Source organism: Corynebacterium tuberculostearicum, from assembly GCF_046097465.1.
GTDB classification, from domain to species: Bacteria; Actinomycetota; Actinomycetes; order Mycobacteriales; family Mycobacteriaceae; genus Corynebacterium; species Corynebacterium tuberculostearicum_I.
In genome coordinates this window covers 1,081,807-1,139,477 of record NZ_CP175799.1, presented here as the reverse complement: position 1 = coordinate 1,139,477, position 57,671 = coordinate 1,081,807, and the positions used below count along the sequence as shown (strand labels likewise).

Below are 57,671 nucleotides of genomic sequence, written 5' to 3'. Positions count from 1 at the left end.
TTTCTATGTCCTTGCCATCGCCGTCATTCTCATGATCACCCCATGGCGCGACATCACCGGCGAGCAGTCCCCCTTCGTCCAAATCTTTAATACCCTTGGCGTTTCCTGGGCCGCAGGTTTGCTCAACTTCGTGGTCATTACCGCCGCTTTATCGGCCATCAACGCCGACCTCTTCGGTGCAGGACGCGTCATCACTGGCCTTGCCCACCAAAAGCACGCCCCTAAGTTCATGTCCAAGGTAGTGCGTGGCGTACCCGTAATGACCACCATCATCCTCATCGCCACCATGATCATTGGCACTATCCTCAATGCCCTCCTGCCGGAGAATGTCTTCGAGGTCATCGCCTCGTTAGCTACCTTCGCCACCGTGTTTGTCTGGCTTATGATTCTGCTCGCTCACCTATACTCTCGGCGCGGAATGAGCACACAAGACGTAGCGAACCTCAAATACAAAGTTCCCTTCTGGCCCTATGGTCAGTACCTGTCCATCGCATTTATCCTCATGACCTTCGGCATCATGGTCTGGCAAGAGGAATACCGCATTTCCCTCGTTGTGGGTGTGGCCTTCATCGCCATTATGACGGCGGTTTATTTCCTCACCAACCGGCACGAAGTAACACATGAGGATGAACCCACCGAAGAGCCAGAAGAACTCGTCGTTTCCGCCTAACATCGAAAACCATGAACACTGAAAAAGCTGAACTTTTCACCCTCGCCCCCGAATGGTCCGGCCGCTCCGATGGCCCGGGACCAGAACATGCCCGTTGGCATAGCGTTATCAATCAGTCCACCGACTCCCCCGCCCCGGTAACCCTGGTGGGCTTTGCCTCCGATGAGGGCGTGCTGCGCAATGGCGGCCGCCAGGGTGCAGCCGCAGGCCCGGCCGCGCTGCGTTCCGCGCTGGGTTCCTTGGCAGTGCACCATGCGCATGCGCTTGCCGACGCCGGCACGATCACCACCCAGGCCGACGACCTCGAAGGCGCCCACGATGCGCTCTCCGATAAGGTGCAGGAGCTCGTCGAAGCCGGCACTCTCCCCATCATTCTGGGCGGCGGTCACGAGACCGCCTTCGGCTCACACCGCGGCCTCTACCGCGCGGTGGGCGCCACCAAGATCATCAACCTAGACGCCCACTTCGATCTGCGCCGCGCCGATCAAGCCACCTCCGGCACCCCGTTCAAGCAGATTTCGGAGCTCACCGATGACTTCGACTACACCGTGCTGGGCATCTCCCGCCCCAATAACACCGCAGTGCTTTTCGACGAAGCCGAGTCCCTCGGCGTAGCCATCACCCTTGACGAAGAGCTGGTCAACCTCTCCCCGGCCGAATGCGGCGAGCTTGCCGCCCAAGCCACCGAGGGCAAGGACAAGGTCCACCTATCCATCGACCTCGACGTCCTGCCGGCATCCACCGCGCCGGGCGTATCCGCCCCGGCGTCGCTAGGCGTCAGCTACGAGCGCATCCGCGCCATGGCCGTGGCTATTGCGCGAACGGGCAAGCTAGCCCTGGTGGACGTCGTCGAGCTCAACCCCACCTTTGACATAGATAACCGCACCGCCAAGGCAGCGGCGCGGCTTATCGATGACATCGTCACGGCCCACCTCGGGGCCTAGCGCTTAGCTCAAAACAGCAGGTGGGCAATCGGCGTGGCGATGAGGATGGTCAGCGCCACGCGCTCAAACCAGATGATGACCAGGTGGGTGAGCTTCACCGGAATCTTGGTAGCCAAGATGCACGGCACCAGCGCGGAGAAGAAGATGATGGCGGAGACTGCCACCACGCCGATGACGAACTTGACCACCATGTTGTCGCTGCCTGCCACTGCGGTGGCGGGCAGGAACATCTCCGCAATACCCATGGCCGCGCCCTTGCCGGCCTGGACCGGCTCCGGCAGCTGCACTACCCACGCGAACGGATAAAACAGGTAGCCAATCCACTCGAAGATGGGCGTAAAGCGCGCAAGCAGTAGGCCAATAAGGCCCACCGACATGATGGAAGGCACGATGGCCGCCGCCATGCGCACGCCATCGCGCAGGTTCTCCCAGATGGACTCCCACAAGGACGGCGCGCGCTGCAATGCCAGCATTGCTTCGCGCCACGCGTTCTTGATGCGCGAGCCCTCCACCGGCTTTTCCGGGTCTGGGTGTGCTTCTGCAAAGTACTCATCTGGAATGGTGCGTAGCGGCGGAATGCGCACGGTAATGGCCGTCACCACAAAGGTCACGATGAGCGTGACAATAAAGTAGGTGCCCCAGATTTTCATCAGGTCAAGCTGCTTGGCCACAATGACCATGAAGGCCGCAGAGACCGTCGAAAAGCCGGTGGCAATAATGGCCGCCTCGCGCCCGGTATAGCCGCCCTTTTGGTAGACGCGGTCGGTCACCAAAATGCCCAGCGAGTACGAGCCCACGAACGAGGCCACCGCGTCAATGGCGGAGCGCCCCGGCGTCTTCCACAGCGGCCGCATGATGGGCTGCATGAGCACGCCAACAAATTCCAGCAAGCCAAAGCCAATGAGAAACGCCAGGAAAGCACCACCGATAGGCACGATGAGCCCAACCGGAATCGCGATGGAATTCCACAGGAACGGCACTAGGTCTTCATCGCCCAACACCCACGGCAGCGCATCGATGACCATAAGGAAGGAGACCACCGCGCCCACAATGTTGAGCACCGCAAAGACCGCCTGCAGCGCGCTTTCCTTAAACGCCCCGGTGGTAAAGCTGCGCACCGTGCCGTAGACAGCAAGGGCAAAGATAATCCACGGCACCAGCGCCGGAATCCCTTCGCGCACCATGGTGACCATGTGGTCCAAAGGAATGGAGCGCTTATCCTGATACGTCACCGGCAGGAAGAATACGAACGCGCCGATGGCGCTATATAAAAAGAGTTTCCACCGTCCCCCAGGCTGCGGGATTTCCCCGTCATGGCTCTGGTGCGAGGTGTAGACAGATTCGGTAGAAGTCACAGTAAAACCGTCTCCTCAAGCTTGCATACAAAAATCAAGCCCGCGTGACAGCCTTACGCGAACATTGGGGATATGTTATCTAAGTAACAGCTCACTGTCTAGATGTTTCCGAGATCCAAGGCACAATGGAGTCATGTCTAACCCCATTCGCGTCGTTGGCGCCGTCTTCCACGACGGCGAGCGGTTCCTCGCCTGCCGCAAGAAACCAGGCAAGCCATTGGAAGGCCACTGGGAATTTCCGGGTGGAAAGATCGAGCCTGGCGAAACCCCTGAGCAAGCTCTAGCTCGCGAAATTCGCGAGGAGCTCAACCTCATCGCCGAGGTCGGCCAGAAAGTGACGACAACAACCTATGAGTACGAATTTGCGACCATTGAGCTAACCACTTTCTACTGCACGCTTGTCGACGGCGACCTACGCCTGACCGATCACGACGCTACAAAATGGGTTACCTCCACAGAGGCCGCACACCTGGCGTGGGCTCCCGCAGATATCCCGGCAGTAGAAGCTATTGCTTCTAGTCACAGCTAAGGAAAGAAAGATTCTTCCTTTCGTATTTTCCTTCTGCCAGCATGCGGCGGATATCCTCCGCCAAACGCACTACCAATTGCGGATCGGATTCCGCCAACGCTGCGATTTCCTGCGTTGCCTTGCCTCCGTTTGTCGTTTGCCCTTCATAGGAGGGTCGCGCCGAGTAGAGATCAAAGTATTTTCGGCTCACGCCGTTGACATTCCTAAATTTAGGACCTGGCTGGAACTCATCTCCATACATGATGTCGATTTGGGGTAGTTGGTACCGCGAGTCTGCGTAGTTGGTACCGGTGTTCCGCGTACCCGGTACTGCAAGGGGTTTTCTTTCATAGTTGATGTTGGCGACACCACAATCCGCTGGTGTTGCGTCAACTTCTACTTGGAAGGAGCCGGTCCTTGTGGCTAACTTCAAACAGATCATCGCGATGTGCCTTGATGGTGCTAGCTACGCGCAGATCACACATGCATTGGGATGTTCACGACGAGAAGTATCCCGAGCAAAGAAAGTCATCAACGATGAGGCACTAACTCCAGAGCGTTTCCGTCAGCTCCCACCGGGATGGTTCGATGATCGATTCAGTGATGGCCGGAGTAAGCGGTCGTTGCCCTACGACCAGCCTGATTTTCATGCTCTTGCACGCAAGCTGAAAGGTACGAAGCATGTGACCAGGCATAAGCTGTGGATGGACTACGTGTCGAAGCCTTGTCCGACGGATAAGACAAAGTACCAGTACTCCCAGTTCTGCAGTGGGCTCAATGAGTTTCTGCGTGCCAACGATCTCGTCGAAGTTATCACCCATGAGCCAGGGCAAGAGCTTTATGTCGACTGGGCCGGTGACAAAGTGCCTGTAGTAGATCAGGCCAGTGGTGATACCGTGTTCAAGGCGTCATTGTTTGTCTCGGTCAGCCCGTACTCAGGGCTGATGTACGTTACTGCTGCTGCGAATGAGAAGATGTCGGCGTGGATTGAGTGCCATGTTAAGGCGTTGAATTATCTTGGCAAAGTACCAGCAATCATCGTGCCAGATAATGCTTCTACGGCGACTTATCGGCCGAAGAAGACCTCTACATACCGGATGGTCACTGACCGCTACGCAGCGTTTGCTGACTATTACGGGGTCACGATTGTGCCGACTAGGCCCGGCAGGCCTCGTGACAAGGCAGCGGTAGAGCGTGCCGTGAAAATCGCCTACACCAAAATCCTGGGTTACTTTAGCAACGAGGTCTTCTATAACCTTGATGAGCTTAATGAGGCGATCGCTTGCCGTCTTGCTGTTATCAACGGCGCAATGACGCGGCCTGATGGCTCAACACGGCAGATGCGCTTTGATAAAGAAGAGGCACCAATGATGCGGGATCTTCCGCCGACGCCGTTTACGGAAGTGTCTTATAAGCGGCTTAAAGTCGATCGCAACTGGCACATCACCTGTGACTACCAGTACTACTCAGTGCCATTTCAGCTGGTAGGAGAGTCGGTAACAGTCAGGCTCACCCCGCAACTGGTGAGCGTCTTCAACGGGGAGCAGCTTGTTGCTGAACACACGCGCCTTCACGGATTCAAATACCGGTATTCCACCAACCCTCAGCATGGGCCGCGTGGCGATGATGAAGGCCACAAGGCGCTTACCCGTGATGAGCTTTTGGCCTGGGCCTCGTCGTTTGGGGCAGCAACGCACGCAGTCATAGCGATGATCCTCGACCGCAATAGTGCCGCCGTACCCCGCGGACTCATCCAGGCACGCAACGTGTTGGCCAACCTGGGCAAAAAGCACAACAAAGCCACCCTGGAACCTGCCTGCCAGCAGGTCGTGGACAAGAAGCTGGCCCCAACGATGGCAGTGATCAAACGCCTCCAGACTGACATTGCCCACGCCCAACAACATCCCGGGGAACCAGGGCCAAAAACACAGCCTGTGGCCAAGCGCCAACCACGCCCAAGTACCCCGCTTACCGGCGACGTGGCCGATGCCGTCTTTATCCGGCCTGCTGACCACTACGAAAACTAGAAGGAGTGTGAAAAATCATGAGCAGCATCGACGACGAGATTGTGCGGGCAAAAATGCGCAAGCTTCGTGTATCAACCTTCGCTGACATCTTCTACGAGGTTGTCAACGACGAGGCCTATGCGGATGCGCTACCAGAAGACATCTTCCTCGCCGCAGTCGAAGAAGCCTACACACAACGCCAACAGCGCAATATCGCCAAGGCCATCACCCAGGCACAATTCCGATACCCGGATGCAAGCCTGGCTGAAATCACCCGGGCAGAACAACGTGGTATCAACATGCGCCAGCTGAAACGAATCGCAGCAACCAACTGGCGGGAAAACCCGACCAACATACACATCCTCGCACCGACCGGAACAGGCAAGACATACATTGCCTGCGCCATCGGCATCGCCGCATGCAAAGCCGGATATTCCGTGGCGTACTACCGGCTGGATCAACTTGTAGACATGCTGGCGGTCTTCTCACCGACTGACCAAAACTACCTCGATAAGATGCGGAAACTGATCAACGTCGATGTCCTTATCATCGACGACTTTATGACCATCAGCATCAACCAGCGCGGGCAAGAAGACCTAGCCAAGATCATATTCGACCGCGACGGAAGGCTCCCAACACTGATCTCTTCCCAATCAGCTGCCGCCTACTGGGTTGAAACACTGCCAGACAGAGTCGGAGCCGATTCACTCGTAAGCCGCCTCAACAACGGCCACCGAATCCATATCGGAGACTTCGACATGCGTAAAGCCACCGCCCCGACCACCCCAGACGACTAAGACTAACGGCCCGGGCCGACGTACCCCTCGGCCCGGTACCAACTACCCGGAACACGACAGTACCGAGTCCCCAGAACACCGGTACCAAAAACTCGCATCTGACACATGACTCCCCTGGCCAGAAGGTTGGAAACCCGAGATATTTCCTCCTTAGGTCCTTTAGCCGGCCATCCTAAACGGATTCCAATTTCGGCGACCAAAAGAATCTCATCTCGTAGCCATTTTGGACTTCTCAATCCAGTCTCCAGTCAACAGGGATAAAAATTTAGACTGCGGGGATTGCTCTTCTTAATTGAGACCAAAGAACTCTAGTGAATGCCATGCCTCAAAATCACTGAAGGGCAACACCGCCTGGAGAAAAATTACTTCGCCAATCCTTGAATCAGCCAATTTGCATTTCGTAGCATTTAGAATTTGGTCATTATGAGTACTAACCCTGACTCTTCCCTACCTTTCGGCGTTTACGAGACCCCTATTACGGCCCGAATCCGTGAACGCATGAACGAAACGTTAAACCAACATCCTGCTGCAGGATTCGGTATTGGAAGAAGCTCCGATGAAGAAGCTCATGGCCGCTATACCTCGGCGGTTTCACAACACATTGGTTCACTTCTAGAGCGACGGCTATACGGTTTAAAGTCACCCGAAGACCGGGTTGCCCTAATCAACAACATCGCGCTTCTACTGGGTGAAGATGAAGAGATTGATTCCGAAGAACTCCTCTACGCCGTATACAACTCCGGATTGGCGGACCCTCCCCTGCTTCCGGATGTTTCACTCACCAAGAGTGCACTATTCACTAACGCCCAAGGAGAATCTAGTTTAACCAGCGAAATCGAGAGAGAAATCAAAACTGCTGATTCGGTTGATCTGCTCTGTGCGTTCATCAAGAACTCCGGCATCAGCGTTCTTGATAGACAACTCGAGTACCTTCGCGATAACGAGATCCCTTTCCGGCTACTCACTTCTACCTACTGCGGTGCATCCGACGCAGCAGCGCTCAAGCGATTGGTTGAGAAATATCAGGCCGAAGTAAAGATTTGCTATGAGCACAAATCCACTCGCCTTCATGCCAAAGCTTGGCTGTTCCGCCGAAAATCCGGGTTCGATACTGCCTTTATCGGCAGTTCCAACCTTTCCCGATCTGCTCTCGTCGATGGTTGGGAGTGGAATGTCCGCGGGTCCAATACCGCGACTCCTGAAGTAATCGATAAGTTCATCAAGACTTTCGATAGCTACTGGCACGACAGTCATTTCAAGACCTTCGACCCTAATCGCGACATGGAGAGACTCGAGCGGTCTCTTCGCGTCGCCAAGGGTGGCGAAAACTCCGGGGCGCTTCGCCAACTGGAGTTATCTGGCCTTGAGGTAACTCCTTACCCCTACCAAGAAGAGATGCTCGAGGCGCTACGCTCAGAGCGTGAGGTAAAAGATCGACATAGGAACCTCCTGGTTGCTGCTACAGGAACAGGAAAGACGGTAGTTGCCGCATTGGATTACCGGAACCTATGCGAACAATGGAAGCGACGCCCTCGGCTGCTTTTCGTTGCACACCGGAAAGAAATTCTTCAACAAGCCCGCCGGACATTCCAGGAAGTGCTTAAAGATGCGGACTTTGGCGAGCTGCTAGTCGACGGCGCTCAGCCTCGCCGCTGGGACTATGTGTTCGCCAGCGTGCAATCTCTCAGCGCTTCCCGTTTACAAAACCTAAGTAGCAACCATTTTGATGTCGTAATAATCGACGAGTTTCATCACGCACAAGCCCCCACTTATAAAGCACTTTTGGACCACCTCCAGCCACAAGAGCTCCTGGGTTTAACGGCAACACCAGAACGTGGTGATGGAGAAAACGTCCAGAAATACTTTGACTATCGCGTAGCTCATGAACTTCGTTTGTGGGATGCATTGCGTCTACAGCTTTTAGTCCCCATGCATTACTACGGGATTGCCGACGGAACGGACCTTTCCTCATTGACATGGAGCCGAGGCAAAAAGGACTACAACACCGAAGAGCTCTCCGAGTTCTACATCAAAGCGGGAGAAAAGCGCACCCGCTTCATTGTTAACGAGCTAAACCGACGCATCTTCGATCTCTCAGAGATGAAAGCTATCGGCTTTTGCGTCACGATTGCCCACGCAGAATATATGGCGCGGCAATTCCAGCAATTTGGAATCCCAGCGCGAGCTGTCACAAGCGATCTCACCGCCACCGAGCGTGCTCGGGCCATCAAAGATCTGGAGACTGGCGACGTCAAAGTCCTGTTCTCTGTAGATATATTTAATGAGGGCGTTGATATTCCTTCTGTTAACACCCTTCTTTTGCTCCGCCCGACACAAAGCCCTGTGGTCTTTCTACAACAACTGGGTCGTGGTCTTCGTCTATCTCCAGGCAAGGACTCCTGCGTCATTCTCGATTTCATTGGACAGCAGCACGTCGATTTTGATTTTGAGCGAAAATTCCATGCCTTAACCCGGAAGCGGGGCAAGCGCTTAGCTGAAGAAATTGAGCAGGGCTTCCCCACCACCCCACCGGGTTCGCATATTCAATTCGATCAATCGACGACCGAGCAAGTTCTCCGAAACGTTAAGAAGGTCTCACGAAATTCCTTACGGAAAGTGCGTGCATTGCTCTCTGAAATTCGAACCACGAATCTCAAAGAGTTCCTTGAGGATTCTAACCTGCAACTAGAGGATATCTACCGCCCGTCGAAATATTCGTGGACACGGCTTCTTCGAGAAGAAGGCCTACTAGAGCAAAAGGCCGATGAGACCGAATCATTTCTACTTAACAGAATTCGAGTCTTCCTTCACGTCAACGATCCACACCGAATCGATGCCTATCTGCGCATCCTTTCCACCCCAAGTCTTCACTACGCCGACATGGAGCCGTCCGACCAGGCCTTCACCCGAATGCTCGTACTCGGATTCTGGGCAAACTCAAATTCTCCGCACCCTGGATCCTATGACGCGGCCTTGACGATTTTGCGCCAGCATCCACAAGTTGCTTGGGAATTGGAGCAGGTTATGCGACTGAGCAGTGACTCCTCACGCATCGTTCCACAACATAGCGATAGTTCAGTTTTGGAGACGCATGCGGATTACTCGTTGGCCGAGCTTATTGGTGCTTTAGAGTCGGGAAGCCTTCACCAGCTTGTAAACCTGCCACGCGAAGGTGTGAAATATTTTCCCGATATCAACACTGATCTTTTCTTGGTGACGTTTCAAAAGGACGAGCAAGTCAGTGCCTCCACGAATTACCGAGACTATCCAATAGCACCCGATCTGTTGCACTGGGAATCTCAATCGACAACGACTTTGAAATCAAAGGCGGCTAGGCGATATATCGGCCATCAGGAGCGAGATGGAAAAATTCTCATTGCCTCGCGCTTTACCAAGAAAAACAAAGTAGGGACAGCGAGCGCATATACCTACCTCGGTGCAGTGGATTATGTTTCCCACCATGGAGAAAAGCCAATTCAATTTGAGTGGAAGCTCCAGAGGTCAATGCCCAAGGCTCTCTATGCTGCGGGAAGAACGGTGGCTTAAATCTCCGCTCGAGGAATTGAATTCCTCGTTTTCCTGATACTAGACAGCACTCTCCCTATAGTGATTAGAAACACAATCAATCGAGAGGGTGCTATGAGCCAGACCAGCGAATCGAATTCCGCCCGGCCTGCAGGGGGCAAGCACGACACAGAATCAACCGACCAGACAAGAGTGAAATGGACCCTGGTCGGTCCGGGGCTAGTTGCGGCCGCAACAGGCGTCGGCGCAGCCGACCTAGTTGCCACCATGATTGCCGGTCAACGCTATGGCTACGCACTCCTTTGGGCGGTCATTATCGGAACAATTATGAAAATTGTGCTGGTCGAAGGCGTCGGTCGGTATAGCCTTGCTACCGGAAACACGATGTTCCATGGCTGGCGCGAGTTGGGACGGTGGACTTCCTGGTATTTTGCCCCTTATATCGTTATTTGGGGTCTTGTCTACGGTGCTGCATCGATGTCCGGCGCTGGTCTCGCTCTTAGCGCTCTTTTCCCAGGTACCAGCCTAGAAATGTGGGCAATTATTGCCGGAATATCCTGCTTTACTCTAACTTGGCTTGGGCGGTATCAGCTTTTCGAGAAGCTATCAGCCATCTTGGTCGGAATCATGTTTGTCACCGTGGTGGGTATCGCAGCCATTACGGCCCCGAACCTTCCCGAAGTTATCGGCGGTTTGGTACCGCAGATTCCGGATGGCTCCTTCGTCTACGTGTTGTCCATCGCCGGCGGAGTGGGCGGCACAATCACGCTTGCCGCTTATGGCTACTGGCTGCGAGAAAAGGAATGGTACACACCGAAATGGATGCAGGTCATGCGTATGGACAATGCGGTGGCATACGCAGTTACCGGAATTTTTGTGTTAGCCACACTCGCGCTGGGTGCTGAACTCCTCTACAGCGCCAACGTCGCGGTCTCCGATAATGATCAGGGTCTCGTTGATATGGCGGACGTTCTCGAGGACCGCTACGGAACGTTCATGTCTAAGTTGTTCATCGTCGGGTTCTTCTCCGCCGCGTTCTCTTCCTGCCTTGGTGTTTGGAACGGTGTATCCCTGATGTTTGCCGACTACATCGGTCACCTCAAAAAGATCCCGCAAGGCGATCCCCGGACCAGTACTGGTGGAAAGTATTACCGCGCTTACCTCATCTGGCTAACTTTCCCACCAATGCTGCTTTTGCTCCTTGGAAAGCCAACCGGACTCATCATCGCCTACGGCGTCCTGGGCGCATTGTTTATGCCGTTCTTAGGCCTTACCCTCTTGGTCCTGCTGAATACCAAACACACCCCGAAACAATGGAGAAACGGCTGGATCGTCAACACCTTGATGGCGGTAATCTCCGTTGCCTTCGTTTACCTTTGCGTTTCCCAATTGGCTGAAATTCTCTAGCCGAGAATAAGTGCCTACTTCCCCTGCGGCACTCGCTTCGGCTTGTTCCCCACCCCGGCGTGCGGGTCGCGGCCGAATGCCCAGGCAATGATGCCGATGAAGGCGATGGCACCGCAGACGGTGAAGGCGAGGGGGAAGCCGGAGGCGTCGGCAAGCAGGCCAATGAGCATAGGTCCCAAGATTTGGCCGAAGTCTCCGGCCATCTGGAAGGTGGAAAGCACCTTGCCGCCGGAGCGGTCATTGCCCACGATGTCGCCCACCGCGGCCTGCTGGGAGGGGTTGATTAACCCGGAAGAGGCGCCGGCGAAGGCGGAGACGAGCAAGAGGAACCACACGCTGGTGGCCATGCCCATAAGCACCATGAAGATGGCGGAGCCAACGAGGCCGATGAGGATAAGTGGTTTGCGGCCGTGGATATCGGACCACTTGCCGGAGAACTGCAACACGATAGCGTTGCCGGCCGCAAAGACTGCGAGCGCCAGGCCGGAGGCGGCCGCGCCATTGTGGAAGATGGACGCGGCAAAAAGCGGCAGGACAGATACGCGCACGCCCATGTTGATCCAGCTATGGGCGAAGTTGGAGGTCAGCACCGCGCGATAGGCGGTATCGCCCCAGGCCTCCTGCAGGCGCATGGGTGGCAGCTTATCCTTGCTGGCTTGTTTGTGGTTGACGCGGGGCATTTGCCACCAGACGACGAACGCGGCCAGCGCCACGCCCACGCCGTAGATGAAAAATGGCCAGCGGAACCCCAGGAAGGACAAGCTGGCACCAAGAACGGGGCCGGCGACGTTACCGAGCAGGAAGGCAGTGGCGTAGGTGGCAGAGCACTTGCCGCGAATCGTCGGCGGGGACATGCGCACGATCAGACCCATGGCGGAGACGGTGAACATGGTCGAGCCAATGCCGGCTAGGGCGCGCAGGGCCACGGTGTGCCAATAGCTTTGGGCGATGGAGACTAGGCCCGTGGTCACCGCGACGGTCATGAGCCCGATGAGATAAACGCGGCGCGAGCCGACGCGATCCACAAGCGTGCCGGACATGGGCGCGAAGATAAGGCGCGAAGCGGCGAAGATGGAGACCACAAGGCCCGCGGCAGCCATGGAGACATCGAAGCTCACCACGAACTGCGGAAGCAGCGGGGCGATGAGGCCATAGCCCAAAGCGATAATAAAGGCGGCGGTAACCATGACCCAGATTTCGCGCGGAATCTTGGGCGCTTCCTCGTGTTCTACTTCCCCACTGCGTGTATTCATCATATCGGCTGCAACTCTAATCCTTGGTGTCAGGGAAAGCCATTTGCGGTTTATGTTCGAACAAACGTTTGTTTGTGGTGGGGTTGTGTCCGCGTTGGGTTCTAGTGTGATGGCCATGCACAACGTACAAAAGAAGTTTCCCCAGCCCACCGCAATGAACCTACCCCAGTCCGCTTCCGAGATTGCGGCGGACTTGCTCTACCACGAATATGACACCATCAATTCCATCGCTGCCATCATGCACCATCCGCGCTCCCTGGCGCGCCCCACTCCCACCTGGCGCCCACCGATAAAGCAACTGCCGACGCCCGCCGGTGGACCGGGCGGAGAGTATTGCATGAGCATTACCCGCCACCGCGTGGGTGCGCGCGTGAAGGCCCGCGTGCGCGGCTTTGGGCAAGACCGCATTCCGGCGTATCTGATTACCATCCGCATTACCGAGAACTTTGGTCAGCCGGTAGATCCGGCCGTGGCCGAGGGCTGGGTGCGCACGCTCGTGCCGGCAGAGATGGTAGGTGCAGTCCACGAGGTCTCCCGTGGCCCGAATGCCACTTATGTGTGGCTCGTGGATAGCTCCTATCAGCCGGTCCACTCCCCCGAGTCGCTCTTCGCCGGCTTCAGCCAAGCCGCCTAGGCGGTCGCGCGCTGTTGTGTTGACTGCGCAGATGCGTCTGACTCTGCATGCGGGTCAGGCGCGTGGAGCACCTTCCTCATCACCTCGTGGTTGAAGGTCACCGTGTAGTGCCGGGCAATTACCTTTGGCATAAAGCGCAGGACCAAGCAGGCGATGAGGACGGTAAAGACCTTATCCAAAATGTCCGAGGTAAGGCCCTGCAAGATGATGGCCAGGCGCTCGTCTTGGAAAATCATCTCGTAGAACTTGGTGAGGTTTTGTGGCCCCTTGCGTGGGTGACCACTGAAGGAAAAGATGAGTACGTACACGCTCATCACGCCGGAGCCGATGCCTATTCCGAGGCCGGAGAAAATGATCCAGGACAGCTTGTTGAATACCCCGCGGCGAGCCAGCAGGCCTACTGCGGCACCGATAAAGATACCTACGGGCGCAAAGGCGAGATTATAGGCAAAGTACGCTCCGCCCAATACGGTGGTGGTAAGCCCCGTGGCCATGCCGAGCACGGGACCGGCGATGATGGCGACGATGGCGGTGCCGACAGCATCGAAGAACATCGGCACCTGCGTGCGCACCGTCAACGAGCCCAACAGCAGGTTGATGGAGGCGCCGAAGATCGGATACAGGAGGATGCAGTTAGGCACCAGCCCATGCTGCGAGGTATATAGCAGCACCGCGGCCGCTAGGAGGAGAACCCAGACGCTGGCGGTCAGGTAGGACTCGAAAGTCATATTTACCGTGGAGTACACCCCAAAGACGGTGCAAAACCACGCGGCAAGCGAGAGTGCCACGGCTACTACAACAAGGACGTAGCGCCACGTGGTATCGCGGGTCATCGCCATGGTCTTCTCCTCCTCACAGAGCTAGGTTTAGGGCGGATTTCCAGCTGCAGGCTGGGGACGCCCTAAAGCCTAATTGGCGGCGCGCGAAAGTAGCAACACAAAAGGGCCCCTAAAACGGGAAAGGCCCAGCCCGGCCGCGGAAGGCGGCGGGGCTGGGCTATGGGGAGGCGGGGATTATTTTTCGTCGGCTGCGGGGGCGGCGGATTCGTCGTCCAGGTCGGCATCGTCGCCGTCGAAGAAGTCCTCGTCTTCGTCCTCGTCGTCTTCGCCGAAGATGTCGTAGACGTCAGGTTCTTCGTAGTCTTCGTCATCGAAGGAAACGAGCTGTGCTTCCCAGTCCAGGGCCTGCTCGGAGACGAGGCCTAGGACATCGAAGAGGCGATCGAAGTCGGTGTAGGTGCCGAGCTCGAGGGCCTCGGCCGGAACCTCCACAATGGGAACGTCATCAAACTCGGCGTTATCAAAGAGGGCGAGGCGGTCAGCCTCATCGAGGTCCTCATCCTCTTCGTCCACTTCCCACGCGAGGGCGACTGCCTCATCCTCCATGTCGTCAAGATCGTCTTCGTCGAAGTCGAAGGCAAGGAAGCGCACGATGGCGGACGGGACGCCGTCGATGGTTTCCACAAGCACGCGCAGCTCCGAGTCGTTGGCCACTTCAGCCACGACGAGGTGCGGGTTGAGCTCATCTTGGGCAAATTCTAATTCCGCGATGCGCTCATCGGTGCCCTCCAGCAGGTCCCGCAGGACGGTAACGACCTGGTCGGTGGCGATGTGGCGGGATACCGCCTCCACGGCATCGTCTACCGAGAAGGCAACGGAGACGAGGACTGCCTCGAATTCCTCATCGTCTTCATCGACATCTGCCGCGGCAATGTAGACATTCGCGGCGGGAAGAAGCGGATCGATTTCAATAAATTGGATTTCCAGATCAGAGGTGATCGGAACAAACATGACGTCATCATTGACGCGGGACTCGATGCCCTCGGCATCCAATGCAGAAGCAATATCTTCGAAAAAGCTCATGGTGGTTTAAAATCCATCCTTCGGAAGCAGAGGTTCCCACGGTAGGCAAGCCGCCGCCCGCGGTCACTGTGGAGTCTACCGTTATTCCCACCCGGATGGTTGGAAGCCTAAAGATCTCACCAGCTCCGGGCGCCCGCTTCCCCACTCCAACATGCGGTAGCCCTCCCAGGCTTGCCGCTTGAGCTCGTGCGGCGCGTGCTCAATATAGGCCTCGGCATCGAAGATCATGGTGGCGCGCTGAGTGGATCCGTAGCGCGGCCAACTCATCTCCGGACGGCCGCCATGGATGAAGGCAGACCAGTGTTGCTGCATGGTGGCGGTGAGTTCCTCCATCTCCGCGCGCGATCCCCAATTGGTAAGGAAAGATGCGCGCGAGGAATAAGGGTCACCGAAGACATTGCCGAGCTCCATCGAATGCATGGCACCTAGGCCCAGCCACTTGAGCACGGCAGAGGCGAAGTCGAAGCGATACATCCACGTTGGTGCCACCTGCGCATGGGCGGTGGCGATGCGGGTGGAGGGGGCCCAAAAGAGGGCGTCGGCAAGCAGGTGCGCAAAGTCCTCCCGGGCCACCGCGCCGTCATAGGCGGCGACGACTTCGGGGGCGTGCTGGGGATCGAAGGAAGCCAGAAGGCGCAAGGCGGCGCGCTCGCGGGAGCTTTGACGCTGGAAGAGGAATTTACCAAAGCTAGCCTCGTCCGAGTTCGTGCCGATGAGCAGCGGAACCTGGTGCTGGTGCCCATTTTCAAAGGCAGCTATGGGGTGTTCCGGAATGAGCTCATCATCCACCGTGGGCGCGTAGCAGGAATTGAGGTGAATGAGCTCGCCGGCCCGCCACATCATGGATTGGCCCGAGCGCACCAGATCGGCAAAGTTTTCCTGGCGCAGATCCTCCACCGAGGTGCGCCGGGGCAAGGCCAGGCGGTGGACTAACTCGCGCGCCCACAAGGTGGACTGGGCGCGGGAATGGATCATCGCAATCGGCGGGGACTGGGCAATGGCACGGTGGAAGAGGCCTTCCGCGGCCGGGCTCGTCATGAGGGTGAGAACCGCCGCGCCCCCGGCCGATTCGCCCATGAGGGTGACGGAATCAGGATCGCCGCCAAAGGCCGCAATATTGTCGCGCACCCACTGCAACGCCAGGATCTGATCGGCCACCGCCGGGTTAGCGCTGCAGTCCCCGCCCAGGCTGCGCAGATCCAAATAGCCCAGGGAGTTAAGGCGGAAGTTAATTGATACGTAGACCACGTCCATGCGGGTGGCCAGCTCAAAGCCGCGGAGCATGAGCATGTGGGACGAGCCCATAATGAAGCTGCCACCGTGCAGGTAGACCACCACGGGAAGTTTTTCTTCGGTGCGCGGGCGCACGATGTCGAGGTGCAGGCAGTCCTCGGAGCCGATAATGCGGTCGGTCCAGGAGTACGTGGGCTGCGGGGCTGGTGGGCCGAATTGGCTGCAATCGCGCACGCCCTCCCAAGCCGGTGCGGGCTGCGGGGCGCGGAAGCGGTTGTCCCCGGCGGTGGTATCGCCAAAGGGGATGCCGCGCCAAGTGAGCACCGGCCCGGCGCTAATGGGGCGATCGGTGCGCAGGTCCTCCTCTATAACGCCGCGCACCCACCCGGAGGTAGTGCGGACGGTGAGCTCATCTGCCAGGGCGTTTTGGGCCTCTTCGTGCGCGCGGCGGGCGCGTTCGTGGGCCTGCTCCGCTTTCAGGCGCGCCGCCGCGGAAGACTCCTCCGGAGGGAAATCCCCGGAGGCGCGGTAGTTCTCGTGCGGCGTAACCATGCCCTCTAGCTTAGGTTGCTTGCACGCCCTCGGCGATCTCTTTGCGGCGCGGCGGTGTATTAACAGAGCCTTTACTATGCTGGACGCAGATAAGTTTTAGCGAAAGAGAAGGACACATGGGTTTCTTTACTAAAGACAAAAAGGACAACTCCACCGAGGTCGACACCGTCGATACCTATGACATCGATCCGGAAGATACCAACCGCTTTACCTCCGCGCTCCTCAATTCCCTGGACCGCGCAGTGGCCGTGCAGTCCGGTGTCATCATCAAGTACGTCGAGAACCTGAAAAAGCGCAATAAGGACGCAAGCCCGCAGCAGCTGCAAGAACTCATTGACAAGCACTTCCTCAATATCACCTCCGGCACCGGTGCGGCCGCGGGCGCTTCCGCTGCCATCCCTGGTGTCGGTTTGGTAACCGGCGCAGCTACCATCGCCGGCGAATCCGTAGTCTTCTTGGAGGCGGCCGCGTGGTACATCTTGGCTTCGGCCTACCTGCGTGGCGATGACATCAAGTCCCCCGAGCGCCGCCGCGCCCTTGTACTTTTGGTGCTGACCGGTTCGAAGGGGTCCGCTTTGGTGGATACCTTTGTGGGCGATCTCAATAGCGTGGCGGGCATGCGCTCGGCCGCTAGCCTCTCCCGCTTCTCCGGCCCGACGCTGTCTGGCATCAACGGCCGCCTGACCAAGCTTTTTACCAAGCAGATCACCAAGCGCCTGAAGTGGGCGTGGATCAGCAAGCTCATGCCCATGGGCATCGGCGCCGTGCTGGGCACCACCGCCAACCGCAAGCTGGCCAAACAGGTCATCGAGCACGCCAGCGAGCAGCTTTCTCCCCTTACCCAAGCCTAGGGGTAGCCGGAAACCACTAAGCGGGGCTATTGATACCCCTAACATAGTGAGTTTAGGGGTATGACCCGTATCATGTAGGCAGACTCTTTGGCGAGTGACGCATGCACTCGTGCAAAGGCCGCACTAAAGTCGAATAAACGACCATTTTAAAGCAGAGAAATGAGGCGAATACCTGCCGTGAGCACATCGAATATCTTCGGCCCCAATGCGTGGCTGATAGACGAGCAGTTCCAGCAGTACTCCAAGGACCCTAGCTCCGTAGATAAGGAGTGGCGCGACTACTTCGAGACCAACGGCGCGCCTACGTCTAAGGCACCAGCCAAGGAGGCCGCGAAGCCGTCTAAGCCTGCCGCAAAGAAGACTGAGGGTACTACTACCGCCCGCAAGCAGGAGGCCCGCGAGACTAACGTGGATAAGTCCGTGGCCAAGGCGCAGGAAAAGTCCGCTAAGGCCAAGCAGTCCGTGAAGAAGTCCGAGTCCCCGCTCGACCGCATCGCGGATTATAAGGGCGGCGAGGAGCGCCAGCTCAAGGGCATGTTCAAGGCCATTGCGAAGAACATGGAAGAATCCCTGGAGATTCCTACGGCTACCACCGTGCGCGATATGCCGGTCAAGCTCATGTGGGAAAACCGCTCCATGATCAATGACCACCTCAAGCGCACTCGCGGTGGCAAGATCTCCTTTACCCACATCATCGGCTACGCCATGGTTAAGGCCGTACAGCTGCACCCTGACATGAACGTGCGCTACGAGGAAAAGGATGGCAAGCCTTATGTCATCCAGCCGGAGCACATTAACCTGGGTCTGGCCATTGACCTGCCGCAGAAGGATGGCTCCCGCGCGTTGGTCGTCGCCGCCATCAAGGAGTGCGAGAGCAAGTCCTTCTCCGAGTTTGTTGAGGCCTACGAGGACATCGTTACCCGTTCTCGCAAGAACAAGCTCACCATGGATGACTTCTCTGGTGTGACCATTAACCTCACCAACCCAGGCGGCATCGGCACCCGCCACTCCATCGCCCGCCTGACTAAGGGCGCCGGCTCCATCATCGGCGTGGGCTCCATGGATTACCCGGCCGAGTTCGCTGGCGCTTCCGCGGACCGCTTGGCAGACTTGGGCGTCGGCCGCCTGGTTACCCTGACCTCCACCTATGACCACCGCGTCATCCAGGGTGCAGAGTCCGGCGAATTCTTGCGCACCATTGGCCAGCTGCTTGTCGACGGCGCCTTTTGGGACGACCTCTTCTCCTCCATGGGCGTGCCTTATGAGCCGTTGCGTTGGGCACAGGACGTGCCGAACTCCGGCGTGGACAAGAACACCCGCGTCATGCAGCTCATCGAGTCTTACCGCTCCCGCGGCCACCTGCTGGCCGATACCAACCCGCTGGGCTGGGTACAGCCGGGCCTGCCTAACCCGGACCACCGCGACCTCGACATCGCGACCCACGGCCTGACCATTTGGGATCTGGACCGCACCTTCAACGTCGGTGGCTTTGGCGGCAAGGAGCAGATGACCCTGCGCGAGGTGCTGTCCCGCCTGCGCGCCGCCTACACCCTGAAGGTCGGCTCCGAATACACCCACATCCTGGACCGCGATGAGCGCGGCTGGCTGCAGGACCGCCTGGAGGCAGGCATGCCGAAGCCGACCAACGCGGAGCAGAAGTACATCCTCCAAAAGGTCAATGCCGCAGAAGCATTCGAGAACTTCCTGCAGACCAAGTACGTGGGCCAGAAGCGCTTCTCCCTCGAGGGCGCCGAGACCCTCATCCCGCTGCTGGATTCCATCATCGATACCGCCGCCGGCCAGGATCTGGACGAGGTCGTCATCGGCATGCCGCACCGCGGCCGCCTCAACGTCCTGTTCAATATCGTGGGCAAGCCACTGGCCGATATCTTCGGCGAGTTCGACGGCAACTACAAGGGCGGCCAGCTCGGCGGCTCCGGTGACGTGAAGTACCACCTGGGCTCCGAGGGCCACCACCTGCAGATGTTTGGCGATGGCGAAATCAAGGTCACCCTCGCCGCCAACCCATCCCACCTCGAGGCCGTCGATCCGGTCATGGAGGGCATCGCCCGCGCTAAGCAGGACATCTTGGACAAGGGCCCAGAGGGCCACACCGTTGTTCCAGTCATGCTCCATGGTGATGCTTCCTTCACCGGCCTGGGTATTGTTCAGGAAACCATCAACCTGTCCCAGCTGCGCGGTTACACCAACGGCGGCACCGTCCACATTGTGGTCAACAACCAGGTGGGCTTCACCACCACCCCGGACTCCGGCCGTTCCACCCACTACGCCACCGACCTGGCCAAGGGCTTCGACTGCCCAGTCTTCCACGTCAACGGTGATGACCCAGAGGCAGTTGTCTGGGTTGGCCAAATGGCAGCCGAGTACCGCCGCCAGTTTGGCAAGGACGTCTTCATTGACCTCATGGTCTACCGCCTGCGCGGTCACAACGAGGCCGATGACCCATCCATGACTCAGCCGGAGCTCTACTCCGTCATCGACGAGCACAAGGCAGTGCGCGAGCACTACACCAACGACCTCATCGGCCGTGGTGACCTTTCCGCCGAGGATGCCGAGGCAGCCGCTCGCGACTTCCACGACCAGATGGAATCCGTCTTTGCTGAGCACAAGGAAGCCGGCAAGGCTCGCCCGAAGGAGCAGACCGGCATCACCTCCTCCCAGGAGCTCACCCGCGGCCTGGATACCTCCATTACCGCCGAGGAGCTCGCCGAGCTGGGTGCCGCTTATGGCAACCCACCAGAGGACTTTGAGTACCACAAGCGCGTGGGCAAGGTAGCCAAGGAGCGCGAGAAGTCCTCCCGTGAGGGCGGCATCGACTGGGGCTGGGGCGAGCTCATCGCCTTCGGTTCCCTGGCCGGCGAGGGCAAGGTTGTCCGCCTGGCTGGTGAGGATTCCCGTCGCGGTACCTTCACCCAGCGCCACGCCGTCACCTTCGACCCGCGCAACGGCAACGAGTACAACCCGATGCACGCCATCGCCACCTCCAAGGGCAACGGCGGCAAGTTCATGGTTTATAACTCCGCGCTGACCGAGTTCGCCGGCATGGGCTTCGAGTACGGCTACACCGTGGGCAACCCAGACGCCCTCGTGGCATGGGAGGCACAGTTCGGTGACTTCGCCAACGGCGCCCAGACCATCATCGACGAGTACATCTCCTCCGGTGAGGCGAAGTGGGGCCAGCTGTCCAGCCTGGTACTCCTCCTGCCACACGGCTACGAGGGCCAGGGCCCGGACCACTCCTCCGCCCGCATCGAGCGCTACCTGCAGCTGTGCGCTGAGGGTTCCATGACCGTGGCTCAGCCTTCCACCCCGGCTAACCACTTCCACCTACTGCGCCGCCAGGCACTCGGTGAGATGAAGCGCCCGCTGGTCGTCTTCACCCCGAAGTCCATGCTGCGCAACAAGGCAGCTACCTCCGCCGTGGAAGACTTCACCGAGGTCAAGCGCTTCCAGTCCGTTATCAATGACCCGAACTTCGTTGATGTCAACGGCAAGAAGGTCGGCGATACCGACAAGGTCAAGACCATCATGCTGGTCTCCGGCAAGCTGTACTGGGATCTGGAGAAGAAGCGCGAGGCCGATGGCCGCGATGACATCGCCATCGTCCGCGTGGAAATGCTCCACCCGATTCCTTTCAACCGCCTGCGCGAGGCATTCGAGGCTTACCCGAACGCCACCCAGGTCCGCTTCGTTCAGGACGAGCCGGCCAACCAGGGCCCATGGCCGTTCTACAACGAGCACCTGCGCACCCTGATTCCGGATATGCCGGAGCTGGTTCGCGTTTCCCGTCGTGCACAGTCCTCGACTGCCACCGGTAACGCCAAGGTGCACCAGATTGAGCAGAAGAACCTGCTCGAGGAGGCCTTCGACATCTAGTCGCCTCTACCCCGTTTAAACCCCAGTGAGGACCTCCTCACTGGGGTTTACTCATGCCCTCATCCTTGTCTTGAACGTGTGGCCACTGGCCTCTTTCAGCCCCCGCCTCAAGACTTCCACTCTCGCACCCCGCCTTTCTCGCCTTCCGACTCTCCCCTCCTCCCGCCTCCCACACACCTCCTCCCTCGCCCTTCGCGCTCACCGGCGTCACGCGAGGCCACCCCACGCCTGCTCCCCGTGAGCGCGAAGGGAGAGTTGAGGGCAATCACTTAGGCTTCTGTTCTGGCCTGCCCACAGGCACGCCTTGGCCAGTCGTTAGAAAGCAAAGACGGCAGCCACCTTTCAATAAGGTGACTGCCGTCTTTAGCAGGCGCTGGGCGCTAGGCCGAATGATTAGTCATTACGGCGCTCACGACGCAGCAACAGCGTGGAACCGATGATGAGTGCAATACCCACGCCCACGATTCCGAGGACATTGGCACCGGTATCAGCCAGTGCGCGGTTGCTCGACGTCGAACCAGAGGTGCTCTTAGAGCCGCTCTGGCTAGAGGTCGTGGAGTTGCTCCGCGGTGCATCGCCGTAGCTCGGGTTGGACTGGTTGGTCTGACCATTGGTCTGCTGGCCCTGCTCATTCAGCTCAACCTTGCCGCTGATCTTCGGCTCATCCTCACCAAGCTTAGGCTGAGGTGCGGTCGGAACCTTTGGCTTGGCATCTGGCGAACCACCTGGGGTGTGGTGATCGTTGACGCTGGAGCCCAAGATTCCGCCGCCAATCAGGCCGCCGATAATCGGTACCAAACCATCCGAGATGCTCGAGCCACTCGGGTCTTCTGGGTCCTTCGGGTCATTTGGCTTGCCTGGCTCCGGATCCTGAGGTTCGTCTGGCTTACCTGGGTTTGGTTCGTCAGTCGGGTCCTCGGTTGGGTCCGTGGTCGGCTTGTCGGTTGGGTCCTTCGGGTCTTCCGTCGGGTCCTTAGGATCCTCGGACGGGCCTTCGCTCGGATCAACGGTTGGCTTGCCAGTCGGTTCGTCGGTCGGGTCCGTAGTTGGCTCGCCGGTTGGGTCCTTAGGATCCTCGGTTGGGTCCGTGGTCGGCTTGTCGGTTGGATCCTTAGGATCCTCCGTCGGGTCCTTCGGGTCCTCAGTTGGATCCGTGGTCGGCTTGTCGGTCGGGTCCTTAGGATCCTCGGTCGGATCCTTCGGGTCCTCAGTTGGGTCCTTGGGATCCACCGTCGGATCCTTAGGATCCTCAGTCGGGTCGTCCGTTGGCTCATCGGTCGGGTCGGTCGGCTCAACAGGCTCGCAACCACAGTTGTCGCTGATGACGCCGATGACGGTCTTCACATTGAAGGTCTGACCATCCTCGGTGGTGACGGTGACCGGGATTTCCTGAATGGTACCGCTCGGGGTATCAGCCGGCGGAGTAACCATCAGCTGGCCGGTGGTCTCATCGATGGTCACGGTCCAGCCCGCTGGAACCTCGCCCAACTCGTAGGTATTGCCATCCGTGTGGCCGTAGTTGATATCTACGGTCTGGGTATCGCCGGCCTCAATAACCGCTGGGTTATAGGTTGGCGCGGTGATGACCTCGGTCTCGGTTGGCTGAGTCGGGTCTACCGGCTGGTCCTCCTTGACGATGAACGTTGCCGTCGCGGTGTAGGGCTTGCCGCCCTCCGGGGTAACCGTAACCGGGATTTCGGCGTAGTCGCCCGACTTGGCGTCGGCAGGCGGCGTGGCCGTAACCGTGCCGTTCTCGTCCACGGTGGCGGTCCAGCCGGCTGGGAGCTCACCGATCTCGTAAGTATTGCCCTCGGAGCCGTCCTTGATGTTCTGGGAAGCAGGCTCGCCCGGCTTGGTTAGCTCCACGCCGTAGAAGCCGCGGTCCAGCTCGACCGGAACTTCCTTGGTCTCGGTGACCTTCTCGGTTTCGGTCTCGGTCTGCGTTTCCGTGACCACCTTGGTGCCTACGCGTAGCTTGCGCGGGGTCGGCTCCTTGGTGACGTCCTCAGTGGTTTCTGGGTCGCCCACGACCTTGCCGTCCTTGAGCTTCCAGACCTTGGTGACTTCCTTCTCGCCGAAGGAACCAGCCTGGTCCTCCACAACCTTGCCTGCCTCGAGGTTCGGGTCAGACTCGATGAGGGTCTCAAACGGCAGCTGCTCGGTGTGCTTATCGCTCAGCTCGGTCTGGGATGGTGCGGTACCGACTTCGATAATCTGCTTGGTCGGCTTCCGGATCTCCTCGGTGTCATCCTTGGTGGAAATCTCGCCATTATCGGAGGTCACGGTCACGACGTGTTTGACCTCACCTGGCTTTCCTTCCTGGACCAGCTTGGTCTCCCCGGCCTTGAGATCCGAGTTCTCGCGAACCTCGACCTCAAATGGGGTGCTCTCGGTCCACTCCACGGTCTTGGAGGTGGTCTCACCCTTGGTGCCGACCTTGATGATCTTCTTGACCGGTTCCTCGACGCGCTCGGTTTCGGTCGTGGTACCCGTGACCTTCGAATTCTCGATGGTCTGGGTCGTGGTGACCTTGTCCTTGCCCGGCTTGCCCTCCTGGACCGTCTCCTGGGTACCGGTCGGCAGGGAGTCGTCGAACTGAATCTCAGTCTCGAACGGGACCTCGACCTCGGACTCGGTGGTGTTCGTGCCCTCGGTCTTGGTGCCCACGCGGATCACCGCGTTGGTGGGCTCCTTGGTGCGCTCAGTGGTCACGGTCGGCTCGCCGGATGGCTTGCCGTCCACAATCTTTTGCGTAGAGGTTTCCACCTCGGTGCCGTTCTCGCCCTGCTTATCGACGACCTGATCCCCCGCCTTCAAAGAATCATCAAAGACGATTTCGGTCTCAAATGGGACAGGCTTTTCGGTCTTGGTGACCACGGAGGTGTCCTCGGCCTGCGGGCCGTACTCGACGATGCGCTCGACAGGCTCGGTGCGATCCTTGGACTCGGTTACCTCGGCCTTGCCGTCAGTTCCGGTGAAGGTAGCAGTGTACGATGCCTCGCCGTTCTTGCCTTCCTGGACCACCTTGGTCTCACCCGGAGCAAGATCCGGGTTTGGGCGCAGGGTGGTGCCGAACGGAATAGGCTCAGTCCACTCGACCTTGTCAGAAGCGGTGGCCTGCTTGGTGCCGACCTTGATGACCTGATCCACAGGCTGCTCAGTGACCTTCTCCTCTACGGTTGGCTCGCCATCCGGATTGGAGTTGGACACCTTCTGAGTAACGGTGATGGTCTTCTTGCCCGGCTTGCCCTCGGTGACGGTCTGAGACTCACCGGCAGGCATGGTCGGGTCGTACTCGATCTTCACGCCGAACGGAACCTCGGTCTCAACCGAATTGGAGGTTTGGCCCTCGGTCTTGCCGCCCACACGGATGACCTGCTTGACCGGCGCCTTGGTTTGTTCCTTCGTGACGACAGGGTCGCCGGACGGCTTGCCGTTGACCAGCTTCTGGGTGGTGGTGACGGCCTCTTCGCCTTCTTCACCCTTCTGGTCTACGACCTGCTCGCCGGCCTTTAGCGAAGGATCATAGACAATCTCGGTCTCAAACGGAATGCGGTTCTTATCGGTGAAGGTCAGCTCCTGGTCATCTAGGCCAGGACCATATTCCACGATGCGTGGCTTCGGGTCCTTGGTCTGCGAATCCGAGGTGGTCTCTACCTTCGGTACGCCTCCCTGCTCGAGGGTCGCGTCGAACTTCACCGAAATGGTGCGCTCGCCTGCTTCACCTTCCTGGACCACCTTGACCTCGCCCGGAGCAAGCTCCGGGTTAGGGCGCATGATGGTGTCGAAACCAGTCTGCATGGTCCAGGTCATCTCATCAGATGCCTTAGAAGGTTGGGTGCCAATGACAACGACTTCGTTGACAGGTGCCTTGGTCTGGGACCACTCACCGGCGCGGTTTTGTACCTCGGCGCCTGGCTCACCCTTCTTTTCTACCTTGTACGTTCCCTGCGGGACCGTGTCGTCGTACTTGTACTCGACCTCAAACGGCACCTCACGGGTTGGCGCGTCCTTAATGCTGATCGGCGCAGTGACGGTATCTTGCGAGCCATCCTCGTAAGTCACGATGACAGGCACACCAATGGCATCGCCCGGCTTGGCCGTCTTTGGCGCAGTAGCCATAACGTTGCCGCTGTCATCGAGGCCTACGATCCAATCACCGTTCGCGGTTGAGTAGAAGTAGGTCGGGTTGCCGGCGGCGTTGGTTTGACCGGTCGGAACCATGCCGTCGACAGGCGAAATGCGATAAGGAGTCTTTTCCTTGGGAGCAACCTTGACGCCATCCGGAAGGTTGAGGTTTAGCGGCGAGGTGACCTCGTCGCCCGGATAGGTGGTCTCCGGTGGGTAGGCCGGGTCAACCTCGTAGTTCTGCGTCAAGTTCACCACGGTGGTCAGTGGGACTTTATCCGTCGAACCATCCGGGTAGTTAGCGATTACGTCAATCGTCTTCTTATCACCCGGCTTGGCAGTGCTCGACGGGGTGGCCGAAACCTCGCCGGTCTTGAAATCAATATCGTAAGTCCAGCCGTCTTGCTCCAAGTGGTAAATCGGCTGGTCGCCATCGTTACCGAAGGAGAATTTTGTATCGGATGGCGCGTTATTGAGATTCACATCGCGGGTAACCTTCGTTCCCGGCTTGGTGGATTCAACCGCGTATACCGGCTCGTTGGTGTCCTTTTGCTGGGATTTGACCTTAAACGATGCGAGGACCGTATCGGTAGAACCGTCAAGATAGGTAATCGTTACTGGAACATCCACGCCGTCGCCAGGCTTGGCGTCGCTAGGAGCGGTCGCGGTGACCACACCGTTCTCATCCACGCTGGTCTTCCAGCCATTGACCTCCGCGGGTACGGAATAGCGCTGGGACGCATCATCAATGAGGTCACTATTGGGAACCTTGGTGTTGTCAGTGATGAGCGAGTCCACCGGCTGACCCGGAGTGGTGGTCTGCTGTTCGTACTGCGGCTCGTATACCTGATTCTGGCGTGCAACGGCGACCACAGTGGCGATGGTGGTATTGGAGGAACCGTCCTTGTAAGTCACGCGCACTGGAATATCCGCATGAGATCCAGGCAATACATTGGAGGCAATCGGGGTGGTGATTTCACCCGTCTTCGGATCGATCTTTACATCCTGAAGGTTCAGGTTACGCGGGGGCGCAATGTAGGAAGGATCATTCGGGTCCGTGATGATGGAGAAGGTTGGCTCCGCGTCATCGTCAATGTCCGTGCGGTTGACGGTGCTGGTGACGCTCGTTCCCGGCTTGCCGGTAACCGTTGGGTAAGACGGGCTATTGGCAGAAGAGTAGGAATCCACCACAGCGAATTTTGCTGGCACCTTCGCCGTGGAACCGTCAGGATAGGTTACTTCAACGTCAACCTGCACGCTGGCGCCGGCGGGGACGTCAGAGTTCGGAGTAGCGGTAACAGAACCGTTGTCATCAATGGAGAAGGTCCAGTTGGCCGGCAGATTCTTTGGCAGCTTGTACTTGCCCAGGGAGGGATCAGATAGCTGGGTGTTGATGTCAGACTTTACTGGTTCACCTGGCTTGGTGTACTTAGGCGGATAGCTAGCTATGTCATCGCCGGTATCATCGCCGATGACATTGATAACACCAGTAGCAATCTGCGGGTTAGCCCCGCTGGCATAGTAGGACTTCACCGGCACGGTGATCTGTGCGCCCGGAAGTGCATTATCCGGGATGGTGGAGGTCAGCTCACCGGTGTTTTCATCAATGGTGACGGTCCAGTCACCGGTCTTGTATTCCAAAGAACCATCGGGGAAGGTATACCGATTCGGCTGCTCGTCGTCAGCGTTTCCGCCCAGGCCAATGTTTGGCATGACGGGTTCGAGCGTGACCTCTTCGTTGGCCTTGCCAGTTACTGCAGTGTAGTCCGGAACCTTGACGTTATTAGTGATCTGGAAGGTTGCTTCAACCCTATCCGTGGTGCCATCAGGGTAGGTGGCGATGATCGTAGGAGTGATCTTGGAGTTATTTGGGGTGTTCTCGTCAGACGTAGCGGTTACGACTACGAGGTTTCCGTCATCATCAACCTTGACCTTCCAGCCGTCCGGAACGGTGCTCTCATCCACCTTATAAGAAGTCGGAGCAACCGGATCGTGGCCGTCCATAACCGCCTTGGTGGTCAGGCTAGCCTTCAACGGCTTTCCTGCGGGGCCCTGAACTAGGCCCGGGGTTTCCAACTCGGTGACCTGAGTATTATTCGGATCAACGACGGCGAGCAGCGGAATGATGTCCTGCGAGCCGTTGGTATAGGTCACGATGACGCGCGGCTGTGCAAACGTGCCCGGTGCAGGGTTCGGCGGGGCGGTCACCGTAACCTCATAGCTGTCCGGATCCATGACAGCTTTCCAGCCGTTGAACACATAGCGATTATCCAGCTTTACCTCGGCTTCGACGCCGCCCTCATCGCGCGACTTCACCAGTTCAGCAATCTTGTCACCGGACTGCGTAAAAGTCACCGACTGCGGTCCAGTTGCTACCGGGCCGTTCTCGCTGTCGACGCCGGAGATAATCTCCTGCTGAGCAGGTTCATAGAGAGGATCGTGGAACTGGGTATCGTCCAAGCTCCACTGGTGACCCGAAATGACGTTGGGCTTGTTGTAGCGATCCAGCGCGTTGGACTCGTCATATACTTGTCCAAAATCTCCGTCGGGAATCGCATCACGCAGCTGTTTGACCGTACGTGGCTGTGCCATCACGTTGAAACGAGTTCCCTGCTGCGCGGACAGCTTCGTGCCCTTATACTTCGGCACCGTGTAGATAATGTCACCGTTATCGTCGATGCGCAGCTTCTGCTCACCGCCAGAGGCGGAGGAGTTGCTCGAACCGATGTACTTGCCCTGGGCATCGTAGGCTTCCGCAACCATACGAGACATGGAGTTTGAGTCGGCATTAATGTGGCCGACTTTGAGTTCTTCGCCTGGACGAATGACCAACTTTTCCTTCGGCACCCAATCTACTGAAATGGCGGAACAGTTATCGTTCTCACTCGGCCACGGGTTGAATGAGACCTGAACGTCAGGGTCGTTGAAAATCTGGGTGGGACGGGAAGTGTTGTCCTGCGTGTACGTGTCTTTCCAACCGTAGGACACGCCGGTTTCCGTGGCCGCCTCCGCAATATCGTCGGCGCTCAGGTCAGCCGCAATCGTCGCAGTGAGTGGACCACGCGGACCTTGCCGACCAATGCTCATCACCGACTCAGTGGAATGGGTAATGTCCTCGCCCAGAATGCTATCTCCCGGTGCCGCCGCAGCAACGCTATGGGTTCGCACAGGAGCATTATTATTGCTTCCTAAGACAAGGAAATCGCGCCAAGTTCGATCCTGCGAGGCATCCATCTTTACGTTAGCGCCAAACGTTCGCTTGTTATTCGAGTCCCTGGACGGCTCCTGGATATTGAATCTGAACCCGCCCTTGCTGCCCTGCTGGCCGCTGAAATTAACCGTACAACTACCGGAACCAATATCGGAGGCAAGCTGCTGCGCAGGCTCGATGGCGCCCGTTCCATCGGCCCCGCGAATTCCGCCGGTGTACGCAAGCTCTGAGTCCGCAGCCTGCTGAATGCGGGCGTTTTCAGTTTTATTACCCTCGCTATATACGCCGGGAATAACAGCGGCCGCGCCGAGAGCCAGCGCGATTGAGGATACTGCGGCCAGTGATTTAGTAGAGCCGCGATTGATTAAGAATTTCCGCTTGGAAACTGTCATATAAGGAGTCCTTCATCCATGTAGGGGCTGTCCTGTCCGCGACAAACGCACAGGGCAGACAGCTTTCCGTAATAGAAGCTGAATTTAACCTAGTTTATTACTGGCAAGCCCGCTATAAGAAACTATGCACCTGTATTTTTCCTGTTCACGCTAAATGAACCTGTTCCCCACTCTAGCGAGAAAAGAATTATCCGGCTAGGGATATTTCCCCAGAAAAAGGGCAGGCAGTAAGCCCTTTTATGTGTTATTGGGGCGGGGATAAAAGGGGGCGTCGGCAAGCGGGCTAAGAATTGCTGAGATTGGAGCCACCTGAAGAATCGGAGTCGCCCTCTTCATGGGCGATGTCGCCGCCGGAGGAATTCATCCAGGAGCGTACGACCTTCTCCGCGCTGGTGTCGTCGTTTTCTACCTCTTCCGCCATGTCAGAGAGGTCTTTTTGGGTAATAAACTTGGTCAGCGAGGCCACGGCCTGGCGCTCTTCGCGGTCGAAGAGATCGTCTTGATAGAGCACCACGAAATTCTCTGGCAACTCGGGCTCGGCGTCCTCGCAGCCGCTAGCACCGGAAGGCTCGACCGTGGTGGTATCCGTGGGCAAGCTCGACATGAGCGCAATGTGGGTCCGCGCCAGGTAGTCCTCACCCCCGGGCTCGGAGGCTTTCTGGGCCTTCTTGTAATCCTTAGAAATCGCCCGCGCCTCACCGGGGTTGAGAATATTAAGGAACGCGCCGGTGCAGCCAACATAGAAATTGCCGCCCGGGTTCATGGAACGCCCACCCTTGGTGTCTTGGAAGATGTCTTCCTTCACAATGGACGCCTCGCGGCCTTGGCCCATCAGCTCCTGGCGGAAGATTTCCGCAAGGACAAGCTGGTCGGTCTCATTGGTATCCACCAAAATGCCGATGGGCTCGCTCTGGGGGCTCTTGGCAAAAGGGTTGGCATCGAACTGGGAAGAGCAGCCGGTAAGCAGCGTTGCGGACAGCACCACACCGGCAATGGCGCGGGCGGGGCGGGCAAAGCTGCGCATAGCGATACTCTTCTCCTTTTAGTTAGCGGCGCGTGAGCGTCTAGCTGATTCTACACCGAGGGTGTGTTTACCTCCTGTTGCGGCGTGACTAAGATGGCAAGGGTTATGTCTAGCGTTATTACTGAATCCGCCGTACGCGAGGCACTCTCCCGCGTCGAAGATCCCGAAATCGGCCGCCCCATCACCGAGCTCAACATGGTGAAGTCCGTTACCGTCACCGGTAATGACGTGGCCGTGGAAATCTACCTCACCATCGCTGGCTGCCCCATGAAGTCCACCATCGAGTCCAATACCCGCGCTGCGGTAGAGGATATCGAGGGCGTTGGAAACGTCACGGTGACGATGGAGGCCATGAGCGACGAGCAGCGCCGCGAGCTGAAGAAGAAGCTGCGCGGTGGCCAAGCCGAGCCGGAAATCCCGTTTGCTAAGCCGGATTCCACCACTCGCGTTTTCGCGGTGGCCTCCGGCAAGGGCGGCGTGGGCAAATCCTCCATGACCGTCAACTTGGCCGCAGCGCTGGTGCAGAAAGGCCTCAAGGTCGGCATCGTGGACGCCGATATTTACGGCCACTCCGTTCCTAACCTCTTGGGCTGCACCGACGGGCCGACCGTGCTCGATGATGAGATGCTGCTGCCGCCGATTTCTCATGGCATCAAGCACATTTCCATCGGACAGTTTGTGGAGGGCAATGCCCCGGTGGTCTGGCGCGGGCCTATGCTCCACCGCGCTCTACAGCAATTCCTGGCTGACGTTTTCTGGGGCGACCTCGACGTGTTGCTCTTGGACCTGCCTCCGGGCACTGGCGACGTCGCCTTGTCCGTAGCCCAGCTCATCCCCAACGCCGAGCTACTCATTGTCACCACCCCGCAGGCCGCGGCGGCCGAGGTGGCAGAGCGCGCCGGATCCATCTCCCAGCAGACCCGCCAGCGCGTGGCCGGCGTAATTGAAAATATGGGCGCCATGGTGATGCCGGATGGCTCCACCATGGATGTCTTTGGCACCGGCGGCGGACAGATTGTGGCCGATCGTCTAGGTGTCATCTTGGGCCATGAGGTGCCACTGCTGGCCTCCGTGCCGTTGGATCCCACCCTGCGCAGCGGTGGCGATGCCGGCACGCCGATTGTTCTCGATTCCCCCGAGTCCCCCGCCGCCCAAAAGATTCAAGCGGTGGCCGATAAGCTCGCCATCCGCTCCGATTCCCTGGTGGGCAAAAACCTCAACTTGGGCGTGAACTAGCGCCCTAGGTTACATCGCCCCACAAGCCGCCGCCGGTGGATTCTTCCCCACCGCGTGGCGGCTTTTTCTCTGGCGCGGGCTGCTCCATCGGCTGGGGAGCGTGGGGGCGTTGCTGTGGCTGGGGCTGAGTCTGCGGTTGGGGCTGCGGCTGCTCTGCGTAGATCTGAGAGTAGTCGAAGCTCGGGCGCTGCTGCTGCGGTTGAGACTGCGGCTGCTCCTCCGGCTCCTGTGGAGCGGTAGCGGTCTTGACGTTTTCTGCCATCTTCTTCGGGTTGAAATCGTCCCAGGCGGAATCGTCGCCGTCGAAAAGCGCCTTGGTAATAGCACCCTTCGGGCCAAGGCGCGTCCACTGTGCGGCTTGGGTGAGCGGGCCGCGGATATCATCGAATTCCGAGGTAATCGAGCCCATCTCGCCATTGAGCTCCGCCTTGGCGTTATTGATGGCCTTGCGCGCCGCGTAAATGGCCGCGCGCACGTCCTTAATCACCTCAGGCATGCGCTCTGGGCCGATGACGATGATGCCCAAAACCACGATGACGAAAATCTCGGGCCAACCAATGGAAGAAAACACGGTTAAATACTAGTCCCTCACTCTTAGCCGCGCTGATTGTGCTTGATTGCGCGAACCACCATCTCCACCTTGTCCAAGAAATCCTGCTGCGGCCGGTGCACGGGCGTTGCCGCATCCGGCCCGGGCGCAACCTCTTCGGTGGCAATGCCCGCGAGCTTTGCCAGCAGGGATTGCGGCGCCTTGACCTTAGCGGAATCCGCGCAGTGGCGAACCCACTCTGAGGCATGGCGCTGCTGGTGCACATCCGCGCGGCACTCGGCGCAGTGCACCAAGTGGATGCGCACGCGGTGCATGAATTTCGGCTCCATCTCCCCGTCCACGAAGGCAACGACAGCCTCTGGGCCAAGGTGCCCGATGGTATCGCTGCGCCGCGCCTTGGCTTTCGCCTTATCGCGGGCCTTGGCCTGAACGGCATCGAATCCGCCGCGCACGCTCAGCGTGGACAAGGTTCGGCGTCCCCGCAGCGAGTCCATCGACACCCTCCTCCAGTAGTTGCTTGGCCTTCAGTGACACGGAAAGTCCCCGCCGGCGGCGGGGACTATGCAGTTTCTTTAGAGTTTAGCGCGCGATGGTTTAACGCGTGCGCAGCAGCATGCGGGTTTCCGCATTGGTTTGCGCCTCTTTTTCGAGCGCCGCACGCAGCTGGGAACGGCCACGGTGGATGCGGGAGCGAACCGTACCCATCTTGACGCCGAGGGTCTCCGCAATCTCGTCATAGCTCATACCTACGACATCACATAGCACCACGGCCACGCGGAAATCGGGAGCCAAGCCATCGAGCGCGGATTGCAGCGCCGGGTCCAGGTTGGCCACGGTATAGGCCTGCTCCGGGGTCATATCCGTTCCGGGCACGCGCTCATAATCCTCCGGCAGGGCCTCCATGCGGATCTTGGAGCGATGGCGAACCATGTCCAAGAAGAGGTTGGTGGTAATGCGGTGCAACCAGCCTTCAAACGTACCGGCCTGGTATTTATCCAGGGAACGGAAGACACGAATGAAGGTTTCCTGGGTCAGGTCCTCTGCATCGTGCTGGTTGCCGGAGAGGCGATACGCCAAGCGGTAGACGCCATCGGCGTGTTCGGCCACGAGGTCACCCCAGGCTGGCATGTCGGCTTCGCCGGCATCGAACGCCGCGGTACCGGTCAACTCCGCCTCAGGGGTGGCGGGCTGAAGGGATTCGGCATCGCGCTTCGTTGTTGTCATGCATGTCATCTTTCTACACTTCATGGTGAAACTCCAGCCACAGTGCTGATAATTTCCTGTGAGTCCGTCACATTATCCCCACCCACCACAACCTCGCTGGCTAGGCGCGTTTTTGCCACATCGGCGGACACTTTTCCCTAAGGTCTATTACGTGACTACTACCGCATATGAAGCACTGCGTTCCTATATCGAGACCACCAGCGAGCCCTCCGCGGCCCTGCGTGGCGCGCGCGACCACGCCGATGAGTACGGTCTGCCGGTTCCAGATGAATCTACGGGCCAGCTGCTCACCACCCTGACGGCCGCCTCCGCCGGTTCCACCGAACGCCCCCAGTCCGTAGCGATCACCCCGGCCGCCAATGTGGTGGGCCTCTACCTGCTCGCTGGCATGCCCGATAATGGCATCTTGACCTGCATCGACCCCGAGGCAGAGCACCAGCGCAGCGCCAAGACCGCCTTCCGCGAGGCAGGCTATGCACCTTCGCGCGGCCGCTTCCTACCGTCTCGCCCGCTCGAAGTCATGGGCCGTCTGGCTAATGACGCCTACCAGGTCATCTACGCGGACGTCGCCGCGCTCGACCTACCCGCCATTATCAAGGCAGCGTGGCCACTGCTGCACCAGGGCGGCACCCTGGTCTTGGCTAATTCTTTGCTCGATGGCACGCTTGCCGACGCCTCCCGGACCGACCGCGACACCGCCGCCGCCCGCGAAGCAGACGAGTACCTGCGCGAGCTCGAGGGCGCGACCGTCACCCGCTTGCCGCTGGGGTCCGGGCTCACGCTCGTAACGAAGCTCTAGACCTTCTGGTTTTTGCCGACGACAACCACGCCGCCGTCAGAAACCTTGAAGCGCTCCTCATCGCGCTCACGGTCCACGCCGATAATTGCGCCATCGCTGACGACGACGTTCTTATCGAGGATCGCGCGGCGCACCACGGCACCTCGGCCGATGCGCACGCCCGGCAGGATGACCGATCCTTCGACCGTGGCGCCATCGGCCACGTGGACATCAGACGCCAGCACGGAATTGCGCACCGTGCCGCCGGAGACGATGCAGCCCGGCGCCACCATCGAGGACTGCGCGATGCCGTTTTGCACGAACTTCGCCGGCGGGAAATTGGAATCATCCGTGGAGTGAATCGGCCAATTCCGGTTATAGAGGTTGAAGATCGGGTGCACCGAAATCATGTCCATGTGCGCTTCATAGAAGGAATCGATGGTGCCCACGTCGCGCCAGTAGCCGTGATCGCGCTCGGTAGATCCCGGCACCTCATTGGCCATGAAGTCATAGACATGCGCCTGCCCGCGCTCCACAAAGTACGGAATAATATCGCCGCCCATATCGTGGGCGGAGTCCTCGTTCTTTTCGTCCTCCAAGAGGGCGTCAATAAGCGCCTGCGCCGTAAAGACATAGTTGCCCATCGAGGCATAGCTCATATTCGGATCATCCGGCGTGGCCGGTGGGTCCGCGGGCTTTTCCACGAACTCCGTGATGGTTCCCATGCCATCGGCCTGGATGCAACCAAAGGCCGTTGCCTCAGAGCGTGGCACGCGAATGCCGGCCACCGAGCAATCCAGCCCCGTGGCAATGTGCTCTTCTACCATCTGCGCCGGATCCATGCGGTAGACGTGGTCTGCGCCGAAGACGATGACGTAATCCGGATTCTCGTCATAGATGAGGTTGAGCGACTGCACAATGGCATCCGCCGAGCCGTTGTACCAGCGCTTACCGCGGCGCTGCTGGGCAGGCACCGAGGCAATGTACTGCGGCGTCGGCCCCGCCAAGTTCCATGCCTGGGAAATGTGGCGGTCCAGGGAGTGGGACTTGTACTGGGTCAGCACCGCAATCTTGAGGTAGCCGGCGTTGACCAGATTGGACAGGACAAAGTCAATGAGGCGGTAGGAACCTCCGAAAGGCACGGCGGGTTTGGCGCGGTCTTCGGTCAGGGGAAAAAGGCGCTTTCCCTCGCCGCCGGCGAGGACGATGGCTAGGACATTTGGCAGGCTTCTCACGTTTTCAAACCTAACCGCTAATCCCACATTCCGCAGCAGATATAAGCACATTTTTACCCCCATCCCGTATTTCTGCACGCGGCACCAGAGATACGTATTCTGGGTGGGCATGAGAGCCGGAATCTTTTCCAAAGAATACCCGCCGGAAATCTACGGCGGAGCCGGAGTTCACGTAGCTGAACTCACCCGTTTTATGCGCGATATCATCGATGTCTCCGTGCACTGCATGGGCTCCCCGCGCGAAGAAAAGGACGTTTTTGTGCACGGCGTGGACCCCGCACTCGAGGGTGCCAATGGCGCGCTCAAGACCTTGTCCACTGGGCTGCGCATGGCCGATGCCGCCTCTGACATCGACATCGCCCATTCCCACACGTGGTACACGGGTCTCGCCGGCCACCTCTCCGCCCAGCTCTACGATATTCCGCACGTCGTCACCGCCCACTCGCTGGAGCCGCACCGCCCGTGGAAGCGCGAGCAGCTCGGCGGCGGCTACGACGTCTCCTCGTGGTCCGAGAAGAACGCCATGGAATATGCCGACGCGGTCATCGCCGTTTCTGCCGGCATGAAGGACTCCATCTTGGATGCCTACCCGCGGATCGACGCCTCCAAGGTCCACGTCGTCCTCAACGGCATCGACACCGAGCTATGGCAGCCACGAGAGGGAGATGTGTTGGACAAGCTGGGCGTCGATAAGCAACGCCCCATCGTTGCCTTCGTTGGCCGCATTACCCGACAAAAGGGCGTAAAGCACCTGCTGCAGGCGGCGCAGAAATTCGACCCGGATATCCAGCTGGTGCTGTGCGCCGGCGCGCCCGATACGCCCGAAATCGCGGCGGAGACCGAGGCGCTGGTGGAGGAACTGCGTGCCCAGCGCGATGGCATTTTCTGGGTCAAGGACATGCTCCCGCGCAATGAGGTCCAGCAGATTTACTCCGGTGCGGATGTGTTTGTCTGCCCCTCCATCTACGAGCCGCTCGGCATCGTCAACTTGGAAGCCATGGCCTGCGGCACAGCCGTTGTCGCCTCCAACGTAGGCGGCATTCCGGAGGTTGTGGTCGATGGCGAGACCGGTGTGCTGGTGCCTTACGACGCCGCCGCTACCGCCGCCTTCGAAGCCGACCTCGCCGCCGCCGTCAATGACGTCGCCGCTGATAAAGAGCGCGCCGCCAATTTTGGCCGCGCCGGCCGCGAGCGCGCCATCCGCGATTTCTCTTGGGCTACCATTGCCGCCCAGACCGTCGATATCTACCGCAGCTTGATTTAAGGAAGGATAGCCGTGACAACTCACCGCCCCGAACTGCATTTTGTCCCCGAAGACGGCGTCCTCGACGCCCCCGCTGGAATCCTGCGTGACGGCGATACCTGGCACCTGTTCCACCAGTACCGCCCCACCGCGGACTCCCCTGCCCGCTGGGGACACACCTACTCCGAAGAGTCTCCCTTTGACTGGTTGGACTGCGACGATGCCCTCGCGCCCGTTGGCGGCGAGCTCTCCCTGCGTGCCGGTTCCGTAGCCCAAGGCCCGGACGATATCCACCTTTACTTCACTTCCGTGACCGCCGCCGGTATCTCCGTTCACCTCGCCCGCTACGCCGATGTGGACGAGATCTGCGAGGTCTCCGATGACCCCCAGGCCCTCGACCCCAATGTCGTTCGTTTTGGCGAGGTCGTAGGCAATACCCGCAACTTTGATCACTTCCGCTCCCCCTCCGTGGTGCCCGATTGGGCCTCCGAGGACCGCGATGACGGCCACGACGGTTGGCTCATGCTCGCGCTCACCGGCCACTCCGACGCCCCGGTTCCCGTCATCCTCGAATCCGCCGATGGCGTGTCTTGGCGCCTGCGCGGCGGCCTCAAGTTCGACGGCGACCCTGGCTTCCTCGAAGGTGAGGTCCCCGCCACTTCGCCCATCCCACCGGTCGTCTCGCCGCGCTTGGTCCGCCTGCGCGATGAGGTCGACGGCAATATCTACGACGTCCTCTTCGTCACCCTAGAGCGCGGCGGCCGCGACGTCTCCGGCTACCTCGTCGGCCGGCTGGAGGGCACTACTTTTACCGTGGTCTCCGGCTTCCGCCGCGTAGACTTCGGCCACGACTTCTCCCGTCCGCGCAATACCAATACGACCACCGGCACTCTCACCCCAGAGCAGCGCTACGAGCGGGCCGTCATCGTCGGCCTCCTCAACGGCAACGGCCGCGGCGACGACGCCACCAAGCACGCTTCCTGGGAGGCCGAAGGCTGGGCCAATGCCCTGTCCCTGCCCCGCCGAGTCACCCTCGAGGGCGGCGTCCTCTACCAAGCCCCCGCCCCCGGCTTGCCCGATGCCGTCAAGCTCTCCGACTACGCCCGTTCCTGGACCGGCGTCATGGAAGTCCCTTCCGGTTCCTGCGTGACTGTCACGCTTCTCGACGGCGCCGGTGACCCCGCCGCCACCATCTGCCACTCCGGCGATGACATCAGCCTTGATCGCTCCATGAACAAGGCCTTCGACCACTGTTTCGCCGATTCCGAGCCCGCCACCGCCACGCTTGCCGAGGGCGACTCCGATACCCTCACCATCATTCAAGACGGCTCCACCGTCGAGGTATTCGTCGACGGTGGCCTCATCGCGATGGCCTCCCGCGTCTACTTCGAAGGCGGCTGCTCCGGCCTGCGGGTCGAGACCTCCGGCGATGCCGTCATCGAGCAGGACTGGCAGCGCTCCGGCTCCAAGCTTTAATCCTCCTGGCTCGCCCCTCCTCACCCAACCCGTCTCTCTCCGTCCCTCCCCCCGCCCTTCGCGCTCACCGGCGCGGCCGCCCACCGCGGTTCCGCCTCTCCTGGTGAGCGGCAAGAGCGGGGATTTCGTTTTCAGTCCACATCGCTGGGCTGCGTCTCCCCTAGCTCCCTCACACGCGTCCTTCGCGCTCACGGGGAGAAGCTGGGGCGTCGGAAAGCGTATGCCGGTGAGCGGCAAGGAGGGAAAACTCCCCTCGCGCTCACTGGGGAGACGAAAAGAACCGCCCCACGCGCTTCCGGTGAGCGCGAAGGGCGGTGGAGGTGGCTGCGGCCGGCCGGGAGCTAGACGGCGCGAAGGCGATCCAAGCGGGCGCGGGCGGTGACCGTGAGCGTCGGGGGCAGTGCGGCCATGCGCTCGGCGAGTTCGCCGGCGCTGATGTGGCGCGCGGACGGGCTCATGCCCACCTGGGCGGCGACGGAGGCCTTATCAAGCTCGATGGGGAACGAGATATCCACCGGGTCGGCCGCCTGCTCGAGGAAGCCCTCGGCCTGCTCATACATGCGCTCCACCTTGCCTTCTTCCACGCCGAGGATGCCGAGCGGCTCGCGCAGCTCATCCAGGTGTCCGGCGCCGGGGGTCAAGACGATGACCTGGCCGCCCGGGGCGAGCACGCGCTGGAATTCGGCGGGATTGCGCGGGGCGAAGACGACGGAGATTGCGTCGACGGACTCATCCCGGAGGGGCAGGCGCTCCCATACATCGGCCACGACGGCGCCGACGCGCGGGTGGCACTTAGCCAAGTGCTTCGCGGCGTGCGGGGAAATATCGAGGCCAACGCCACGGGCCTCCGCGATGGAGTCCAGAGTATGGGCCAGGTAGTAGCCGGTGCCGGCGCCCACCTCGAGCAGGGAGGCGGGCGTGGACTCGGCCAGGGAGGCGGAATCCAGTCCGTCCTGGACGGCCCCGGTTACGGCCTCAACGAAGGGCGCGAAGTGGCCCATGGCCAAATAGGTCTCGCGGGCGTTGACCATATCCATGTCATCGCCCTTGTGCTTGAGTCCGGCGCCGGCGGCAAGGGTGACATAGCCCTGCTTGGCCACATCAAAAGAGTGGCCGGATTCCGAGACGAGGCGAGAGAAATCATCGGCACCAGAAAGCGCGGTGCCATCGTTGGGATCGGCCAGAATGTCGACGATATGAGAAAGCATGTACCTAGACTAGCTAGAAACCTCGGTCAACAGGGAACCGAGCTCGGCGGCCTCGTCCTTGCTCAGCTCGATGACGATGCGACCGCCGCCATCCGAGGGGATGCGCATGACGATTTTGCGGGACTCCTCTACTGCTTCCATTTCTCCGCCCGTGGTGCGCGGCTTCATTGCTGCCATAGTGAGTCTCCTTTAGTTAACTTCTTTTCCTTCCAGCTTAGACCTTTTCTGCGCGGAAGATAGTTGTTCCTCCAGTTGCGCGAGGAGATCGTCTACCTGGTCCTGGCGGTATCCACGGGGAACCACCTCGAATTTTACCTGGTCAAGGCGGCCTTCACGGAGGGCGGCGCGGTTATTTTCGCGCACCTTCTGCGGCTCGTCGAGCGGGTGCATGACCTCGCCGCGGCCAAAGATGGAACCCCACACCCAGGTGCCGATGACGGTCAGGGCGATAAGGACGAGCAGGAGCATAATCCAAGACAGCATGGCTTAAACCTTACCTTTTAGCGGCGGGCGTTGAGCAACGGGAGCGATGACCCCGGCGCGGGCGAGCAGCGTGCGCGCGACTACCTCGGCCATCGGCGCCAGCTGGTGCAGCGGCCGGTTGCGGTGTACCCGCGTGCCCAGGTCTACCTGTGCGATTGTGCCCCGCTTGCCGACGTCCACCATTAGCCCCGCTTCCACCCCATACCCCTCCACGAAGGGCAGTTCTAGGGCGGTGGCGCGGCGCAGTGCGTATTCGCCGCCGAGGGGCTGGTCAATATGGGCGAGCTCGGGGAAAAACTGCTTGATGAGCGGCTTGGCAGTCAGTTCAGTCACGCGGCCGCCGCCGGTGGGCTGGCCGTTGAGGCTGCGGCGGTAGCGGGCTTTGACCATCTCCACCGCTGGGTCGGCGAAGGGCGTGGCCAAGGCAGTGACCATGCCGGGCGCGGCGGATTCGAGGTCGGCGTCGACAAAGACGACGATATCGCCCTTCGCCGCGGCAACCCCGCGCCAGAGGGATTCGCCTTTGCCGGGGCGCGGTTCCTCTGGGAGGATATCGCGCCAATTGCGCACATCCGCTCCGGCGGCGGCAGCGCGGGAGGCGGTGTCGTCGGTGGAGTCGGCGTCGATGACGAGCACCTCGAGCGGTTCATCAGCCAGGCAGGCGCGCACGACGTCTGCGACGGTGCCCTCCTCGTTGAGCGCTGGAATGATAACGGAGACGCTCATGCAAGGCCTCGCGTGGTTGCTAGCGGGGCGACCTCGCCTTGGATGGCGGCAGTCATGCGGATGACATCGGCGGTTTCTGCCACCTCGTGGACGCGGAAGGCGGCCACGCCGCGGGCGGCGGACCATGCGGTGGCGGCCAGGGTACCGGCCACGCGCTCGCCTACCCCGCGGTCGAGCGTCTCGCCCACGAAGTCCTTATTGGATAGCGCCATGAGCACCGGCCAACCGGTGGCCACGACCTCGTCGATGCGCCGCAGGAGATCGAGCCCGTGGAAGGTATTCTTGCCAAAGTCATGCGTCGGATCGATGAAGGTCAGTTCCTCCGGGCAGCCGAGGGAGGCAGCGCGCTCGGCCAGTTGGGTGGTTTCCGCGATGACATCGGCCACCACGTCATCAAAATGGACGCGATGGGGCCGGGTGCGCGGGGTGATGCCGCCGGTGTGCGAGCACACGTAGCCTACGCGGTGATGGCCGGCGACCTCGATGAGCTCGGGATCCCAACCGGCCCAGGTATCATTGACCAGGCCGGCGCCGGCTGCGATGGCGGCCTCTGCTACCTCGCCGCGCCAGGTATCGACGGAGATGAGCACATCCGGGTGGCGCTCATGCACCTTCTCGATGGTCGGCACCACGCGGTCGATTTCCTCCGCCGCGTCCACAGCCTTGCCGGGGCCAGCCTTCACGCCGCCAATATCGACGATCGAAGCACCGGCTGCGATCACCTCATCGCAGCGGCGCAGCGCCGGGTCAAGGTCAAAGGTTGCGCCCTTGTCATAGAAGGAATCCGGGGTGCGATTGACAATCGCCATCACACGCGCGAGGCTCAACGCGGCTCCCTGATGCGCTTATCGCTCATGACTTGGTGGCGCTGAATGATGTGGGAGAGGGCCTCATCGGGGTCGTCGGTAAGCAGGAAAAGCTCCCGGTCGCCCTCGTTGATATACCCGCTGGCCGCGAGCGTGTTGTCCATCCATTCCAGCAGGCCGGACCAGTACTCGGTGCCCATGAGCACGATGGGGTAATTGGTCACCTTGCCGGTCTGCACCATGCACATGACCTCGAAGAACTCATCCATCGTGCCCATGCCGCCAGGCAGGCAAATGAAAGCCTGCGAGTACTTCAAGAACATGGTCTTGCGGGCGAAGAAGTAGCGGAAATTCAGGCCCAGGTCGACGTACTCGTTGAGGCCCTGCTCATGGGGAAGCTCGATGCCCAAGCCCACGGATAGCCCGCCGGCTTCGTGGGCGCCACGGTTGGCCGCTTCCATGATGCCGGGGCCGCCGCCGGTGATGACGGCATAGGAGTGCTCGGCGAGCTTGCGGCCGACCTCGACGCCCAGCTGGTAGCTCGCATCCTCCGGCGTGGTGCGTGCGGAGCCAAAGACGGTGACGGCCTTCGGCAACTTGGAAAGCGCATCGAAGCCAGCGACGAACTCGCCTTGGATGCGCAGGACGCGCCACGGATCGGCATGCTGCCACTCATGGTCCGCGCCGGACTCCAAGAGCCGTTGGTCAAAGGTGGAGGCCTGCTCGCCTTCGGTGCGCAGCAGCATCGGGCCGCGCAGGGTGCGCATCTGCTCAGGGGTCATGGTCTATCCCTTCAGGTAGTTCACGAGGGCGGTGGATACTTCGGTGATCTGCGCGGTGGGGACTTGCTCGTCCTTCTTATGCGCGAACCCGGGGTCGCCGGCGCCGAAGTTTACGGCCGGGGTGCCCATTTCGGAGAAGCGTGCGACGTCAGTCCAGCCGTACTTGGCGCGGACGTTGCCCCCGACGGCGTCGATAAGAGCCTTGGCCGCTGGCTGGCCCAAACCGGGCTGGGCGGCCGGTGCGATGTCATCGATCTCGATGGTGACGTCCTCTTCCTCACCGATGATGGACTTCATATACTCCAGCGCTTCGTCGCTCGTACGGTCCGGCGCGAAGCGGAAGTTTACAAACATCCATGCCTCATCCGGCAGGGTATTGGTGGCCACGCCCGACTCGAGGTGGACGATGTTGAGGCCCTCGCGGTAGGTGCAGCCATCGATGGTGACATCGCGGGACTCATAGGCGGCGATGCGGCTCATAATGGGCGCGAGCTTGTGTGCTGCGTTGGAGCCCAGCCAGGCGCGGGCCGAGTGCGCGCGGGTGCCGTGGGCGGTCACGCGCAGGCGAATGGAGCCCTGGCAGCCGGCCTCCACCATGGCGCCGGAGGGCTCGCCTAAAAGCGCGAAGTCACCCGCGAGCCACTCCGGGTGGTCTTTTTGCAGGTGGCCCAGGCCATTAAATTCAGTGGCCACTTCTTCGCCCTCGTAGGCGATGACGGTGAGGTCATGCTTCAGCTCGTCCGACTCGTGCAGCTGGGCAAAGGCATTGAGGTAGACGGCCATACCGGACTTCATGTCCACGGTGCCGCAGCCCCACATAATCTCTACCCCGTCTTCAGAGGTTTCCATGTGATGCGGTACATTTTCTGCCAACGGAACGGTATCAATGTGGCCGGCGAGCACCACGCGGGAATCTAGCCCGCGGTTCGTCCGGGCGCACACGGTATTGCCGTAGCGGGCAACCTCGACGTCCAATCCGCGCAGCGCTTCTTCGATGGCGTCTGCGATGGCCTCCTCATGGTGGGAGGGGCTCGGAATATCCACGAGCGCCTTGGTTAGTTCGATGGGGTCTGCATATAGATCTAAAGTCACAAAGCGCCATGCTAGCGCTCCGCGCAGCTCACCGCATTGTGTAAAGTTCACTTCACTGCAAATAATTCGTCCTCCCTAAGGTGATAACAATGGCCGAAGCCACTCAATTGAAATCCCGTCATCTCACGATGATGGGCCTTGGCTCCGCCGTGGGTGCCGGTCTCTTCCTCGGCGTGGGCCTCGGCATCCAGATTTCCGGCACCTCCGTGCTCATCTCCTATGCCGTAGCCGGCGCGCTCATCGCACTGGTGACGTGGATGCTTGGTGAGATGGCCGCCGCCCGCCCCTCTTTGGGGTCATTTTCCACCTACGCCGGCCAGGCCTATGGCCACTGGGCGCGCTTTACCATGGGGTGGATTTACTGGTTCATGCTGATCATGGTCATGGGCGCCGAAATCACCGGCGCGGCCGCCATCATTTCCAATTGGTTCGATATTGCCCCATGGATTCCAGCGCTTATCGCCGTGGCGTTTTTCGCGGTGGTCAACTTCGCGGCCGTGGGCGGTTTTGGTGAGTTCGAGTTCTGGTTCGCCATCATCAAGGTTGGCGTCATCGTCGCCTTCCTCGTCATCGGCGTACTCATGGCGCTGGGCATCCTGCCGGGCATGGATTTCTCCTTGGCCGGTACCAACTTCACCGATAACTTCCTGCCCAATGGCATGCCGGGCTTCGCCGCCGGTTTGCTGGCCGTTGCCTTTGCCTTTGGCGGCATCGAGCTGGTAACCATTGCGGCGGCCGAGTCCGAGGATCCGGCGCACAACGTCGCCACCGCGGTGCGCGCCATTATCGTGCGCATCATGATTTTCTACATCGGCTCCATCGTGGTAATCACCATGGCGCTGCCGTTTAGCTCCATCCAGGACGCCGATGTGGCGGCGGATTCCCCCTTCACCCTAGTGCTCGCGGCCGCCAAGATTCCTTTTGCGGCCGGCTTCATGGAGGCCATTATCGCCCTAGCGCTGCTGTCTGCCTTCAACGCGCAGATTTACGCCACCTCCCGCTTGGTCTTTGATATGGCCAAGGACCACTGCGCCCCGGGATTCTTCCTCAAGCAAAACCGCGCCGGCTCCCCCATCAACGCCGTCATCTTGTCCATGGTCTTCGCCTTCGCTTCGGTAGGCCTGCAGTTCTGGAACCCGCCGGGGCTACTGGCCTTCCTCTTCAACGCCGTCGGTGGGTGCCTGCTGGTCATCTGGTCCTTCATCGTCGCGTCCTTTATCAAGTTGCACCCCGTCCTGCGCGATAATGGCGAGCTGACGGAAATCCATGTGCCCGGCTTCCCGTGGTTGCCCTGGGTTACGGCCGCCGCTCTGGCCGGACTGACCCTGCTCATGCTCTTTGATCCGGCCGCGCGCAACCAGGTCATCTCGGTACTCATCCTGGCTGCGGTGCTCGTCATCTTGTCCTTCGTGCTTCCCACCGGCCAGCGCGCGGGGGCGCGGAAGTAGTTGCTAAGCTAGCGGGCATGACTTCTGCATCCGCACGTGGCCTAGCAACCATTACCCATGACGGCACCGTCTTGGACGTATGGTTCCCGGCCGTATACACCGATAAGAACGTAGAGACTACCGAGACCAAGCGCTTGGAAGAGGTTCCCCAGCAGTTCTCCGCGCTGGCAGGCCCGGACGAGGAGCGCGGCGTGGCCCGCGTTGCCGTTGAGACCTCCATCAAGGATCTGGATGACGCCCCCGTCGATACCTACGATGCTTACCTGCGCCTGCACCTCCTCTCCCACCGCGCGGTCAAGCCGCACGGCCTGAATATGGATGGCATCTTCGGCCACCTCAACAACGTGGTCTGGACCAACTACGGCCCGTGCGCCGTGTCCGATTTCCAGATGGTGCGCGGCCGCCTGGCTTCCCGCGGCCCAGTCGTTGTCTACTCCGTGGACAAGTTCCCCCGCATGGTGGACTACGTTGTGCCGTCCGGCGTCCGAATCGGTGACGCAGACCGCGTGCGCCTGGGCGCCCACCTGGCTGAGGGCACCACCGTCATGCACGAGGGCTTCGTCAACTTCAACGCCGGCACCCTCGGCGCTTCCATGGTGGAGGGCCGCATCTCCGCGGGCGTCGTCGTGGGCGATGGCTCCGATATCGGCGGCGGCGCGTCCATCATGGGCACCCTTTCCGGCGGCGGCAAGGAGGTCATCTCCATTGGCGAGCGCTGCCTGCTCGGCGCCAACTCCGGCATTGGCATTTCGCTTGGCGACGACGCCGTGGTCGAAGCCGGCCTCTACGTCACCGCCGGCACCAAGGTAGCCGTCTTTGGCAAGGTCGCGGAAGCACTGGGCGTCGACAATGGCGAGAACGTCAAGGGCTCCCAGCTCTCCGGTGCCTCCGGCATGCTGCTGCGCCGCAACTCCGTCTCCGGTGCGGTTGAGGCCGTGGAGTGGAAGGCCGAGGCCGTCGCGCTTAACGACGAGCTGCACAAGAATTAACACCCCCGATTCCTATAGCCCAATCGGGCAAAATAAGATGGAGGAGTGACTGATAACTCCTCCACCCTCGGTTCTGGCCTGAAGGTCCGCCACCTGACCATGATGGGGCTAGGCTCCACCATCGGTGCCGGACTTTTCTTGGGCACCGGCGTCGGTATCTCCGCCGCCGGCCCCGCCGTGCTCCTCGCCTACGTCATCGCTGGCTTTCTGGCCATTTTGGTGATGCAGATGCTGGGCGAGATGGGCACCGTTATCCCCGCCTCCGGCTCCTTTTCCGAATACGCCGAACACGGCATCGGCCGCTGGGCGGGCTTTACCCAGGGCTGGATCTATTGGCTAGCCACCGTCGCCGTGCTCGGCGCCGAAATCACCGGCGCGGCCGGCTTCATTGGCTCTTGGTTCAACGTCTCGCCGTGGATTCCCGCCGCCATCTGCGTGGTCCTCTTCGGCATCGTCAACTTGCTGCGCGTGCGCAGCTTCGGCGAATTCGAGTACTGGTTCGCCCTCATTAAGGTCGTTGTCATCGTGGCCTTTCTCATCATCGGCGCGCTGCTCATCCTGGGCCTCCTGCCCGGCCATTCCTTCATCGGCACCTCCGTCTTCCTGGAGGACGGCTTCATGCCCAATGGCCTCGGCGGCGTCGCGGCCGGCCTGTTGGCCGTAGCCTTCGCCTTCGGCGGCATCGAGGTGGTTGCCATCGCTTCTGCCGAATCCGAAGATCCCGAGAAATCCCTGGTCAACGCCGTGCGCTCCACCATCTTGCGCATCTCCGTGTTCTACCTAGGCTCCGTGCTGGTCATCACGTTCCTCCTGCCCTATTCCATCCTCGGCGGTGCCTCCACGGCCGCGGAATCCCCCTTCACCATGGTCCTCGAGCGCGCCGGCATCCCGGGCGCGGCCGGCATCATGGAGGTCGTCATCGTCCTCGCGCTACTCTCCGCGTTCAACTCGCAGATTTACGCCTCCTCCCGCATGATGCATTCCCTCGCCTCCCGCGGCGAGGCCCCGCGCATTTTCACCACCACCAATAAGGACGGCGTTCCTACCACCGCCATCGGCCTGTCCGTCCTCCTCTCGGCCGTCATGGTCGCGCTCAACTACGCCGATACCGGCTGGCTGCTTACCTTCATGCTCAACGCCGCCGGCGCCTCCTTGCTCATCGTCTGGGTCTTCATCGCCGTCAGCCAGCTGCGCCTGCGCCGCCAGCTCGAGGCCCTCCATCCCCTCCCCATCCGCATGTGGGCCTTCCCCTACCTCACCTGGTTCGCCCTCGCCCTCTTTGCGGCCATCGCGGTACTCATGCTTACCGACGCCACCGCCCGCACCCAACTCCTCTCCGCCGCCGCCATGTTCGTGGTGCTCGCCATCGCCGGCGTCATCAATTCCAAGGTTCGCGGCATCAACCCAACCTCAACGCTGCCCCTCACCTAGCCCCTCGCCCCTGGAGGCACGGCTCGCCCACTCCGTCCCCCTCGGCCACTCCTCGCCCTTCGCGCTCACCGGCACGAGTCGGGGTCTCTCTTTTTCGCCACCTGGTGAGCGCCTAGGGCGAACTCTGCCCACGCCCCCTCCCGTCGCGCTCACGGGGAGCACAAATCAGGGCAACCCGGGGCCGCCGGTGAGCGCGAAGGGCAGTTATCCACAGCTATCCGGACCACGCAGCGGAAAATCGCCCCCGAACCCCGGGTTATCCACAGGATGCCGCGACGCGCATAGCTCCAGCCCAACACGACCGCTTAGGTTAAGCCCCATGGGGGAATGGACTACCGCAGAACTGCGCGGGCAAGGTTTGAGCAAGGACGCGATTCGTCGCAAAGTGTGCGAGGGGAAGCTCTATCGCGTGCATCGGGGGATTTATACCGATGAATGGACGCCCTGGGCGGTGGCGCGGGCACTAGCGCATGGGCTCAGCCGTATCCATTTCACGGGAAAGACGGCGCAGGAGATTTACCTCGGCCGGCAACTGACGTTTCCTCTGGAAGCGGAGGGACCGCGCACTTTGAAGGGAAAGAACTTTCGCGTTTCGCACTCGCGCCTCAGGGCCACACACAAGGTCGATGGCCTACCTGTGGTGCAACCGCTATGGGCTGCACGCAGAATTTCGCGTGCGTGCAGGTCTTTATTGGAAGACTACTACCAAGGAAAGCACGGCCCCGGCCGCCTAGAAGAGGACCAGCGGCGAATGAGGCGCGTCCCGAAGCCTCTAAAAGAGACGATACGACACTCGGCTATAGGCGCAGATAGCCCGCCGGAACGCACACTAAGCAGGCAGCTGCGCGCAGAAGGAATCTACCCCAAGCACAATGTTCTCATCGCCGGCTACCGCTTTGACCTGAAGATTGGCAAGTTGCTGGTGGAAGTTGACGGCTGGGAATACCACAAGCACAGTGTGGCCTTTCAAGCTGACCGCTCCAAACAGAACGCGGCCGTAGCCCATGGTTATACCGTTTTGCGCTTTACTGCCGACGACATCAAATACCACCTCAGCGAAGCCATCCTGCCTATCAAAGCCACTCTTGAGGTGCTAAAAGGCCGCAACCCTGAGCTTCCGACCTCAGCAGCTCAGCCCTACTGGAAGTGGCATCTATGTGTGAAACATTTGCTTTAATGGCAATTATCCTTTACATTAGGACATGTAAGCAAGACACAGAGTAAAGGAGTCCAGATGGCCGACCACCCCAACATGGTCCGCAAATGGCGCCGCTGGCTCGAATTATCACAAGCCGAACTCGCTGAAAAAGCCGGCGTCTCCCGCCAGACCATCGCCAATATCGAACGGGGCAATTACTCCCCTTCCGTGCACCTCGCGCTGGACATTTGCCACGAACTAGGAAAAACCGTCGAAGAAATCTTTGGAGCCGAACAACATGATTAACGCCATTGCCAACTACTCCCTCAATGAAATCGAGCGCGCCACTCGCGATGAATTCGAACGCGACACGCTCTATAAAGCCTGCGCAATTGGCATCACTCTCATCCCATTCCTCGAGCTCGTCGTCGCCGCAATCCTCGCCTGGGTCCTCCCCGGCCGAATGAGCATGCTGTGCTTCCTCGCGCTCGTACCATCCATCCTCGGCAATTCCATCGGCACCGCGTGGATGCGCCAACGCGTCGCCACCCCACCAGTGGGCCGAAATTGGACCGCAATGGCCGTCTACTTCATCCCGCTCATTGCCATGTTCGCCGGCATTGCCTATAACGCCTACGCGCCTGCCGACGGCCACAGCCCCGCCTCTTACCTCCTCGGCACCGCCGTCGGTGTTATCGCCGTCCTCATCCTCACCCCCTTCATTCGTCGCCGCCAGCACCGTCGCGACCAGGCTCGCCTCGATGCCGAGCTCGAAGACTAATCCCCCTCCCGCCCCTTCCCTCCACCCGCCCTTCGCGCTCACCGCGGACGGCGGGTTCTCGCGTTTTTCTTCCCCAGTGAGCGCGTGGGGAGGTACCGCCCCCTCGCGCTCACCGGCAGCTAGAAAAAGCCCCATCGCCGTGCGCTGGTGAGCGCGAAGGGCGGTGGGGCGAAAGGCGATGGGCCAAGGAGCGAGGCGGATGAGGCCGGCCCGGAACCTGGCTAGGCAGGTTCAGTTTCGTGGACGACCTGAGGCGTCTTCGGCTTCGATCGGAAGGTCCACAGCTTGTTAATGACGAAGTTGATGGGCATGGCCACGATGATGGAAATCGCATTTGCCCAGTAGTACATCGTGCGCAGGCCGGTGGAATCATCCAAAATATCGGCCGGTAGATGGAGCGGAGAGGTGGGATTCATCAGCAGGTGCTGAATCGCCATCGATACCAAGAAAGCACCAATACCAGCGAGCAAGAAGGGGAAGAATCCGCGAATCCAGGACACCTTCGACACTGACTTGAAGGTCCACATGCGGTTGAGCTGGTAGTTCCAGGTATTCGCGACCAAGAAAGCGATGGTGGAATACAGCATGAACCAGCGCAGGTGAAATTGGGTTCCGAAGAGGTTGACCAGCGGGTCATTGGGCATCGCTTCGAAGCATGCCCAGCCCCACTTCTTCGCTAGGACCGAGGTGATGAGGTTAACCGCGGTGCCGGAACCGCCAACGATGCCGAATTTGAGAAACTGCCCAAAATTGGACACAAAGCGCGCGACGCTGAGGTCTGCCATGGGCCGCCTTTCTAGCCAGTGATTAAATAACTACTCGATTGTAGTTCTTAAGGCCTGGGAACTGAAAAATTGACGCTCGGAATGTGATAGAGGATCTATAAAAGTTATAGCCTCGTGGAGCAGGGCGAGCGGAGTTCGGAAATCATAGAGGTCGAGCTCGCGCGGGGTGGGATAGGTATCGTCGCCAAGCAGCGGGTGGCCGAGGTGATTGAGCAGCACGCGCAGCTGGTGGGTATGGCCGGTGCGCGGCCACATGGTCACCTCCCGGCCGGCCGCGCGCACGTACGTGGAGGTGAGCGTGCCCTTGGAAGCGACGAGCACCTGGCGCGCCCCGCGGGGCTTGCGCATGCGCAGGGTGATTTCCCGGTCCACGAAAAGCGGCTGCTTGACGACGCCCCGATACCTCTTCACCGCACTCCCCTCCAGGAAGATGCGCTGGTAGTCGGCGCGGGTTGCGGGATTGCGGGAGCAGATGACGAGGCCAGCGGTCAGGCGGTCCAAGCGGTGCAGGGGTACGATGTCGTCTTCGCCGAAATCCACGCGGAGGCGGGTTTGCAGCGTTTCGTGCTGGAGGCGGCCGTTGGTGGTCGTGGGCAGGAAGTGCGGCTTATCGGCCACGATGAGATCGCTGTCGGCGTGGACCACGGAGTAGTCGAAAGGAATCGGGCGCTCCGGCGGCACCGCAGGGTGGTACCAGGCGGGCACGGGATGCGGGAGTGCGCCCCCGGGCGGCAGCACGGTGCCGGGCGAAAAGGGAGAGTCGCCGGCACGGGCGGCGAAGTACTCCCCTTCCTCGGGCACGCGGCCGCGCAGGACCGTTTTGCGCGGCGAAATGCCCGCGCGGGCGGGAGGCCTACCGGAATTAGGCACCGGCGAGGCGGTCCACGGCGGCATCGATGCGCTCATCGGTGCCATTGAGGCCGATGCGCACGTGCTTCTCGCCGGCCGGGCCGTAGAAGTCACCCGGGGCCGCGAGGATGCCCCGCTCGGCAAGCCAGTCGATGGTCTCGCGGCAATTCTCGCCCCGGGTGGCCCACAGGTACAGGCCGGCATCGGAGTGGTCGATGGTAAAGCCGGCGTCGACAAGCGCGTGCATAAGCACCGCACGGCGGGAAGCGTAGCGGTTGCGCTGGAGGGCCTCGGTGTCGTCGTCGTTGAGCGCGGCGACCATGGCGGCTTGGATGGGACCGGGAACGATGAGGCCGGCGTGCTTGCGCAGCTGAAGCAGCTCGGCGATGAGATCGTTATCGCCCGCGAAGAAGCCGGCGCGGTAAGAGGCCATATTCGCGGTCTTGGACAGCGAATGCATGGCAATGAGCCCGGTGTTATCGCCATCGGTCACGCGCGGATCGAGGATGGATACCGGTGGGTTATCGTCGTTCCAGCCCAAGCTCATATAGCACTCATCGGAGGCGATGATGGCGCCGGTCTCGCGCGCCCACGCCACGATGCGGCGCAGCTCCTCCACGCCGAGCACGCGGCCGGTGGGATTGGACGGCGAATTCAAAAAGACCAGGGAGGCATCCTGGAAATCGGAATCCGCGCGCAGCGGCGTGGCGCCGGCGAGCAGGGCGCCCACCTCATAGGTGGGATAGGCCACCGAGGGGAAGGCGACGGTCTCGCCGCGCATGCCCAAAAGCGTGGGCAGCCAGGCGATGGCCTCCTTGGTGCCGACCACCGGCAGGACGCGGTCAACCTGCATGTTATAGCGGCGAGTGAGCGCGGCGGCGATGGCCTCGCGCAGCTCCGGGGTGCCGGCGGTCTGCGGGTAACCAGGGTTCTGCGCGGCTGCGGTCAACGCGAGCTGCACGCCTGGGGACACAGGGTCCACGGGGTTGCCCACCGAGAGGTCAACGATTCCACCCGGGTGGGCCTGGGCCTTCTTCTTGGCGCCGGCCAGCGAATCCCAGGGGAAGTCTGGAAGCGTCTTTCCTAGCGGTGTGCGTGCCATGTCTTACTCCTGATTCTGTGGTGGAAGCGCGGCAATCATCGGGACGTCAAAGTCCTGCGGGCCGAGGGCCGCCGCGCCGCCCGGGGAGCCCAGGTCATCGAAGAAGGCGGCGTTGGCGTCGTTGTAGTCCAGCCACTCATCGGGAACGTCATCCTCGTAGAAGATGGCCTCGACCGGGCAAGCCGGCTCGCAGGCGCCGCAGTCCACGCACTCATCCGGGTGGATGTAGAGCATGCGCTTGCCCTCGTAGATGCAGTCAACAGGGCATTCCTCAACGCAGCCGCGGTCCATTACGTCAACGCAAGGCTGTGCGATCGTATAAGTCATGGAGATTCCTTGAAGCTTCCTGATTTCTCGGATTTGGGATGCTTAACAGTATGTCACTTCTGCTTGAAAAATGGCCAAACGCCCCCGCCAATCCCGGCCAAAAGCAGGAGCAGGCTGAGAATATTATTGGCCAAGAGCATGTCTCCTGTCATCGGTACGAGGAGCATGAAGGCAAAAAAGCCCAGGCACCAGACGATGAGCGGGATGGCGCCGACCATCGGCGCGGGGCTCCATAGCCGGGCGGTGCGGGTGAGCACGGAGTTGAACCACCACGCAAGCAAGATGGTGATGGGAAAAGCCACACTCGCCCCATTGGATAGCGGAATGCGGGCGGTGAGGTAGATGACCTCGAGGAAGACCGACAGCAAGGCGCCGATGGCCAGCCACACTAGCCCGGTGACCTGCTCGCCGCGGCTATAATCCGTGCGCATTACAGGCCGCCCAGCAGGTCATCGGCCGGCTCGCCCTGGCCCAGCTGGAAGTACTCGGCGCGCAGCAACGGCATGACCAGCAGGTTGGATAGACCGTAGGCTCCGGGCACGTGCTCGGGTTTATGCAGCGCGGCCACGGCGGCCTCGGGGTTGGTGCGGGTGGTGGAGCCATCGGCCACCCAGATTTGGGAGGCGTGGGCGCGCATGGCGCTCCGCTTGGCGTCAAGGGCGGCGTCGGAAAGAGCGACGGTGACATCCGCGCCCTCGTTGGTGAAATTGTCCAAGTACTCCTGGCTGGGCTTGGTCCACCCGGCCGGCGCATCGAGGGTGTCCAGGCCGGCATAGTTGGCGGCGCGTTCAAAAATGCCGTACCAAATGCGCGTGCTTGGCGACGCCGCCTTCATCACCGCCTCATGCACCGCAATGTGGTCCGGGTGCCCGTAGCCGCCATCGGGCCCGTAGGTGAGGATGGCGTGGGGCTGGATGGCCTCAAGCTCGTCGCTCAGGAAATCGGCCGCCTCCTCGATGCGATTGACCAGCGCACGCGGGTTCTCGTGCGAGGGAGAGCCCGCCATATCGGAGTCATGGAAGTGGCCGAAACCGCCCAGCTGGATCCCCTTGACGCCCAGGGCATCGAGGGCATTGGCCAATTCGCGGGCGCGGAAACCGCCCAGCTGATCGTGATCGGCCAGGCCTTGGTAAGGCTCGCCGATGACCTCGCCGTCCTCGCCCAAGGTAAGCGTAATGACGATAACCTCGGCACCGCGTGCGGCCAGAGTTGCCAGGGTGCCACCCATAAAGAGGGTTTCATCATCCGGGTGGGCGTGCACTGCCACCACGCGGTAGCCGGTTAAGTCCTTAGTCTTCATCTATCCTCCAGCGGGGCGCGGTGATAAGACCCTCGTCCCAATCATCAATGCTTTGGCCGGGGCCTACAATACCCTCCCCGAGCGCGTGGATACGTGTCTCATCCACCAAAGGCACGTAGAGGGCCTCCTTAGAGTTCACATCGCGAATGCGTCCGAGCGCTTCCTTCGGGCTCATGGCGCCGGACAAAATCTCCTCGCGAATCTCATCCGCGTTCTCCGGGCAGATTCCGGACAGGTCGCCGGCGAGCGGCTGCTTGTCATCGCAGCTGAAAATATTCGCCGCGGACACCGAGTTCAGGGAGATATCCTCCCAGGTCACCACCGCATCTACCTCGCCTTCGGGCAGGAGCTTAGAGGTGATCGTGGTCAGGCGCTCGGACACCACCTCGGCACCGATCCCGTGGGCTTCGAGGACGTCATAAAGAGTATTGGCCGCGGCCAAGGCCGTGGGGCTGGTGGGGTCTACCGCAAAGCGAATCGGCTTCTTACTAGCGCGGGTGCGCAGCGCAGTGAGATCCGCGTCCTTACTTATAGGGTTGTTCCCCGGCTCAAGGTTGGAAGCGCGGCCGGTGGCCAAGCGCGCGACCTGGTCCGTATCAATCAGCGAGGCCAATCCGCGGCGCGCTTCCTTTTCTTCCAGTGCTCCATCCGCGGTGGACATGTGCAGGCGCAGTTGACGCGGGCGGGTCAGGGCTTTATCGGAAACATGCGCTAAAAGGCCCAGTGCCTCCAGGGAGGTTTGATCCGGAGTAAAGTCCGCGAAACCAATCTGCCCGGAGCGCAGCATATTGAGCGCCTGGCTGCTATCGCGTACCTCGCGCAGCTGAATGACATCCACCTGGGCCGGATTAGCGCCCCAGAAGCGGTCGTTGCGGTTCAAGGTAATGACTCCGCGGCCGCGGTCCACGCTGTCGACGAGGAAGCGCCCGGCCGATGCCGGAATCTTATCGGCCAAGGCGGAGCCAAAGTTATCGTCCTGCAGCAGGTGGGAAGGCAGCAAGTTATGGAAAAGCAGGTGCCAATCTTTCACCTTCTGGGAAAAGTCCACGGTGACTACGCGGCCGCCATCGGAGGTATTGACGGCCGATATGGCGTGGTAGCCGGCGGGATCGCGCACACCAGCGGTGGTGGTCATCTGCTTCCACAGGTAGCTAAAGTCCGCACCGGAAATGGGTGTGCCATCGGACCATTGTGCGGGCGAGGCAATGACGTAGCGCACTCGCTGCGCCACGCCCTTAGGAGCGGTGACCTCAGAGGCGGATTCGAGGATATCGGCGTCCCTTTGCCCATTGTGGAACGCCGAGGGCAGCACCAGTTCTGCAATCTGGTCGACCAGCTCGGAGTTATTGGCCACCAGGTGCGGGTTCAATCCCGCGCGCAAGGGGTCCACGCCCACCGAGATGGTGGGGCGCTTGGCGGAGTCGGCATCCTGCGGTTGCTCTTCTTCCGGGGTAGGCGTGGTGGTGGTCTGATCTTCTTGCAGCACGGAGGCATTGTCCTCCACCACCGGTGGTGGGCCGGGGTTAGCCGCGCAGGCGCTAAGTAGTGCAAGGCTGGCGGTGCTGAGTACCGCTGCGATTGCCGACGCCGCGCGCCTTGGTGAAGCCGGATTCTTTTTCATCGCGGACTACTTTAGTCCCTCTACCCCGCCGAAACGAAGATTATTGGCGCTAGACTCGGCCATAGACCGCAACTTTTAAGGAGTCCACAATGCTCATCTGCCAAGAAATGTTCCTTCTCCTGACCAAGGACAACGGCAAGCAGGAAGACTGGGTGTCCAATAATGAGGCCGCTCTGCGCGCCACCGTACTCACGGACCTGCTGCTGGGCGGGCACGTAGAGCTCGGTGAGAAAAAGAAGGTAGAGACCACTCCACAGCGCCCAGAGCACCCCGTGTTGGCGTGGGCTTGGGAGGAGCTGCAGCAGCACAAGGCCACCAGCATGCAGAGCCTGTTGGAGGCTTCGTGGTTTACCCCGCGGGAAATCATCGCCTTGGATTTCCACGCGAATGGACAGCTCGACGTGGAAAAAGCCAAGTGGTGGCAAATAAGCGGCGACCGCTACATCATGACGGACTTGGAGCTGGAAAAGGAACTGCGCGAGCGGTTGGTTGCAGTCTTAGAGGCGCAGCGGCCAGCCGAGGTCAATGACGTCATCATCCTCGATATCCTCCGCGAGGTCAGCGGCGCCTATACCCTGCTGAAAAACGATGCGGAGGGAATGAAGCGCCGCGAGATGCGGGCGCGCATTCAGGAAATCAAAGAAGAGGTCGAGTACGACAAAACCGCCTCCTCAGCGGTCAAGGCCGTAGTTGAGGAGGCGGCAGCGGTTGCGGCGATGGTGGCCACGACAGCGGCAATCACCACCACCTAGGGTGCGGCTTTTTACTTATTCATCTGCTTCTTGCGAGCAGCAGCACGCTTGCGGTCGGTAGCGGAAAGCTCTACCTTGCGCACGCGCAGGACGTCTGGGGCGACCTCGACGCACTCGTCGTTGCCACAGAATTCCAGCGCCTCTTCCAGGGAGAGGGTGTGTGCCTTAGCAAGGGTGACCGTGGCATCCGCGGTGGCGGAGCGCATATTGGTCAGCTTCTTTTCCTTGGTGATGTTGATGTCAATATCCTCATCGCGGTTATTGGCACCAACGACCATGCCCTCATAAGCCTCAGCACCCGGCTCGACGAAGAAGTTGCCGCGGTCAGCCAGCTGCATCAACGCGTACTGGGTGATCTGGCCGGTGCGGTCAGCCACCAGGGAGCCGGTTGGGCGGGACTTGATCTCGCCGGCCCAGACATCTAGGCCGTCAGAAATGGAGTTAGCGATGCCGGCACCGCGGGTCTCGGTCATGAACTGGGTGCGGAAGCCGATGAGACCGCGGGCAGGAACGCGGAAGATCATGCGTACCCAGTCGCCCTCGCGCACGTCCATGGCCTGCATCTGGCCCTTGCGGGAGGCCAGCAGCTGGGTGATAGCACCCTGGTGCTCGGACGGGGAGTCAATGGTGAGGATCTCGTACGGCTCGTAGGTCTTGCCGTCGATCTCCTTGGTCACAACCTGCGGCTTGCCGATGGTCAGCTCGAAGCCCTCGCGACGCATGGACTCGATGAGCACGGACAGCGCCATTTCGCCACGGCCCTGGACCTCCCAAGCGTCGGGACGCTCGGTAGGCAGCACGCGCAGCGAAACGTTACCGATGAGCTCCTGCTCCAGACGGGCCTTGACCATACGTGCGGTGAGCTTATCGCCGCCGCCCTGGCCTGCCATCGGGGAAGTATTAACGCCGATGGTCATGGAGATGGCCGGCTCGTCCACGGTGATGCGTGGCAGGGCCTCAGGGTGTTCCGGATCGGCGATGGTGTCACCAATCATGACGTCAGAAATGCCGGAGATCGCCACGATGTCACCGGCGATGGCTTCCTCGGCCGGCTGACGCTCGAAGCCGACGGTGCGCAGCAGCTCGGCGACCTTTACGGTCTTGGTGTGCTGATTGCCATCCTCGTCGTAGTGGATCCAGGCCACCTGCTGGCCCTTCTTGATGCGGCCAGCGTAGATACGCAGCAGCGCGATACGGCCTAGGAAGTCGGAGGCGTCCAGGTTGGTCACGTGCGCCTGCAGCGGGGCGTCGACGGTAGCGGAAGGCTCTGGGAGGACGTTGTAGATGACGTCGAAAAGCGGCTGCAGATCCTCGCCCTCAGGGACGTTGCCATCGCCTGGGTTCTCGGTGGAGGCAACGCCGGCGCGGCCGGAAGCGTAGAGAACCGGAAGGTCCAGCAGCTCCTCGGCGGCGGCCGCAGCTTCCTCGTCCTCCAGGCCGGCGGCGATTTCCAGCAGCAGGTCCTGAGACTCGGAGACAACTTCGTCGATGCGGGCATCCGGGCGGTCAGTCTTGTTCACGCAGATGATAACCGGCAGCTTGGCTTCCAGTGCCTTGGTAAGCACGAAGCGGGTCTGCGGCAGCGGGCCCTCGGAGGCATCGACGAGCAAGACAACGCCATCCACCATGGAAATACCGCGCTCAACCTCGCCACCGAAGTCGGCGTGGCCCGGGGTGTCGATGACGTTAATGATCAGGTCCTGGCCGTCCTTGCCCAGGCCCTTGCGGTGAATGGCCGTGTTCTTGGCCAGAATGGTAATGCCGCGCTCGCGCTCCTGATCATTGGAGTCCATGACGCGGTCCGTGTGTTCACCGTGGTCACCAAAGGCGCCGGACTGCTCCAGCATGCCGTTGACCAGGGTGGTCTTGCCATGGTCAACGTGCGCGACGATGGCAACATTACGGAACTCGGTATTACTCACTAGTGGGGTTCTCCTTCGGAGGATCTACAGCGCTTGCGCGCGCGAAATTGATCTTGAACGAGCTCCCACGATACCCCCTTAAAGGGCCAAGTGCAGCATTGGGGATGGCTTTACCCCGTAACGCACCGTATAGGGAGA

General features: G+C 60.4%; 48 protein-coding genes (1 of these 48 running past the window's edge). 21 read left to right on the top strand and 27 right to left on the bottom strand.

Annotated features, from left to right (window positions below; genetic code table 11):
• Nucleotides 1-670, top strand: partial view of an amino acid permease gene (locus ACKFRX_RS05450; RefSeq protein ID WP_005323465.1) — the 3' portion only. Its footprint begins 716 nt before the window's first position; only the last 670 of its 1,386 coding nucleotides appear in the window; its start codon lies beyond the left edge, outside the window; its stop codon occupies nt 668-670.
• 11 nt (nt 671-681) lie between these two features.
• On the top strand, nt 682-1,614 hold the full coding sequence (hutG, locus tag ACKFRX_RS05445; RefSeq protein ID WP_408928236.1) for a formimidoylglutamase: 933 nt from the start codon (nt 682-684) through the stop codon (nt 1,612-1,614).
• An 8-nt stretch (nt 1,615-1,622) separates the two neighbouring features.
• Here hutG and ACKFRX_RS05440 read toward each other — a convergent pair whose 3' ends face one another.
• Entirely contained in the window at nt 1,623-2,969 is a 1,347-nt protein-coding gene (locus tag ACKFRX_RS05440) for a YjiH family protein (protein WP_408928235.1), read from the bottom strand.
• A gap of 133 nt (nt 2,970-3,102) precedes the next feature.
• Here ACKFRX_RS05440 and ACKFRX_RS05435 point away from each other — a divergent pair, with 133 nt between their 5' ends.
• Entirely contained in the window at nt 3,103-3,498 is a 396-nt protein-coding gene (locus tag ACKFRX_RS05435; protein WP_005323485.1) for a (deoxy)nucleoside triphosphate pyrophosphohydrolase, read from the top strand.
• Here ACKFRX_RS05435 and ACKFRX_RS05430 read toward each other — a convergent pair.
• A complete protein-coding gene (locus tag ACKFRX_RS05430) occupies nt 3,485-3,688 on the bottom strand; it encodes a hypothetical protein (protein WP_239191599.1) in 204 nt (67 codons plus the stop codon). The genes ACKFRX_RS05435 and ACKFRX_RS05430 overlap by 14 nt on opposite strands.
• A 208-nt stretch (nt 3,689-3,896) precedes the next feature.
• Between ACKFRX_RS05430 and istA the strand changes: the two genes are divergently transcribed.
• The 4 genes from istA (at nt 3,897) to ACKFRX_RS05410 (ending at nt 11,212) form a co-directional block, all read left to right on the top strand.
• Entirely contained in the window at nt 3,897-5,504 is a 1,608-nt protein-coding gene (gene istA, locus ACKFRX_RS05425; protein ID WP_150851611.1) for an IS21 family transposase, read from the top strand.
• A gap of 17 nt (nt 5,505-5,521) precedes the next feature.
• The gene (locus ACKFRX_RS05420) at nt 5,522-6,280 is read left to right on the top strand and encodes an ATP-binding protein (protein ID WP_150851610.1); all 759 of its coding nucleotides are present in this window, start codon (nt 5,522-5,524) and stop codon (nt 6,278-6,280) included.
• A gap of 423 nt (nt 6,281-6,703) precedes the next feature.
• On the top strand, nt 6,704-9,826 hold the full coding sequence (locus tag ACKFRX_RS05415; RefSeq protein WP_408922768.1) for a DUF3427 domain-containing protein: 3,123 nt from the start codon (nt 6,704-6,706) through the stop codon (nt 9,824-9,826).
• 93 nt (nt 9,827-9,919) lie between these two features.
• The gene (locus ACKFRX_RS05410; RefSeq protein WP_408928234.1) at nt 9,920-11,212 is read left to right on the top strand and encodes an Nramp family divalent metal transporter; all 1,293 of its coding nucleotides are present in this window, start codon (nt 9,920-9,922) and stop codon (nt 11,210-11,212) included.
• 14 nt (nt 11,213-11,226) lie between these two features.
• Here ACKFRX_RS05410 and ACKFRX_RS05405 read toward each other — a convergent pair whose 3' ends face one another.
• Nucleotides 11,227-12,468, bottom strand: coding sequence for an MFS transporter (locus ACKFRX_RS05405; RefSeq protein ID WP_408928233.1), 1,242 nt, complete (start codon nt 12,466-12,468; stop codon nt 11,227-11,229).
• 112 nt (nt 12,469-12,580) lie between these two features.
• Between ACKFRX_RS05405 and ACKFRX_RS05400 the strand changes: the two genes are divergently transcribed.
• Entirely contained in the window at nt 12,581-13,099 is a 519-nt protein-coding gene (locus ACKFRX_RS05400; protein WP_239191617.1) for a hypothetical protein, read from the top strand.
• On the opposite strand, the gene ACKFRX_RS05395 is transcribed toward ACKFRX_RS05400, so the two are convergent.
• The 3 genes from ACKFRX_RS05395 to ACKFRX_RS05385 all read right to left on the bottom strand — a co-directional run bounded on the left by ACKFRX_RS05395 (nt 13,096) and on the right by ACKFRX_RS05385 (nt 16,746).
• Nucleotides 13,096-13,938 carry an ECF transporter S component gene (locus ACKFRX_RS05395; RefSeq protein WP_005323496.1) on the bottom strand — a complete coding sequence of 281 codons (843 nt, stop codon included), beginning with the start codon at nt 13,936-13,938 and terminating at the stop codon, nt 13,096-13,098. The genes ACKFRX_RS05400 and ACKFRX_RS05395 overlap by 4 nt on opposite strands.
• Before the next feature lie 174 nt (nt 13,939-14,112).
• On the bottom strand, nt 14,113-14,961 hold the full coding sequence (locus ACKFRX_RS05390) for a hypothetical protein (RefSeq protein ID WP_005323497.1): 849 nt from the start codon (nt 14,959-14,961) through the stop codon (nt 14,113-14,115).
• Between the two features lie 81 nt (nt 14,962-15,042).
• Nucleotides 15,043-16,746, bottom strand: coding sequence for a carboxylesterase/lipase family protein (locus tag ACKFRX_RS05385; protein WP_408928232.1), 1,704 nt, complete (start codon nt 16,744-16,746; stop codon nt 15,043-15,045).
• Nucleotides 16,747-16,862: 116 nt separating this feature from the next.
• On the opposite strand from ACKFRX_RS05385, the gene ACKFRX_RS05380 reads away from it, so the two are divergent.
• Nucleotides 16,863-17,597 (top strand): hypothetical protein, encoded by a 735-nt coding sequence (locus ACKFRX_RS05380; protein WP_408928231.1) that lies wholly within the window; start codon nt 16,863-16,865, stop codon nt 17,595-17,597.
• A 177-nt stretch (nt 17,598-17,774) separates the two neighbouring features.
• A complete protein-coding gene (locus ACKFRX_RS05375; RefSeq protein WP_408928230.1) occupies nt 17,775-21,494 on the top strand; it encodes a multifunctional oxoglutarate decarboxylase/oxoglutarate dehydrogenase thiamine pyrophosphate-binding subunit/dihydrolipoyllysine-residue succinyltransferase subunit in 3,720 nt (1,239 codons plus the stop codon).
• 393 nt (nt 21,495-21,887) lie between these two features.
• Here ACKFRX_RS05375 and ACKFRX_RS05370 read toward each other — a convergent pair whose 3' ends face one another.
• Nucleotides 21,888-29,225: a G5 domain-containing protein gene (locus ACKFRX_RS05370; RefSeq protein ID WP_408928229.1), complete on the bottom strand. Its 7,338-nt coding sequence runs from the start codon at nt 29,223-29,225 to the stop codon at nt 21,888-21,890.
• A gap of 283 nt (nt 29,226-29,508) precedes the next feature.
• On the bottom strand, nt 29,509-30,249 hold the full coding sequence (locus ACKFRX_RS05365) for a hypothetical protein (protein WP_250413475.1): 741 nt from the start codon (nt 30,247-30,249) through the stop codon (nt 29,509-29,511).
• 105 nt (nt 30,250-30,354) lie between these two features.
• Here ACKFRX_RS05365 and ACKFRX_RS05360 point away from each other — a divergent pair, with 105 nt between their 5' ends.
• The gene (locus ACKFRX_RS05360; RefSeq protein WP_408928228.1) at nt 30,355-31,485 is read left to right on the top strand and encodes an Mrp/NBP35 family ATP-binding protein; all 1,131 of its coding nucleotides are present in this window, start codon (nt 30,355-30,357) and stop codon (nt 31,483-31,485) included.
• A 4-nt stretch (nt 31,486-31,489) separates the two neighbouring features.
• Here ACKFRX_RS05360 and ACKFRX_RS05355 read toward each other — a convergent pair whose 3' ends face one another.
• The 3 genes from ACKFRX_RS05355 to sigE form a co-directional block, all read right to left on the bottom strand.
• Entirely contained in the window at nt 31,490-32,056 is a 567-nt protein-coding gene (locus ACKFRX_RS05355; protein WP_408918991.1) for a twin-arginine translocase TatA/TatE family subunit, read from the bottom strand.
• 23 nt (nt 32,057-32,079) lie between these two features.
• Nucleotides 32,080-32,529 (bottom strand): anti-sigma factor, encoded by a 450-nt coding sequence (locus ACKFRX_RS05350; RefSeq protein WP_250410277.1) that lies wholly within the window; start codon nt 32,527-32,529, stop codon nt 32,080-32,082.
• 100 nt (nt 32,530-32,629) lie between these two features.
• A complete protein-coding gene (gene sigE, locus ACKFRX_RS05345; RefSeq protein WP_408928227.1) occupies nt 32,630-33,259 on the bottom strand; it encodes an RNA polymerase sigma factor SigE in 630 nt (209 codons plus the stop codon).
• 151 nt (nt 33,260-33,410) lie between these two features.
• On the opposite strand from sigE, the gene ACKFRX_RS05340 reads away from it, so the two are divergent.
• A complete protein-coding gene (locus ACKFRX_RS05340; protein ID WP_408928226.1) occupies nt 33,411-34,058 on the top strand; it encodes an O-methyltransferase in 648 nt (215 codons plus the stop codon).
• Here the strand turns inward: ACKFRX_RS05340 and glgC are convergent.
• A complete protein-coding gene (glgC, locus tag ACKFRX_RS05335; RefSeq protein WP_040425050.1) occupies nt 34,055-35,272 on the bottom strand; it encodes a glucose-1-phosphate adenylyltransferase in 1,218 nt (405 codons plus the stop codon). The genes ACKFRX_RS05340 and glgC overlap by 4 nt on opposite strands.
• A 109-nt stretch (nt 35,273-35,381) precedes the next feature.
• Here glgC and glgA point away from each other — a divergent pair, with 109 nt between their 5' ends.
• Together glgA and ACKFRX_RS05325 are read left to right on the top strand one after the other, a co-directional pair.
• Nucleotides 35,382-36,536: a glycogen synthase gene (glgA, locus tag ACKFRX_RS05330; RefSeq protein ID WP_250410275.1), complete on the top strand. Its 1,155-nt coding sequence runs from the start codon at nt 35,382-35,384 to the stop codon at nt 36,534-36,536.
• Between the two features lie 12 nt (nt 36,537-36,548).
• Nucleotides 36,549-37,991, top strand: a complete 1,443-nt coding sequence (locus tag ACKFRX_RS05325; protein WP_408928225.1) for a GH32 C-terminal domain-containing protein — start codon at nt 36,549-36,551, stop codon at nt 37,989-37,991.
• Between the two features lie 341 nt (nt 37,992-38,332).
• Here ACKFRX_RS05325 and ACKFRX_RS05320 read toward each other — a convergent pair whose 3' ends face one another.
• The 7 genes from ACKFRX_RS05320 to dapE are packed head-to-tail and all read right to left on the bottom strand — an operon-like array spanning nt 38,333 to nt 43,088.
• Nucleotides 38,333-39,199, bottom strand: a complete 867-nt coding sequence (locus tag ACKFRX_RS05320) for a methyltransferase domain-containing protein (protein WP_005323532.1) — start codon at nt 39,197-39,199, stop codon at nt 38,333-38,335.
• Nucleotides 39,200-39,208: 9 nt separating this feature from the next.
• Nucleotides 39,209-39,376, bottom strand: coding sequence for a DUF3117 domain-containing protein (locus ACKFRX_RS05315; protein ID WP_005323535.1), 168 nt, complete (start codon nt 39,374-39,376; stop codon nt 39,209-39,211).
• 12 nt (nt 39,377-39,388) lie between these two features.
• Nucleotides 39,389-39,682 (bottom strand): DivIVA domain-containing protein, encoded by a 294-nt coding sequence (locus ACKFRX_RS05310; RefSeq protein ID WP_005327512.1) that lies wholly within the window; start codon nt 39,680-39,682, stop codon nt 39,389-39,391.
• Nucleotides 39,683-39,685: 3 nt separating this feature from the next.
• Nucleotides 39,686-40,408 carry a glucosyl-3-phosphoglycerate synthase gene (locus ACKFRX_RS05305; RefSeq protein ID WP_408928224.1) on the bottom strand — a complete coding sequence of 241 codons (723 nt, stop codon included), beginning with the start codon at nt 40,406-40,408 and terminating at the stop codon, nt 39,686-39,688.
• Nucleotides 40,405-41,217, bottom strand: a complete 813-nt coding sequence (gene folP, locus ACKFRX_RS05300; protein WP_408928269.1) for a dihydropteroate synthase — start codon at nt 41,215-41,217, stop codon at nt 40,405-40,407. The genes ACKFRX_RS05305 and folP overlap by 4 nt, the downstream gene beginning before the upstream one ends.
• Nucleotides 41,218-41,231: 14 nt before the next feature.
• On the bottom strand, nt 41,232-41,996 hold the full coding sequence (locus tag ACKFRX_RS05295) for a TIGR00730 family Rossman fold protein (RefSeq protein ID WP_198492838.1): 765 nt from the start codon (nt 41,994-41,996) through the stop codon (nt 41,232-41,234).
• Nucleotides 41,997-41,999: 3 nt separating this feature from the next.
• The gene (gene dapE, locus ACKFRX_RS05290) at nt 42,000-43,088 is read right to left on the bottom strand and encodes a succinyl-diaminopimelate desuccinylase (protein WP_408918997.1); all 1,089 of its coding nucleotides are present in this window, start codon (nt 43,086-43,088) and stop codon (nt 42,000-42,002) included.
• An 89-nt stretch (nt 43,089-43,177) separates the two neighbouring features.
• Here dapE and ACKFRX_RS05285 point away from each other — a divergent pair, with 89 nt between their 5' ends.
• The 6 genes from ACKFRX_RS05285 to ACKFRX_RS05260 all read left to right on the top strand — a co-directional run bounded on the left by ACKFRX_RS05285 (nt 43,178) and on the right by ACKFRX_RS05260 (nt 48,875).
• Nucleotides 43,178-44,536, top strand: a complete 1,359-nt coding sequence (locus ACKFRX_RS05285) for an amino acid permease (RefSeq protein WP_408918998.1) — start codon at nt 43,178-43,180, stop codon at nt 44,534-44,536.
• Nucleotides 44,537-44,553: 17 nt separating this feature from the next.
• Nucleotides 44,554-45,525: a 2,3,4,5-tetrahydropyridine-2,6-dicarboxylate N-succinyltransferase gene (gene dapD / locus ACKFRX_RS05280; RefSeq protein WP_150851324.1), complete on the top strand. Its 972-nt coding sequence runs from the start codon at nt 44,554-44,556 to the stop codon at nt 45,523-45,525.
• Between the two features lie 99 nt (nt 45,526-45,624).
• On the top strand, nt 45,625-46,956 hold the full coding sequence (locus ACKFRX_RS05275) for an amino acid permease (RefSeq protein WP_408920070.1): 1,332 nt from the start codon (nt 45,625-45,627) through the stop codon (nt 46,954-46,956).
• Nucleotides 46,957-47,275: 319 nt separating this feature from the next.
• Complete coding sequence (locus ACKFRX_RS05270; protein ID WP_408918999.1) at nt 47,276-48,133, top strand: DUF559 domain-containing protein; 858 nt, start codon at nt 47,276-47,278, stop codon at nt 48,131-48,133.
• A gap of 57 nt (nt 48,134-48,190) precedes the next feature.
• Nucleotides 48,191-48,400, top strand: coding sequence for a helix-turn-helix transcriptional regulator (locus ACKFRX_RS05265; RefSeq protein ID WP_225747157.1), 210 nt, complete (start codon nt 48,191-48,193; stop codon nt 48,398-48,400).
• A complete protein-coding gene (locus ACKFRX_RS05260) occupies nt 48,393-48,875 on the top strand; it encodes a transcriptional regulator (protein WP_150851695.1) in 483 nt (160 codons plus the stop codon). Before ACKFRX_RS05265 ends, ACKFRX_RS05260 begins: the two co-directional genes overlap by 8 nt.
• A 221-nt stretch (nt 48,876-49,096) precedes the next feature.
• Here the strand turns inward: ACKFRX_RS05260 and ACKFRX_RS05255 are convergent, their stop codons facing one another.
• From ACKFRX_RS05255 to ACKFRX_RS05225, 7 genes are read right to left on the bottom strand one after another with little or no spacing between them, the layout of a single operon-like run.
• On the bottom strand, nt 49,097-49,660 hold the full coding sequence (locus ACKFRX_RS05255) for a GtrA family protein (protein ID WP_236882713.1): 564 nt from the start codon (nt 49,658-49,660) through the stop codon (nt 49,097-49,099).
• Between the two features lie 30 nt (nt 49,661-49,690).
• The gene (locus ACKFRX_RS05250; protein WP_408928223.1) at nt 49,691-50,566 is read right to left on the bottom strand and encodes a pseudouridine synthase; all 876 of its coding nucleotides are present in this window, start codon (nt 50,564-50,566) and stop codon (nt 49,691-49,693) included.
• The gene (gene dapC / locus ACKFRX_RS05245; RefSeq protein WP_269953319.1) at nt 50,523-51,611 is read right to left on the bottom strand and encodes a succinyldiaminopimelate transaminase; all 1,089 of its coding nucleotides are present in this window, start codon (nt 51,609-51,611) and stop codon (nt 50,523-50,525) included. The genes ACKFRX_RS05250 and dapC overlap by 44 nt, the downstream gene beginning before the upstream one ends.
• Before the next feature lie 3 nt (nt 51,612-51,614).
• Nucleotides 51,615-51,938, bottom strand: a complete 324-nt coding sequence (gene fdxA / locus ACKFRX_RS05240; protein ID WP_005327491.1) for a ferredoxin — start codon at nt 51,936-51,938, stop codon at nt 51,615-51,617.
• Between the two features lie 53 nt (nt 51,939-51,991).
• Entirely contained in the window at nt 51,992-52,369 is a 378-nt protein-coding gene (locus ACKFRX_RS05235; RefSeq protein ID WP_198492828.1) for a hypothetical protein, read from the bottom strand.
• A complete protein-coding gene (locus ACKFRX_RS05230) occupies nt 52,369-53,238 on the bottom strand; it encodes a PIG-L family deacetylase (RefSeq protein WP_408928222.1) in 870 nt (289 codons plus the stop codon). Before ACKFRX_RS05230 ends, ACKFRX_RS05235 begins: the two co-directional genes overlap by 1 nt.
• Nucleotides 53,228-54,859 (bottom strand): ABC transporter family substrate-binding protein, encoded by a 1,632-nt coding sequence (locus ACKFRX_RS05225; RefSeq protein WP_408928221.1) that lies wholly within the window; start codon nt 54,857-54,859, stop codon nt 53,228-53,230. The genes ACKFRX_RS05230 and ACKFRX_RS05225 overlap by 11 nt, the downstream gene beginning before the upstream one ends.
• An 89-nt stretch (nt 54,860-54,948) precedes the next feature.
• Between ACKFRX_RS05225 and ACKFRX_RS05220 the strand changes: the two genes are divergently transcribed.
• The gene (locus ACKFRX_RS05220; RefSeq protein WP_179386316.1) at nt 54,949-55,611 is read left to right on the top strand and encodes a GPP34 family phosphoprotein; all 663 of its coding nucleotides are present in this window, start codon (nt 54,949-54,951) and stop codon (nt 55,609-55,611) included.
• A gap of 11 nt (nt 55,612-55,622) precedes the next feature.
• Here the strand turns inward: ACKFRX_RS05220 and typA are convergent, their stop codons facing one another.
• Nucleotides 55,623-57,533, bottom strand: coding sequence for a translational GTPase TypA (gene typA, locus ACKFRX_RS05215; RefSeq protein WP_179386315.1), 1,911 nt, complete (start codon nt 57,531-57,533; stop codon nt 55,623-55,625).
• Nucleotides 57,534-57,671 lie beyond the last annotated feature (138 nt).

Bases quoted from the DNA above. Each gene is read 5' to 3' on its own strand.
- ACKFRX_RS05420 (WP_150851610.1), top strand. From the start codon at position 5,522: ATGAGCAGCATCGACGACGAGATTGTGCGGGCAAAAATGCGCAAGCTT.
- ACKFRX_RS05295 (WP_198492838.1), bottom strand. From the start codon at position 41,996: ATGACCCCTGAGCAGATGCGCACCCTGCGCGGCCCGATGCTGCTGCGC.
- ACKFRX_RS05350 (WP_250410277.1), bottom strand. From the start codon at position 32,529: ATGGACTCGCTGCGGGGACGCCGAACCTTGTCCACGCTGAGCGTGCGC.
- ACKFRX_RS05385 (WP_408928232.1), bottom strand. From the start codon at position 16,746: ATGGTTACGCCGCACGAGAACTACCGCGCCTCCGGGGATTTCCCTCCG.
- dapD (WP_150851324.1), top strand. From the start codon at position 44,554: ATGACTTCTGCATCCGCACGTGGCCTAGCAACCATTACCCATGACGGC.
- ACKFRX_RS05260 (WP_150851695.1), top strand. From the start codon at position 48,393: ATGATTAACGCCATTGCCAACTACTCCCTCAATGAAATCGAGCGCGCC.
- ACKFRX_RS05270 (WP_408918999.1), top strand. From the start codon at position 47,276: ATGGGGGAATGGACTACCGCAGAACTGCGCGGGCAAGGTTTGAGCAAG.
- ACKFRX_RS05265 (WP_225747157.1), top strand. From the start codon at position 48,191: ATGGCCGACCACCCCAACATGGTCCGCAAATGGCGCCGCTGGCTCGAA.
- ACKFRX_RS05225 (WP_408928221.1), bottom strand. From the start codon at position 54,859: ATGAAAAAGAATCCGGCTTCACCAAGGCGCGCGGCGTCGGCAATCGCA.
- ACKFRX_RS05230 (WP_408928222.1), bottom strand. From the start codon at position 53,238: ATGAAGACTAAGGACTTAACCGGCTACCGCGTGGTGGCAGTGCACGCC.
- folP (WP_408928269.1), bottom strand. From the start codon at position 41,217: ATGGCGATTGTCAATCGCACCCCGGATTCCTTCTATGACAAGGGCGCA.
- ACKFRX_RS05360 (WP_408928228.1), top strand. From the start codon at position 30,355: ATGTCTAGCGTTATTACTGAATCCGCCGTACGCGAGGCACTCTCCCGC.
- ACKFRX_RS05235 (WP_198492828.1), bottom strand. From the start codon at position 52,369: ATGCGCACGGATTATAGCCGCGGCGAGCAGGTCACCGGGCTAGTGTGG.
- ACKFRX_RS05380 (WP_408928231.1), top strand. From the start codon at position 16,863: ATGGGTTTCTTTACTAAAGACAAAAAGGACAACTCCACCGAGGTCGAC.
- hutG (WP_408928236.1), top strand. From the start codon at position 682: ATGAACACTGAAAAAGCTGAACTTTTCACCCTCGCCCCCGAATGGTCC.
- ACKFRX_RS05435 (WP_005323485.1), top strand. From the start codon at position 3,103: ATGTCTAACCCCATTCGCGTCGTTGGCGCCGTCTTCCACGACGGCGAG.
- ACKFRX_RS05315 (WP_005323535.1), bottom strand. From the start codon at position 39,376: ATGGCAGCAATGAAGCCGCGCACCACGGGCGGAGAAATGGAAGCAGTA.
- ACKFRX_RS05320 (WP_005323532.1), bottom strand. From the start codon at position 39,199: ATGCTTTCTCATATCGTCGACATTCTGGCCGATCCCAACGATGGCACC.
- ACKFRX_RS05305 (WP_408928224.1), bottom strand. From the start codon at position 40,408: ATGAGCGTCTCCGTTATCATTCCAGCGCTCAACGAGGAGGGCACCGTC.
- ACKFRX_RS05275 (WP_408920070.1), top strand. From the start codon at position 45,625: ATGATGGGGCTAGGCTCCACCATCGGTGCCGGACTTTTCTTGGGCACC.
- ACKFRX_RS05405 (WP_408928233.1), bottom strand. From the start codon at position 12,468: ATGATGAATACACGCAGTGGGGAAGTAGAACACGAGGAAGCGCCCAAG.
- ACKFRX_RS05400 (WP_239191617.1), top strand. From the start codon at position 12,581: ATGCACAACGTACAAAAGAAGTTTCCCCAGCCCACCGCAATGAACCTA.
- ACKFRX_RS05220 (WP_179386316.1), top strand. From the start codon at position 54,949: ATGCTCATCTGCCAAGAAATGTTCCTTCTCCTGACCAAGGACAACGGC.
- ACKFRX_RS05310 (WP_005327512.1), bottom strand. From the start codon at position 39,682: ATGCTGTCTTGGATTATGCTCCTGCTCGTCCTTATCGCCCTGACCGTC.
- ACKFRX_RS05370 (WP_408928229.1), bottom strand. From the start codon at position 29,225: ATGACAGTTTCCAAGCGGAAATTCTTAATCAATCGCGGCTCTACTAAA.
- ACKFRX_RS05255 (WP_236882713.1), bottom strand. From the start codon at position 49,660: ATGGCAGACCTCAGCGTCGCGCGCTTTGTGTCCAATTTTGGGCAGTTT.
- glgA (WP_250410275.1), top strand. From the start codon at position 35,382: ATGAGAGCCGGAATCTTTTCCAAAGAATACCCGCCGGAAATCTACGGC.
- ACKFRX_RS05365 (WP_250413475.1), bottom strand. From the start codon at position 30,249: ATGCGCAGCTTTGCCCGCCCCGCCCGCGCCATTGCCGGTGTGGTGCTG.
- ACKFRX_RS05415 (WP_408922768.1), top strand. From the start codon at position 6,704: ATGAGTACTAACCCTGACTCTTCCCTACCTTTCGGCGTTTACGAGACC.
- fdxA (WP_005327491.1), bottom strand. From the start codon at position 51,938: ATGACTTATACGATCGCACAGCCTTGCGTTGACGTAATGGACCGCGGC.
- dapC (WP_269953319.1), bottom strand. From the start codon at position 51,611: ATGGCACGCACACCGCTAGGAAAGACGCTTCCAGACTTCCCCTGGGAT.
- ACKFRX_RS05410 (WP_408928234.1), top strand. From the start codon at position 9,920: ATGAGCCAGACCAGCGAATCGAATTCCGCCCGGCCTGCAGGGGGCAAG.
- ACKFRX_RS05390 (WP_005323497.1), bottom strand. From the start codon at position 14,961: ATGAGCTTTTTCGAAGATATTGCTTCTGCATTGGATGCCGAGGGCATC.
- ACKFRX_RS05250 (WP_408928223.1), bottom strand. From the start codon at position 50,566: ATGAGCGCATCGATGCCGCCGTGGACCGCCTCGCCGGTGCCTAATTCC.
- sigE (WP_408928227.1), bottom strand. From the start codon at position 33,259: ATGACAACAACGAAGCGCGATGCCGAATCCCTTCAGCCCGCCACCCCT.
- ACKFRX_RS05285 (WP_408918998.1), top strand. From the start codon at position 43,178: ATGGCCGAAGCCACTCAATTGAAATCCCGTCATCTCACGATGATGGGC.
- ACKFRX_RS05395 (WP_005323496.1), bottom strand. From the start codon at position 13,938: ATGGCGATGACCCGCGATACCACGTGGCGCTACGTCCTTGTTGTAGTA.